Raw genomic sequence first — 55,222 nt, forward strand, 5'->3', positions numbered from 1 at the left:
GGGCCGTTCGCCGAGTTATATCACCCGCCAGCTGTACGAGTTTCAGCACGGAGTGCGAACCGGAGCATGGAGCCCGCTTATGTCCAATGTCGTCACTGACTTGACTGAGGATGATCTGATTTCGATCAGCGCCTATCTAGCGTCGCTAAAACCCTAGCGCGGCCTACGGGTCTAGCAATCTTCGTGCGGCATGGGCGATACTCTTCACAGGCGTGGATCGCGAAATTTCCCGCCATTCAGCGATTCAAACGTCACTCAATTTCGTCGGCGAAGTATTCGCGGTGTCGCGAGGATCCGATCCTGCAACGTTATGAAACAGCCGCGATGTCCGCTGATGGCCCGTTGCTGCCGATTCAGGATGTCCGGCGGGAGGTCGGATGTCTAAGCAAGACCGGACCACTTGTGCTCGACGTGAGCTTTTCGCATCTTGACCCTTTTCCGACATCGCCCGTGTTAGGATGCCAGAATGATCGATGAACCTGTCCGAGTTGCTCACGATAGTGGCTTTCCACCGTTTGCCGAGATCAAGGACGGCAAATCGGAAGGACTGGCGGTGGATATTTTTCGCGCTGTTGCAGCGCGGGCGGGCGTCGATGTGACATTCGTGCCTGTATCCTTCGAGCAGAGACAGCTCACCTTGGCGGACGGGCGCGCTGACGCATACTTCCCTCTCTCGATCACGCCAGAACGTCTGCAATTGTTTGATTTCAGCGACGTATTGGTTGTCTCGGGGGCCTCTCTGTTTGTGCGTGCCTCTGATGTCCCTCCCGAAAGCCTCGCCGCGCTGGCTGACAAGGTCGTGGTAACGCCGCGGACCGGCCCAGTCGCGCCCTTCATTCAGAAGACAGCGCCAGCAATAAAGTTGGTAGTCACCACAGATTACGAAGAAAGCCTGGGCCGTCTCGTTCGTGGCGAGGCTGCTGCTGCTGCGCTGAGCTATCATGTAGGCTCGCGCATTGCCGATGGGCTGTATCCGGGCCAAGTTCGCAGTTCACCTCACATGTTTCTAGAACTACCGTTCGCAGTTGCCGTGCCAAAAGGTAAGCGAGCTGGACTGCTCGCGCGTCTGAACGCTGCAATTGCTTCGATACGCGCAGACGGTACATGGCGTCAGATCAACGAGCACTGGCGAACGGAATAGCATCCATGTGAACGTCGGCTGATGGCCCTTCGCGACATATTGCGCCGCTGCGCGATCTCGGTCGCTAACGAAGCGGAAATCGAGGGGTAGGTAGGACTGGCCCGACTAGTCGCGAATGACCCGAACCGGACCAATATGACTAGCCGCGCTATCTCGCGCGGGATAGGATGCGTCCAATCCTCGGTGTGCGGGCTGCCAGACGCTGGTGTGTGCGGCACCCAACGCCTCCGCCCTTTGGTGCGTCCCCGCGTGATGCCTTGCGGCTGCAAAGGCCACGTAAAGGGAGGCTTTGATCATGTTAATTTGCCAATGCAACCCAATTCATCGACGCGATGTGGTGTGCGGCGGCGGTGCTGCCTTGTTCAGCGCCGTCGTGGCCGCGCTGATCGGCGGCGGGAAGCCGGTACGCGCAGAAACCGTCACTGGTAAGGTTCCGGAGATCGATCGTGTGGCCGTGCGCGTGGTCGTCGACAGCTACCAATTCGCCGTCGCGCCGAGCCGGAAGGTTTCCGATGTTGAGATTGAACACTTTGGCTGGGGCATCGGTGGTGACAAGCCGCCAAGTAAAACCTTGATCAGCGAGTTCGGACTGTCGATGCACGTCGAGTCGCAGCGCGGCGCCGAAACACGACATGTTCTGGTCGATTTCGGCTTCACACCGGACGCGCTCGTCAACAACGCCAATCTCGTAGGCATCGATCCGGCTGCGCTTGATGCCCTTGTCTTGAGCCACGGTCACTACGATCATTTTGGCGGTCTCGCCGGCTTTCTCAAACAAAACAACGGCAAGCTCAAAGCCAAGCTACCGATTTACATCGGCGGCGAGGACGCATTCTGCTCTCGCGAATGGACGGCTCCTCCGGTGCGCGGCGACTTCGGAGCCTTGGATCGCAAGGCACTGGAAGGTGCCGATGTTGCGGTGACCTATGCAGAAGGGCCGGCAGTGGTCGCCGATCACGGCTTCACCACGGGGCACATCGGCCAAACGAGCTTTGAGAAGCTGCTGTCCCCCAGCGCCATGAAGATCGGCGTGGACCATGGCATTGGATGCTACGCCGACAAGCTTCCGGAGGATGAACGGACCCAGGCTGTCGTCCCTGATCAGTTCCGACACGAGATCGCCACCGCATTCAATCTAAAAGGGCGCGGGTTGATCGTGTTGACGTCTTGCAGCCATCGCGGGGTGATCAACGCAATCAAACAAGCCCAAGTGGCTTCCGGTATCAGCAAGGTTCACGCGGTGATCGGCGGGTTCCACCTCGCGCCCTACAAGGAGGGCTATGTGCGCGACACGATCACTGCGCTGAAGGGTATCGACATCGACTACGTCATCCCACTCCACTGCACTGGTGAGCCGTTCTACGAAATGGCAAAGGCCGAGATGCCGAACAAGCTCCTGCGCTCCTACACGGGCACACGCTTTATCTTCACTGCCTGAACACATGCAATCCTAGCGCGCTCACGGCCACGAACGGGTGCAATGACTGGCCGCATCGGATGCCTGCGCAGGGTCTAAATCGCTTCGCCGTGCTGAATGAGTAGCGCGATGCCGATGACGCGAAGACGTCGTGCCAACGTCCGGACCTGGCCCGTGTCGGACCATCGACAATGTCCCGAGGGAGACGTCTGACTACGATCGCGTAGTCAGACGATTTCTACATTCTGGCGTGAAAACGTGCCTAACTTTTGAGTGCCGATAGCTGCTTCGTGTCATAGCGCGCTCGCAGCTCTGCAATCGTTGCAGGGTTAGCCGCACCGCCGCGCGCTATTGTCTCCGCTAACTCCTCAAAATAACGCTCGTGCCCAGGCGGCGATACCGTCATGAGCACGCGTGCGATCTTGTCCGAAGCATTGCCGATGTTGTGCGGCACGCCTGGCGGCAGGAACAAGTAAGTGCCAGGCGTGGCATGCACGTGGTCGTTGCCCACTTGCCAGTCGCATTCGCCCTCCAGCACGTAGAACGTCTCCTCCTGCACGCGATGGACATGTAGCCCGGTGGAGAGGCCCGCTGGAATCGTCCATTCGAACATCGAGGTGTGCCGCGTGTCGTTGGCGGTGACCAGAAATGCCATGGGATGGCCGGCAAGCTTAACGGATCTGCCTTCGCCTGGTCTGCGAATGATTGCCCTTCCATTCATGTTCAACTCCCTGGCCGGTGTGATCGGGAGCCACATTCTGCCGTTGGGTCATCCAAAGGTCGTGAAACGACTCCGAAATTGTTGCAAAATGCTACCGAAATGGCTCACCAGTTCCAACCAGCCACCTACAAGTTCGGCTCCTTTGCACTCGATGCCGAGACGGGCGCGCTGCTTTGCGGCAATGCCCCCACCTTGCTGGGCCGGCGAGGTGCCGCGCTGCTGCGCCTCCTCTTGGAGCGAGCCCCGTCTCCCGTCGGAAAAGACGCGCTGATCGAGGCGGCGTGGCCGGGGCTTAACGTCGAGGAAAGCAATCTCACCGTGCAGATCGCCGCCCTTCGCCGTGCGCTCGAGCAAGACGGCGGTGGGCCCTGGATCGAAACGCTGCCCCGTCGAGGCTACCGGTACATCGGCCCGCCGATGACGCGCATCGCCGGGAGCGGAGACGACGCCGGGCACGAGCCCGCCTTCCAGCTTCCGGAAAAGCCTTCAATCGCCGTGCTGCCATTCGAGCATTCCGCTGAATCCGCCTGGTTCGCCGATGGCGTGGTCGAAGACATCATCACGGGGCTGTCGCGCATCAGGTGGCTGTTCGTGATCGCACGCTATTCCAGCTTCGTCTGGCGCGGCCGCGTCGCTGACGTGAAGCAGGTCGGCCGCGATCTCGGCCTGCGTTATGTCTTGCAGGGTAGCGTGCGGCGCGCCGACGACCGCGTCCGTATCAATGCACTGCTCGCGGATACCGCAAGCGGCGCACATATCTGGGCCGAGCGCTTTGACCGCACCGTGGGCGATTTGTTCGCCTTGCAGGACGAGATCGCGCTGGCCGTGGTGGGCGCCATCGAGCCGAGCCTGCGTCGCGCGGAGGTCGAGCGTATCCGCCGCAAGCGCCCCGATAGTCTCGACGCCTACGAACTCGTGCTGCGTGCCCAGCCGGATGTAGACTCTGGCATGCCCGATCGAGCTGCGATCGCCATGCCGCAGCTCCAACGCGCCCTGGCACTTGAGCCCACTTACGCGCTCGCCCATGGCTTTGCCGCAATGAGCCACCACAATCGCTTTCTGCGTGCAGGGCTGAAGGAGGAGGATCGATTGGCGTCAGTGCGCCACGCGCGCCTTGCAATCGAGCACGGGCGAGACGACGCGCTGGCGCTTACCTTTGCCGGCTTTTCACTTGGAATGGATGCTCATGACCGCCAGGCGGCCTTCGCCGCGTTCGAAGCGGCGCTCGCGCTAAGTCCGTCGACCGCGCTCGCATGGATTCTCGGCAGCGTCGTCGCCGGCTGGGCCGGCGAAGCGGAGCGCGCGATCGACTGGAGCGAGCGAGGAATTCGCTTGAGCCCGTTCGATCCATGGGCGTTTGCTGCCTACGACGCGCAGGCGCTCGGCCATTTCTGTCGCGATCGCTATGCGGAGGCTGCAATTGCAGCCTACAAATCCAATCTCGCTAACCCCGCCCACAGCATCACGTGGGTGCAGCTCGCCGCATCCCTCGCAGCGCTCGGGCGGTTCGACGAGGCGAAGGCTGCTGCCGTGTGCGTGTTGGAGTTGCAACCTACTTTCCGCATCAGCCGCCAGTTCGCTGGAGTCGCCTGCGCGCCCGAACTGGCGGCGAAACTCGGTGAAGCGCTGCGCGCAGCTGGTCTGCCGGAATGAATTGAGCGTGATTGGCTGGTCAGTTATTGGGCCCGTTGGCGACGTCGCACTTGCACGAAACGTCTGCTTCGCACCAAGAGCGGCCTGACCTTCGATAATCGAACGTTATCGACCGCTGGCGAACGAGGCCGAACAACCAAACGCCCTTGCCCTGGCCCGCAAGTTCACTCCCCTCACGTTGCCTCGGGCTGAACGCGAAACGATGAAGAACGGAGATCGCTGCACCGATCGTACGGAACGGTGCAGCGTAGGCCGCCGGGGCCGGAGATCGCGGTGTCCCGCGGCCTTTCGGGGCGCTTCGGCGCGCGGGAACGTTTTGGCTCGCGGCGAGTCCTAAAGGCATATCGATCCTGTGTTGCTGAGGATCGACCGATGAAAACAGCAGTCGCCTATGCGATCTCGGCCGTCATCGTCGGCTTCGGCGCCTGGATACTCATTGCCGGCCTCTACTCCAGCACACCCACTTTTTGGGCCTTCGTGGCTCTCGGTCCCATCGCGATTGGGCTCCTGAGCGCTTTCGGCCCCCGCTAATGATTTCATCACCCGCTCTGCGGAAATCCGCTTGCGCAATAGTGCCCGTTCAGCGAAAGCTCCCGTCGCTTACTCGACGTCAAAGGCGACGTAGCGACAGGGGCTGGCAGGAGCACAAAATGCCGTCAACGCCGGTTCAGCGAGACCAATTTGAAGTTTCGCCTAAGGGTATTACCCACAAGCCGAGCGGGGCGACGTACACGCCCCATCCCGGCGCCCCGTTCTCCGGAACCATAAACCTTAGTCAGCTTGGAGACGTGCTGACGAATGGCGACGATTATCGCCCCCATGAGGTGCAGACGATGATGGAGCGGCTGTGGGCAGAGTACGTCAACGCGAATCCTCGCCTGTTCGAGGTTCATGATTAAAAGAATGATGGCCGGCCTGCTGCTGTGGTGCCGCCCAGGACATCGCTGAAGCGGCGCTTTCATTGCAAGTGCGGCAGTGCATTTTCCGCGCCGGCGCTATGACGTGATGACCTCCGGCGTGACGTCGATCGTGGGCGGCTACGGGTCACGCGTGATGATCTGGATGCAGATCCCGGGCGGACGGCGGACATAACCGACGCCCGGTATCGCAAGTCAGTTTGGAACGACATTACGCCCGAGGAGCGGTTTCTCAACAGGCGGCTTGGTTTTACAGGGCTGCCGGCCTTCGCAGATGACTTCTGGATGGCTGTGAGTTGGTGCTTCGATGCAAGGACCTCTAACCCCGCATAGCGTTTGCTTAAAACCTTGCGGGAAAACGCGCTGGCTCTGCATGTCTCCTTCGCGCGAAGGGCGCTGGGAAGCCATGGCTGGCGCAATGGAAAAAGCGGCGAGCGCGGCGGCTACGACCAACGAGATCGTCTTGAACATGTCTCTGATCCTTTCATGTGGTTAGCTTGCGTCTGTGCAAGCCGCCACACAATGTAGGGCCGGAGCGTCGTCGTCCGTGAACCGCGTCACGGTGACGCCGAGTTTGTCCGTCGCTATTCCTACGCCTGCCGTTCGCCGGAGCCATGGTGCGCGGCGACTCTCGCAAACGACGCTGGCGACGCAGTAACCGGCAAACCGTCGAAAGGGCGCGCCTGAGCCGCGACAGGTCAAGGCTCGGGATGTCCGTCCACCGCTATTGCAGCGCCTTAGCCCTTGCGCTCGCCTTCCGGTTGCGGAACATTGATCGATAGGGGGAACGGGATGCCGCCAATTCATCGACTTGCCAGAATGCTCCCAAGCGTCGCTGCACTAGCAGGCGTGTTGGTAATCAGCTTTTCTCCGGCGAGAGCGGAGAAGGATGCCGCATTCTTCATTGCAATGTATGCAAGGAGTCCAACCGATCGAGCGTGGATCGAAGATTATCTGGGCGCCAACTACAACGGCCTGTCCTGGGCTAATGCCGATTTGCAGTCAAAAAATCTTCCCCCACTCTTCTGTCAGCCGGTTCAGTTCGTGCCGACGAACAATCAACTTTACGACATCGTCAAACGTCAATCTGAAGCGGACCAAGAGATAAAAACGTTGCCGTTCGGTGCTGCCCTTCTTCGATCTCTTCAAAAGGTTTTTCCGTGCGTCTGAACGCAATCGGCCGCCACACGGCCATATGCATGCTGGTGCTATTGGTCGTGGCGATCGTTTGGAGTTTGTTGCACTGAGGCCTTTGCGCTCGTCCTCCCGGGGCTCATCCCCGGTAACGCACGGATGTTGTGGCGGGGCAACATTTGCTGAAAATCAGCATGTGCAGGTTTAGATTCGCACGAATAATAGGCTGACGCCTGTCCGTAACTCACCTAGTGCGAATGTTGAGCGTTGTGCCGGGAAGGCGCCCGGTGTCCCATCCGGCTCATCTAGCACCTCTGATTCTGAGTGGAGGTGCAGCGAGTGAAAATGTTCAACAACATACCTGTATCGAAAATCGCGACCATTTTCGCGGACTGGCCCCTGCCATGCGTGTCCCTGCCAAACCAGATGACATCATCGAAATTTACGCTGACGAAAGCAGCCAGAACAAACATCGCTATCTGGCTCTGGGTGCCATTGTTGTCAGCATGCTCGACACACCCGATTTGATCGAAGCTATCAAGAAAGCCCGTTTGCCTGAATTGCCTCAAGGCGAGGCAAAATGGGCAAAAGTCTCAAAGGCCAAGTTGGCAGCCTATAAGCGGATGGTGGATGTCGTTTTTGATAATCAGGACAAATGGCACTTCCATTCGCTTTTTGTCGATACGACTCGGCAAAACCACAAGAAGTACAACAACGGCGATAGCGAAATCGGCTTCAATAAGGAGCTATATCAACTCGCGAACAAAATCGGCCAGCTCTACTCGAAGGCTTATTTTCACATCTATCCAGATTATAGAGACACCAAGAGCTCGCCTGAGGAACTACGACAGATCCTTTGTCACGGCGCACGAAAACGTGGCGATACGAGAGATTGGCCGGTTCGGCGCTGTCAGTTCCGCGATTCGAAGAATACAATCCCCCTTCAGGTCGCGGACATTCTGATCGGCGCAATCGCTTACCAGCTGAACGGACACGATAAAGCCGCTGACGCAAACCCCGCAAAGGTCGATCTGGCGAAGTACATCATGAAGCGCGCCGGCATTGCCAATATCACAAATGGCACGAAGCGAGAGGCTAATTTCTCGGTCTGGCCGCGCAAGCTGCGAAAGTGAAAGGGTGGTCCCTAGCCTCTAGATCGAAGAATCGGTCCCCACCTTGGGGTGGGTGCCACCGCCTAGGCGGTGGCGTCAGGCTAGGGAGTTACCGACAACATAGTGATTCATGGCTGACCTGTGAATCCTCGGGATAACTATTTTTTCTTACAGCATTTAGAAGGCATTAACGATTACCCGATGCGCGACTCGCGCTGACGCATGTCGATACGTCGAATGGCCTAAGCCCTCATCTTGTCCTTCTTCTCGACTGGCGGGCTCGCGCAATAAGCCGCCCAGTCGGCCATCATGCGCCGACGCTTCTCGCGCATGTCGCCGCGGCGGTAGGCCGCCTCGACCTTGTCCGATACGGTGTGCGCAAGGGCCATCTCCGACATCTCGTTCGGGAAGCCGGCCCGCTCGGTGCACCAGTCCTTGATGGTCGGACCGGATGCCGTGGTCGCCATCCCCTTCAGATGGGCCGCTGGGACCGGCACACATGGTCACCACCCCGGTCGACCTCGGCCCGTTTGGCGCCGATCGCCCCTACCCCTCCGCCGTCGGTAACACCGCCGCCTCGATCGCAACGACGGCCTCGCGCTTCTCGCCGAACATGTGCCAGCGCGCATATGTCTCGGTTACGTCCCCGTCGCTGTGGTTGAGCAGCGCCTTGACGTAATCGCGCGGGATCCGCCGCGATTGTGCCAGTGTGGCCGCGGTGCGCCGCAGGTCGTGAGGGGTGAACTTCGTCAGTTTCTTGCCTTTCAGGATCCGGCGCACCGCATGGCTTAGTGAGTGGCGCGCCAGGTGGGTCATCTTCGTGAAGCGACTGGCGAACACCGGGCGGTCGTTCCTGCCCTCCCAACCTGCCTTACTGGCTTCCATGGCCGCCTGGATGACCAGCACCGCGGCCGGCGAGAGCGGCACTGTGTGCTCGGCCTTCTTATTCTTGGTCCGGTGTCGGGGGATGATCCAATGCGGGGTTTCGTGCTCGAGAACCAACTCTGACACCATCATCCCCGCGACCTCGCCAGGTCGCTGCGCGGTGAGCAGGATCCCCTTCAGCGCGAGCCGCACGATCGGTGAGGCCTTGCACGCATCGTCATCCAGCGCCGCCAGGAGCGACTGCAACTCTGCAGGGGTCAACACCCGGTCCTTGCTGCGCTCCTTTCCGCCGACCTTTTTGACGCCGGCCATGATGTTGCTCGGCACGTCATCGCGATCGGAGGCCCACCCCCACATGGTGCGAAGGGTCGACTGCATCCGGTTGGCGCTGACCTTCGACTTGGCGGCAGCGGCCGCCAGGGCCTCCGTCAGGTCGCGCTTCGTGATCGAAGCAGCGGAACGCTTGCCCAGCTGGAGCCGGCGGCCGGTGGCGGGATCAGATGAGACATGGGCTTTCAGGCGCTTCATGTATCGTTCGTCGGCCCGCCAGCTGATCTTCCCCTTGGCCTTCAGGTGCGCGAGGTAGTTGTCGGCCAGTTGCTCGACGGTCAGGACCACGCGGCTGCGCTCAAGACGCGCGGCCGCCTGTACTGCTCGGGGGTCCTTCCCGCCCCTCTTCAGGCTCCGCAACTCGTCGACTTCGATGCGCGCCTTGGCCAGCGACATGGCGGGGTATTCGCCAAGGGTAACGCGCCTCGCCTGACCGTCTTGTTTGTAGGCGTAGGACCACGTTTTCAGGCCGGAAGTCGTGCAGCGGATCCAAAGCCCTTTGCATGCGCCATCACCGAGCGCCGCTCGCCCGTCCGTCGCCTTTAGCGCGCGGACCGACGCATCGGTGAGATCCGGCCAGCGTTTACGCTTGCGACTCGGGGCAACCGGGGGCAACTCTTGAGTTCGGCTAGTACCGTCCGCATCCGGTCCTTGCCGTGCATTGTCGTGCATTAGAAAGTCCCATAATTTCAAGGCTTTTTGCGCTGTCGACGCAAATTTCGCCTAGGTTACGCGGACTTACGGAAAAGTACAGGGAGTGACTTTTAATCACGGGGTCCTGGGTTCGAGCCCCAGCGCGCTCACCAAGCAAGATCAAAGACTTAAGCCGAGACACCAAACTTCCGCAAAAGCTTCGTGTCTGTAAATCGATTGCCGCGCTCGCGGTCCTCGATCTCGGCACGATAGCTGTTCTCCAGCGACCGCAGCCCTGCTCGCTCCTCCGGCATGGTGCTGCCGTCGGCCAACTCCAGGCACGTGCGCTCTATGCGCGCGAGCTCATCGATGATGTGCTGATCCCGCCCCATGCGGCCGATCAGACGCCGGCGAAGAGTCCGCCGTCAAGGGGTAGTGCCCCAGGGGTTACTCCCAGAGAGCATCTCACTTTGCCACTTCTTCCCGGTACAGTGGCTTGCGCACGACGGTGTGCATACGGGGACGGCTCCGGCGTGTCGACCAGCCTCGCGCGCTGGGGCCGTTCTCTTTGCAGGAGCCCAACGAGGGTGAGGAATAGCCATGAAATCCCCGGTCGTGAAACGATCCATCGTCGTCGACGGCCACAAGACCAGCGTCAGCCTCGAGGAGGCTTTCTGGACCGGCCTGAGAGGGATTTCCAGCCTGCGCAACATGACGGTCTCGGAGCTGGTCAGTGAGATCGACCACAACCGCCAGCAGAGTAATCTATCCTCCGCGATACGCCTGTTCGTCCTCGGCTACTTTAAGAACCTCGCTGCGGCGACCCAGCTTGAGCAGAAAGCGCCGGCACCGCCCAGCCATCCCGCGATGGGACGTGAGCTCTGAGGCGGGGTCGAAGCCCGGCGCAGCGGTAGCTTTCCACACCCACGACCCTCCGTCATTGAAGCAAGGCCAATAATCGATACGATTGCGGGCGATTCTTTGAAACGGAGACTCATCAAGCGGCATGGCGAAGGCATCTAAGCTCGTTGCCGCCAAACGAGGCAAAGTACTTCTGGTGAGGCGCCGGCGTGATGGTTTGTGGATGTTCCCCGGCGGTCGGAAGCGGTCGAAGGAAACGGACAAGGACTGCCTGCGGCGAGAGATCAAGGAAGAGCTGCCAAGGCTGAAGCTCGGCCGGCTGAGCCTCTGGAAAGAGGTGAAGGCCAAGAACAAGCGCTCAGGCCGGAAGATGAGCGATGCCATCTTCATTGCGAGGAATGCAAAGGGCAAGCTGGCGATCGGTGACAGGAAAGAAATCGATCGCGCCATTTGGCAAAAGCCGCGCGGCATTCGGCTGACACCAACCTCGCGCTATATTCGCGATCAGCTTTTTCCCAGAAAGTCGAAGTAGACGGGGATGATGGCCGATCGGGGCTGGTGGCCCCGGCGTCGCAACGCGCGCCGAATGTTCAGTTTAACAGAATCTTCGGGAACAATCCCCAAGAAAAGCGCTGGCGAATAAATCTCGAATACCTTCAGTGCAACGGCCACGGCCTTGCCGAATATCGTCGCGGAAACCAGTGTCTTGACGTCGACTTCGTTGCCGTGGGCTCGTACTGGCAGCTTGCCAGAAAGACTTATGCCCACTGCGGCTTCTGAGGGTGAGAACCGCGGAACGAAAGCGCTTCTCGACACTTAGGTGACTCAGCTGGAGGAGCTGGGCTGTGACCGACGAGAAGGAAGCGGACCTCCAAAAACAACAGACGCAGGACCATGGCCCCCGGTGCCCAACCTGCGCGGCCTTCGCCGGGCTCGCTCATTCCCTTCTCGATACCCGTACCGGAAAGACAGTCCGCCTATATCAGTGCCAGTGCGGCGAACGCATTTGGGACGACCAGCTCGCCGGCTCGCCCTTGAGCTGGGGCCATGACCGAACTCGACGCAGAATGGTTCCGTAAGGAAGCCGAGGAGTGCCGCCAACAGGCGGGCAAGACGGTCGATCCTATCGACAGGGAGGCTTGGCTAAAGCTGGCCGCTGATTGGGCCAAGCTGGCCGAGGACGACGATCGCAGACGAAGTCGCCTCCGATAAAGGAAGAGACCCGCCTCCGAGTCAATGGGAAGAACGGTGGGGGCAAAGTAGCCATGCCCAACGTACTTTGAGATGTCGTCCGAAGGCGGGGCACTAAGGCTTAAGTAATTTCAATTTCAGAAATACCGAATGACAGTCCGTAAGCCCGCCATCCGATCCCATTAGGCTAGCATGCCAAGCCGGGAAAAAGTGGTAACTGGGTCTAGGGCGCGCTTTGGACGCACTGGGATTGTGACGTACACAGAATGACCAAGCGAGGTTGCCGGCGGCAAGCTGGTGACACTGCGCGATGCCGGGAGTACATTGCTGCACTGCCGAAAGCCGAGCACGACCGGCTGGAATGGCGCGCCGCGATGGAAGCTCTGTTGCTGGTAATCGCGGCTGGGAAGTGAGCGGGGCCCGCGCCCGAGAAATGCGAGATCTGGAGTTGATCGCGCTTTATTGGCTGATGACGATATCCCGGAAGCTCGCGAAGGCCTTGTTGAGTTGGCCCGAAAGACTCCATCAATGTGAAGAACCGCAGCCATCCGGCGATGGAGCGCGAGCTCTGACTGGCTCCGCAGCACACGCGCGCCTGGCTATTCCTTCGAAACGCCAGAAAGTAAGCGAGTCGGTTGCTCCGCAGTGATCGCACGTGAGGCGCTCTTCGCCGAGCATGTAGCGACCACGGTTCGCGGAAGCGGCAATTTTGCAAGACGGACAAACCAACAGAAAATTACGCATGCGAAAGCGCATCAGCAGATTATGCAACACTCGACGCCCCGTGGATCTCGGCCTCTATCGGAGGTGGAGGTTAGCCCAAATAGCCACGTCCGAATGTTCGTTTGTGAACATAGGAACAGGTCGCGCGATTGCCCCGTGTCGTTAAAGTGTCACATCCCCCACGACGTAGCCCGTGGTCAGGGTGCCGCCATTCGCGGCGGCACTGACGTTGAGCTTCCCACCATGAGGAAGCTCCAAACGGATATCTGGATTGTCATCGCTTGGTACTCATGGCTGGCCGTGCTCGTTGCGTCACTTGCTTACTTGGTTTTCCATTGAGAAAAGTCCGCCGGCGTGAACCGGCAAGCCGTCAGGACTTCGCTTGTCCGCTCGGTCACCAGGCGGTGACCACGGGGTGGCGACCGGTCGGACGCCGGTTCACGCTCGCGGGCTTCTCTCGGCGATTTGTTGCCTACCGAACAGACGGCACCGCACGACTCGCACACACTGACGTCATCCGGGATTTTGCATCACCTTCCCGGGGCTGGAGCACTGCTCGCATTCATTTCAGGCGGGCGGCATTGAGGGTGAGGAATCCATGAAATCCCCCGTCGTGAAACGATCCGTCGTCGTTGCCGGCCACAAGACCAGCGTCAGCCTGGAAGCGGCCTTCTGGAATGGCATGAAGGAGATTTCCGGCCTGCGTAACATGACGCTGTCGGAGTTGGTCGGCGAGATCGACACCAACCGCCCGCACGGCAATCTGTCGTCCGCGATACGCCTGTTCGTCCTCGACTACTTTCAGAATCGCGCCACGGCGATCCAGCCTCAGCAGAAAGTGCCGGCACTGCAGCCATACCTCGACGGGGCCTGAGGGCGCGGGACCGCCAGCGCGTCATTGCCTACCCTCGCGGGCGCGATCCGCGATGATCATCATGACGCGATGCATCCCTACCAGAGCTGTATCGGCATCGGGTTGCGCCAGCATCACGCAGCGACGGCCGGGAAGGATCAAAACGCGACGGGAGATCCTGCTCCAAACAACAACGCCGCCCGCTTGCAATAAGGGCAGGCGACGTTGCTCCAGCCCCGGGAAGGGTGATGCAAAATCCCGGATCAGGTCAGTGTGGCTGATGCGTTCGGAATTGTCTGTTCGCTAGCCGACGCTCGGGGGCAGGCGGGCGAAGGCCTACAAGCTCATGAGCTGGGGCATCTGCAGCAAGCAAAAACAGGACGGCCCCAGAGAAGGGGGGCTTGGGGGGCGGTCTCTCTGGGGCCGTGCCGGATTGCCAGAACCCACGCTGATACGAAGAGGCTGGCGGCATGATCCTAAGATTGCCGGCTTGGCCGCGCTATTGCTCAAGGGAGGTACTCAGGCCGACATGCACACCGTGCCGGTTCAAGATCGGCCCCAACTCCCGTACGTCCGGGGAGCTGAGGCCGAGGCGACTGGACCGCCGTGCTGCAGAGGTCCAGCTATCCTACCCTGCGCCCGGACATCGCCCCGCGCTACGGTGCAACTGAGCTACCTCAGATTTTCGGGCGATGCTTGAGTACGCCGGTTGAGACCCAACTAGCCGTGCCGTTGCGTTAGCCGCGTTGATGTTGTGACTGCACACCTTAGGAGATTTCGATGACCCCTGCCCGATGTAGTTGCGGTGCCGTGACGCTGTCGCTTCCTGGACCATCCACACTTGTCGTTGCCTGCCACTGCATCGATTGCCAGCGCCGAACCGGTGCGCCGTTCGGGGTCGGTGCGTTCTATCCCGCCGAGGCAGTCACCGTTTCAGGAGCGCCCAAAGAGTTCACGCGCGGCGCCGCAAGCGGTGGGAAGGTCCACAGCTATTTTTGCGCGGACTGCGGCTCAACGGTCTACTGGAAGTCCAGCAATCTTCCTGCGTTCATTGGCGTTGCCGTCGGAGCGATCGCGGATGCGAATTTCCCGGCTCCGGTCCGATCGGTGTTCGAGCAGTCGAAACATGTCTGGGTTGAAATCGGTGGTGCCGGCGTTGAGCACTTCCGGCAAAGCAGCCTACGCAGGAACCCGGGCACATCTGACTGATACGGGCCGCATCCATCGACGAGGCATCCGTTCAGCGCGAGACGGAAAACGAATGCTCGCTGAAGCTGAGATCGGCTCAGAAGCACGTTGCTGCGACGCACCCCCCGCTCACGTCCTGCGCCTACCACTTTTTCCCGATAGCTGAATCCGAGCCACCATGTTAGGTTGTGCGCACATCATTCCTCCTAGGTCTGATGTGGCGGGCGGCGGCCTTCGGACTGCCGCTCGCTCGATACTTTAGCCGTTTGCGGCCCCGCCTCCGGACCATTGTTTTCAAGTCCGTAGGGCGATGCCTTTTATGCGTCTCCCTCCGTTCTTCCCACAGAACTCGGAGGCGGGTCTTTTTGGCGTCGATCGCTTAGCTACGTCAGCCCACGCCACTGCCGGACCGGTCGCGGTCGGCGCTGGTTCAAGCTCCTGCAACGCGACCAAAAGTTGGTGGTGTTCGCCCCAAGTTTCGACGATACAGTGTCGGTGGGGGGAACGGCATCTTTTCCAGAAAACGGCCCGACCATCCCGCTCGAATGGCAATTCAAAACGCCATTCAATACTGAGCGCGTTTTTCAGCGACAGCTGAGCAGCAGTTTTTGAAAAGAATAGGAGTACCTCATGCGACGTGTTGGCTTATTAGCATTGGCCATCGGAATTCTCGTCCCCCTTCTCGCATCTGCTCCCGCCCACGCCCAGGCGACCAGGACCTGGGTTTCGGGAGTTGGCGACGACGCCAACCCGTGCAGCCGCACTGCTCCCTGCAAGACCTTCGCCGGCGCAATCTCGAAGACGGCTGCCGCTGGCGAGATCAACTGTCTTGATCCCGGCGGCTTCGGCGCGGTCACGATCACAAAGGCAATCACCATCGATTGCGAGACCGGAACCGCCGGCGTCCTCGTCTCAGGCACCAACGCCATCGTTATCAGTACAGCCAGCTCAACCGACGCCGTGGTCCTCAGAGGACTTCTCATTGATGGCCTGGGAACCGGTCTTGTCGGCGTCCTCTTCCTCAGCGGCGGCTCGCTGATTATCGAGAACTGCATCATCATGAACTTCAGAGGCAGCCCAGGCCTTGGGGTTCAGTTCAACCCAAATACCGTCGCGACGTTCTTGATCAAGAACTCGCTCGTGACCAACAACGGCAGTTCCGCTAGCGGCGGCGGCGGCGTTCAGGTCAACACGTCCGGAGGATCCGTGAGGGCTACGATCGACCACGTGACTATTGAAAGAAACCAGGTCGGCATGGCAGGCCTCGGGACTTCGAACACGCAGGTCAACGAGAGCATGATTTCCAACAACGCCAGCGTCGGCGTTGTTCAGGGCTCACCAGCCACAGTTAAGATTGGCCGGTCGGTCATCGTGAACAATGCCGGTGCGTCGACTCAAGGCAGCGTGCTGTCGTATCTCGACAACCAGGTCAGCAACAACAACCCCGACGTCGTCATGAGCAGTGCAGGCGGATATAAGTAGAGACGATCGACGGCGCCGCCGGGAACGGCTTTTTTTTAAGCCTGGCGGCGCAACTTTTTCAATGGTCGATTACGGCTCACTTGGCCATCTCGGTCGTACCACGGAATCGATTGCCAACGCCGCACCGGCGCGCCGTTTGTCCAGCAATCTTCCTGCGTTCATAGACGTTGCTGTCGGCGTCATCGCGGACACAAGTTGCCCGGCTCCCGTCAGATCAATGTTCGAGCGGTCGCAAACATGCCTCGGTTGAGATTATCGAGACCGACTTCCGTTTCGGCCTCCAACGCCTGTTCATGTGGGGTTCACGCCCTCGGAGGCACTCTTGCCGCGCATGGAGATTGCCCAATGATTGTTACTGTTCTCGCAGCCGCGCTAGCCATGGGTCAGGCCATTCCGGTCGCCGTCAATTCCCGACCTTCAATCCATCAGGTTCAGTATGGTGTCCCGAGACACCCACCCCCGTGTGGGAACGGCTGGGACCTGAGCGCCCGCGATGGCCTTTGCTACCCGAACGGCTATCTGGCGCCCCAGGAGCAGGACGCCTACTATCGCCGGGGATACGGCGACGGCGGTTATCCTCGCTATCGAAACGGCAGATACGCGGTGCCGTGTGGCAGCGATGGCGTAGACCTCGATATCCGTGACGGCCGTTGCTATCCGACAGGCACGGTACCCCGTCGATTTCAGGATAGGCCCGAAAATTACTATAGGTAGTAACGGGGCTCATCCGCGGGTTGAGACTCTTGCCTCACTCCTCGTCCGCCCGATCCGTCCTGATCCACGCCATCGCCAATTCCCACGCCACCGACAGCACGATCGGCCCGATGAAGAGGCCGACGATGCCGTGGGCGAGCGTGCCGCCGATCACGCCGACGAAGATCACGATGGTCGGCGTGTTGAGCCCGCGCCCCATCACCAGCGGCTTCAACATGGTGTCGATGAAGCCGACGAGGACGAGGAACACGGTGAGCAGCAGCGCCGTCGTGACGTCCTTTGCGGTCCAGATCCAGATGATCACGGGCAGGATGACGAGGAAGGCGCCGATCTGCACGATCGACAGCAGCAGCACGATGAACGCGAGCAGGCCGGCGCTCGGCACGCTCGCGAGCTTGAAGCCGACGCCGGCGAGCAACGCCTGAACGATCGCAACGCCGATCACCCCTTGCGACACGGCGCGGATGGTCGCGCCCGCGAGCTCCAGGAAATGCTCGCTCTGCTCCGGCACGATGCGGAACAGAAAGCCACGGCCGGCGGCGACCAGCCGCGGCCCGTGGGGAAACAGGAAGCCGGCGACGAAGACCGAGACGAGAAACTGCAGCGTCCCGACGCTGGCATCGCCGGCGAGCGACAGCAGCGGCCCCGCCAGCGGCTGAAGATACGGCGCCACCTCGCGCAGCACCGCGCGGATGTTGTTGTAGGCCTGCTCCCAGAGCTCATAGAGCTGCGGGCCGATGATCGGCCAGGACTTGATCTGCTCCGGGGCCGACTGAAGCGCGAGGTCGCCGGTGCCGAGCTGGCGCGCGAGCTCCCTCGCCCCCTCGACCGCACTCAGCCCCAACCAGGTCGCGGGCCCGATCACGATGCCGAGCGTCATCAAGGTGAGGATGATTGCCGCCGTCCTGGGACGGCCGCCAAGCAGCTTGGCGAGCCAGCTGAAGGCCGGATAGAACGCGACCGCCAGCACGGCGCTCCAGGTCAGGATCGGCACGAAGGGCCGGATGATGACGAACGTCCAGATGATCAGGAGCGCGAGCAGACCGAGCCGGATCAGAAGCTGGACAATGTCCTCTCCCGTCAGCAACTGGCGGAGGGTTTTCACGGGCGCAGCTTTCCTTGCGACATCAACGCGACTTCCGGCGCCATCGACCGCCGCGATTGGCACGCGGGGCAGGCCCTCGCCTTATTGCCAGCCACGGATCGGGCGTCAAGGCGACCTGGCTACGCGGCATCGCTTCGAAAAAGCCCCAACTCAGAGCCGGATTTGCCTAACCGCCGTTAACCGGATTTGCGCCGATCGATTTACGCGAGAGCAAGCGCTCAAAACCTACACTGGCGCCGTCACCTCAAACGCGTTGCATTGCCATGGCCAATACCGTCTGGACGATCGAAGAATTCTCCTGCCCGAGCTGCAGCATGAACTACACCGCGACCAGAGAAGAGCATGAGGCCAGGCACACCGGCAGTTTCAAGTGCAGCGTCTGCAACGCGGTGGTCCACACCTGGTCCGGCAATCATCATTTCTTCGGGTGGGAGCCGATCAAGGCGAAACCGCCCGTGTTCGGCCGGCGCTGGGCCGGCGTGCGCTGATAGGCGCGATCATCGCCATCCGCCGACACCCCACTGAGCCTCACATTGATGGCCCGACGCGCCAGCCCGTTTGGCGGCGCAGCTAACAGTATGTTGATACCGCTTCTGTGACCTCACGGTTACAGCCGCCGCGCAGCCTGCTGGATACGGTCGGTCACGAGAGGACCTTTCCCCACGCATTGGCGTGACTCCGCTCGCTCGCGCCGGACCGGCGCTGAGGTCAATTTGAAGGACGAAACTTCCATGAAGATCAAAACACTTTCCAGCGTCATTGCGCTTGCCATCTCGATGGCCACCTCGGCGATGGCGGCCGACGTGTCTTTGCCCTACAAGGCGGCGCCCGCGGTCCCGACCTTCTCCTGGACCGGATGCTATCTCGGCGGCAATGGCGGCGGCGGTCGCGGCATGAACGAGCAACAGCCCATTACCAGCTTCTCCTTCAATACCAATCACGACAGCGGATGGATGGCCGGCGTGCAGGGCGGCTGCGACTATCAGGTCGGCTCGCTGGTGGTCGGCGTCGAAGGCCAGTTCGACTGGGCCGACATGAAGGACACGACGGTGACGCTCCCGGCCGGCGGCGGCGGTGTCGGCTTCCTGCTGACGACCAAGCTCGATCGCATGGCCACCGCCACCGCCCGCGTCGGCTACGCATTCGATCGCGTGCTGTTCTACGCCAAGGGCGGTGCCGCGTTTGCCCATTTCAACCACACCATGACCCAGACCGATTTCGCGGGCACCTCGGTCGACTTCATCGGTTCGAGGAACGTGGCGGGATTCGTGGTCGGCGGCGGCATCGAATATGCGCTGCTCCAGAATGTCTCGCTGAAGGCCGAGTATAATTATTTCGACTTCGGCAGGAACGGCTACACGCTGAACTGCACCAACAATCCCGGTTGCGCGGCGCTCCCGATGTTTCCGGTCGAGCTGCGCCAGAACATGCAAACCTTCATGCTCGGCGTGAACTGGCGCTTCAACACCGGTCACTGATCAAGGTATTGATCAGCGATACGCGACGCCCCGGGTCCGGAACTGCCGGGCCCGGCATGCTCGCTGGTCTTCCCTGCAACGGATGATGGGGAACCTTGCGCGGTCGAGCGGCTTGTCAGGTTGCAATGAGCACCATGGCAAACCTACTCGCGCGCAAGCAGGAGCTGCTGGAGCGGCTCAAGGGCGATCCGGGCCCGCATGAGCGCGATCAAATCGAACTCCTCATCGAGCAGGTCGACACCGCGCTCAATCTGCTCGAGGACAGTGGCCAGGACCGTAGCGACGGGCCCTGAAGGCCCCCTTACGCGTTACGGACCTGTTCCCGCGGAACGAAATCCCCAGGCGGCCTGTTGAGATGGCGGGCCGATCACGGAAGCTTTGCAAGGGGCCAGTGGATGTCGAATGATCCCAACCGACGCAAGCGCCCCAGCGAATTCTCGATGGACGACTTCTTCCTGTTCGTCCTGTCGAGCAGCTTCTGCCTGCTGGTCGTCGCAATCAGCCTCTTGATCCGGATGCCGCCGGGCCACCAGTGACGGTGACGCCAATTCGCGCGGCGCCGTTTGCAGTCCATTCACCCCTGAGCGGTTAGATCGGGTGCCGTTTGCCCCTTCGCCGTAGGCCGCCATGCCGGATCTCAATGCCGTCCTCGCCAAGCTCAACGATCGCCTGCTCAGGCTCGAGGGCGAGCTGTTCGTGCTGCGCTCGCTGGCGCGGGCGACGCTCACGGCCGGCGACGATCACGCGGCACGCATGCGCAAGCTGGTTGAAGCGGCGAAGGTCGCGCTCGACGATGAGGCGCTGCGGCCTCTCGACAAGCCGACCAGGAAGTACGTCGAGGCTGCGAGCGCGATGGTCGATGAACTCCTGGTCGAGCCGACCAAGGCGCGGCCGCTGTTCACGGTGATCGACGGCGGCAAGGCCGATTGAGCTTGGCCTGCGCGACGGCCGCAGCCGGATTGGGGGTCTTCAGGCGACGATCGACGGGACGCCCATGTAACACGCTTCGATGATGCCATCATGCCGGTGATTTGCCCGACGCGTCAAGTTATTTCGTAAAATCCGCAATACCTCACGCCAGCGGCCACTGGCTCCTTTGCATGGGGTTGTTTTCGATATTTTGTGCGGACCCCATTGGCGCTCCCCGGCATGCCGAGCTTGTCCGGCCGCGAGATTGAACCGTCCCCGCGCGTCAGGCCTCGGCCGGATTGGGCGATTTCAGCCGGCTCAGTCCGGCCTCGATGATCGCGATCTCCTTGTCGACCTGCCCGATCGGCAGGCTGAAATCGTAGCCGGAGCGGCTCTTCAGATCGACCGCGAGCCGCTGGCGGTGCATCATCAGCGCGTCGAGGCCACGGCGATTCTTCAGCCTGACATAGGTATCGACGATCTGCTCAATCGCGCTCGGCATCCGGTAATTCCAGGAAGGAACGGGCCGCGCCGGGTTTGCACACCGGCGGGCCAACTCTTGTGTCGCGGTACGCAATACAAATCCGCGACAGATTCGTCGATACGCCAGGCCGGTTGAGAACCCGTTACTGCCCTGCTCGTCCGGCGCTCTTTTGCGCGATGACGCGGACATGAAAAGGCCGCTGGCAATATCACCAGCGGCCGGCCGGGTTCGAAAATGGATGCGAGATGAAACGTCTGCCAGCCCCGGGCAAGACGTATCCTAAATGCGGACCGGCGCATCGGTCTGTCTGAAACAGAACATATGAACTTCAAAATCCCGACTACTCAACCTCGACGCAGAAATAGGTCCGCGGCAGCTTGCGATAGGCGGAATACCGGTAGAACGGCCGGTACGCGTAGCCGCGCCGAAGCGCCGGCGGCTCCTCGCCGTAATAGGCCCCATGATAGAAATTATAGACCGGCCCCAGATTGCAGCGATATTCGCTCCACGCCGGTCCGATGCGTGGCGCCACGCCGATCTCCGGCGGGATCGCCGGCCACAGTTCGCCTGCGCGCGCAGGCGGCGCGAGCGCGGCGGCAGCAACGACGATGGAGGCGATGATGCATGCGCTTCGCATTCGGCAACTCCGAGAAGGCCGAGGGCCTGACGCATGGAAGCACGCGCGCCGCAGGCGGCGCAATGGCGGAGATGCCAGGATGTGACGACCTCGGACGCGAGCGCGACCGAAGCGCGCCGGCTGTCACTTGTCCTGAGCGTGCATCAGGAACGAACCGACCAGGCCGATCAGGCCGCAGGCCAGCAGGACATACTGCAGCACGGCCAGCGCCTGGCTCGGCGCCTCGGTCGCGCTGGTGATTTCATAGATGAGCAGCGCCGACGCAATTCCGCTCATCAGCATCAATCTCGGCCATTTCGACACGGCGATCCCCCGTTCGCGTTGCACGGGTCGTTGGACGCGACGAACGGACAGCCGGTTCGACAGGCTTGCGTCCCGCGCATTGTTGATAACCGGCGCAAAGGGCTCGCGGGGGGTGACAGGGCCTTATGGCGTGTTATCCGGAGGTGACCCAGCCCCGAGACGGAACCGAGACCCCATGCGCATCACCTTGATCGGCTCCCGCCATTTCGGCGTGACCACCCTGAACATGCTCCGGGAGCACAGCGTAGACATCGCGCGGGTCGTGGTCGCCGATAATGAGGACCGTCTCGCCGCAACCGCCCGCGCGGCCGGCATCGAGGTGGTGGTCCAGGCCAATCCAAAGCTGGTGGCCGCCTCCGAGATCGCGCCGAACACCGACCTGATCATCACCGCGCACAGCCATGCCCGCGTCTCCCGGGAGGCGCTCGCCGTCTCGAGGCTTGGTGGCGTCGGCTACCACCCGTCGCTGCTGCCGCGTCACCGCGGCAAGGCCGCCGTGGAGTGGACCATCAAGGAGGGCGACCCGATCGCCGGCGGCACGATCTACCACCTCGCCGACCGCATGGACGCAGGCGCGATCGCCGCCCAGGACTGGTGCTTCGTCAAGAAGGGCGAGACGGCACGTGATCTTTGGGAGCGGGCGCTGGCCCCGCTCGGCCTGAAGCTGCTTGCGGAAGTCATCGACTACATCAAGGTCCACAAAACGCTGCCGGCGAAGGTGCAGGATGAGCAGTTCGCGACCGCCGCGCCGAGCCTGTCGTAGGTGGCCGCCGACGATTCATCCTTAACGTCGCGAATCGGGCCGATTTCGCGCGAAAAAAGGGTTGGGAGCAGGCAAATAAACCATTGTTTCCACAGGAACAATTTTCGCTTTGGCGATGCAGCAAATTTCTGTCACATTTCCCCCGAATAAGCGTCAGCATCTCAGACATAGGCAGGACAGAAATTCATGCGTTTTGATCGCATTGCGTTGATTTTTACCGCCGCGATTGCCACCGGCTCGCTCGCGGCACCCGCGTTCGCCCAAAACCCCTATGACGGCAACTGGCAGGTCACCATCGTGACCAAGAGCGGCTCCTGCGAGCCGACCGCAAGCTCCATGCTGACGGTTTCCGACGGTCACATCACGGCGCCCGGCGCTAACGTTTCCGGCACCATCGGCCGCGAGGGTCTTGTGAAAGTTTCGATCAATGGTGCATATGCCAACGGTCAACTTAACGGCAACGCCGGATCGGGAAAGTGGAATGGAGCATCTGGAGGCATACCGTGCAGCGGGCGGTGGGAAGCATCGCGCCAATAAGCCAACCGAGGCTCGGGTCATGAACCGGCGGCTGCTCGTTGCGGCCGCCGTTTTGTTTGCGGCCTCGGTCGCAAATACGGAAAGCAAGGCGCAGTCCGGCCCGTTCGCCGCCCTCGCCGGCAACTGGAGCGGCGGCGGCACCGTCACCCTCGACGACGGATCGACTGAGCGCATTCGTTGCCGTGCCAAGTATGCGCCCACAGGTCCCGCCATGGAGATGGTGCTGACCTGCGCCAGCGACGCCTACAAGTTCAACCTTTCCGCCAGTGTCCGCGCAGAAGGCAATGCCATCACCGGCAGCTGGACCGAGGCCAGCCGCAACATCAGCGGCGTCATTCAGGGCCACGGCGGCGGCGCAAGCTTCGAGGTGGTCGCCGCGACCGCCGGCTTCAATGCCAATATCGCGCTGCGCACCAGCGGCAGCAAGCAAACGGTCACGATGCGGGCCGACAGCCAGTTCCGCGGCGCCAACATCGCGCTGTCGCGCTAACTTCGATCTGTTTTCGACAAGCGATCCGGCCACCCCGCCGGATCGTTTTTTTATGCCTTGCCGCATCGCCTAGCTGGGCATGGCATCCTTCCCGCGCAGCCGTGCAACGCTGCATCCACAGATTTGGCCGTTGCAAACGCGCGCCCGGTCGCCGATACCGGCCTGCCCTCTCACATCCCCTCTCCTGCTTCCGCGCCGATGAGCATCACCCCGTCCAAACCGATGGCCGCGCTGTGGATGGCCGGTTGGCTGTCACTGACGCTGGTCATGGCGGTCGCCGGACGCGAGGCCGCGCGGCAGATGAACGTCTTCCAGCTCATGGAAGTGCGCTCGCTGATCGGTCTCGTCCTGCTCTATCCGATCATCTATCGCGCCGGCGGCTTTGCGACGCTCAAGACCGTTCGCCTGCCCCAGCACATCGTGCGCAACCTGATCCACTACGTCTCGCAACTCGGCTGGTTCTTCGCGCTGACGCTGATCCCGATCGGCCAGGTGGTGGCGATCGAGTTCACCATGCCGATCTGGACCGCGATCCTGGCTGCAAGCTTCCTGTCCGAACGCATGACGCCGTGGAAGATTGCCGCCATCGTGCTTGGCCTCGTCGGCGTGATCATCATCGTCCGTCCCGCCACTGGCGAGATCGATCCCGGCCAGTTGATCGCGCTCGGCGCCGCCATGGGTTTTGGCGTGTCGATGGTGCTGGTGAAGTCGCTGGCGCACACCGAGAGCGCGCTATCGATCCTCTTCTGGATGATTGTCGTGCAGGCGGTCACGGGCTTCTTTCCGGCGCTCTATGTCTGGGCCTGGCCGCCGACCTATCTCTGGGGCTGGGTGATGGTGGTCGCCATCTGCGGCACATTTGCACATTACTGCCTCGCCAGCGCGATGCGCTACGCCGACGCCACCGTCGTCGTGCCGATGGATTTCCTGCGGGTTCCCCTGACGGCGACCGCCGGCTGGCTCTTGTATTCGGAACGGCTCGACGCTTGGACGGTCTTCGGCGCTGTGCTGATCCTCTTGGGCAATCTTCTGAATTTGAAGCCGACACAGGTTCCGGCCCGGGCGCGGTGAACCAATTCGAGACTGCCCGCGACCAATCCGGGTAGCAAAGCGTGATCTGGATCACGCTGAAGGGGCGGCCTCGCGGGCCATCCTCGGCTATCGGCAAGGGTTGGGCACTGTGGGTGCTGACGCGCGGCGTTTTCGTGTAAGTTCAGGCCCATCTCGTGCTGCTTCGAATTCGATTCTGTTGGGGGGATTTCAGATGCGCTACCTCACCATCCTTCTTTCCCTGATCTGCATGGCGTTGTCGGTCAGCGCCGCGAAGGCCGACCGTCGAGTCGCCTTCGTGGTCGGCAACGGCGCCTACAAGAACGTCGCGCAATTGCCGAATCCGCCGATCGACGCCAAGGCGATGGCGGCGACGCTGCGCAACGTCGGCTTCGAGGTGATCGAAGGGTCCAACCTCAGTCGCGACCAGATGACGGAAAAGCTGCTGGACTTCGGCCGCAAGGCGCAGGGCTCCGACATCGCGGTGTTCTATTACGCCGGCCACGGCATTGCGGTCGGCGGCACCAACTACCTGCTGCCGGTCGATGCCGACATCAAGTCTGAGATGGACGTCAAGCTCGGCGCCGCCATCAACATCGACCTGACGCTCGACCAGACCATGGGCGATGCCAAGGTCAAGCTGGTGTTCCTCGACGCCTGCCGCGACAATCCCTTTGCCGCCAAGATCAAGTCGAACTCTGCCACCCGCAGCGTCAACGTGCAGAGCGGCCTTGCCGAGATGAAGTCCGGTGAAGGAACGCTGATCGCGTTCGCCACCGGGCCCGGCCAGACCGCGCTGGACGGCCAGGAGGGCAACAACAGCCCGTTCACCCGCGCGCTGATCGACAACATCACCAAGCCCGGCATGGAGATCCAGCAGGCGATGACGTCGGTGCGCGCCCAGGTCAACGAGGAGACCCACAAGGGTCAGCTTCCCTGGGGCCACACCAACCTGATCGGCGCTGTCTACCTCAATCCGTCGCAGCAGGGCCAGCAGGTGGCCAACGCGGCGCCGACAGCGACGGGCCCGGCCCCGGCCGCAGCAAGCGGCAATACCGATGCGGCCAATGTCGAGCTCGAGTACTGGCGCTCGGTGAAGGAATCCAACAAACCGGAAGAGCTCAACGCTTATCTGTCCGCCTATCCGAACGGCCAGTTCAAGGCCCTGGCGCTGGCGCGGCTGGCGGCCATCAAGAGCGGACCGTCGACGACAACCCGCAACCTCAATGCCGGCGTCGATCCCGCGACCTTCACGGACGAGGCGACCCAGCTCACCGAGGACCAGGTCGGGCTCGACAAGGGCACGCGCCGCGATGTGCAGCGTCGACTGACCGCGCTTGGTTTCGACACCAAGGTGACCGGGGTGTTCGATGATGGGACCCGCAGCGTGATCAAGCGCTGGCAGGCCGCGCGCGGCTATCCGGACTCCGGCTACTTCAATAAGCTCCAGCACAAGGCGCTGCTCTCCGAGATCGTGGCGACGACCGCCCCGACGGCCAGTAGCGGCAACTCCAGCCAGCAGCCTCCTCGTCGCGCGCCCAGCAACACTGCCAGCGCGCCTGCTCCCGCACCCGTCCAGCGCAGCGGCGGCGGAGACGCCGCCGGCGCAGCCTTCATCGGCGGTGTCATGGGCGGCGTGGTCGGCGGCATGTTGCGCCGGTAAGACGCAGCGCACGACCAAATAAAAAAGCCCGGCTCGCGCCGGGCTTTTTCTTTCTCGCGTCCCCTCTTCGCAGAGCCGCTCTGCTGCGGAGCGGCTTGTTGCGGAGTTTGGGTCCAGGCCGCGATGGCGCCGGAGCGAGGAGCGCTGCCAAGCAAATTCTGAAAAACAACCCCATGCAAAGGCGAAGAACCGCGCGCGGCACGTTTACTGATTTTACGAATTCGTTTGACGCGTCGGGCAAATCAGGGGTAAAAGATCATCATCGGATACTGCGCGGAGGCGTCGGGTTGCGCCGGTGATGGGTCGCGCTTCGCTCTGTCCAAGCCGCAACCGTTGGCGAGCCCATCTCCACATCGTTACTGCGAACGCAGTGAAGCAATCCGGTCTGTCTCCGCGTAAAGATTCTGGATTGCTTCGCTGCGCTCGCAATGACGAAGTGAGGGCGGCTTCCAAATCTCAGGCCGAATTGGGAGAATTACGGTGACAGTGCATTGAATTGACAGCCTGCTCTCTCGCATGCATGCTGCGGCATGGCCCGTCTCGCCCGTGTCGTCATCCCCGGTTATCCGCACCACGTCACCCAGCGCGGCAACGGCCGGGCTCGCACGTTCTTTGGCGATGACGACTATGCGCTCTATCGCGACCTGCTTGCGGCGAATTGCAAAGCCGCCGGCGTCGAGGTGTGGGCGTGGTGCCTGATGCCGAACCACGTGCATCTCGTCCTGGTTCCCTCTGATCCCGACGGACTGCGCCGCGCCCTCGCGCGCGTGCATCGGTCCTATGCCGGCACGATCCAGGCGCGGCGCAAACGCACCGGGCATTTCTGGCAAGGGCGGTTCGGCGCGGTTGCCATGGACGAAGAACATCTGGCGGCGGCGCTGCGCTACGTGTCGCTCAACCCGGTGCGGGCCCGGCTGGTGCAGCGCGCGCAGGATTGGCGTTGGTCGAGCACGCGCGCGCATCTGCGCGGCAAGGACGACGGGGTGACCGAGCTGGCGCCGGTCAGGGACCGCTTCCCACGCTTCGCCGATCTGCTCGACGAGGAGCCAGAGGCCGACCTGTTCGCCCAGCTACGCGCAGCCGAGAGCATCGGCCGGCCGCTCGGAAGCGACCGCTTCATCGCCCGCCTCGAGCGATTGACCGGGCGCCCCCTCAAGCCCGCCAAGCGTGGACCGAAGCCTCAGAGCGACCACGACGGCAATGGCGAGTAATTTTGTGCACTGTCACCGTAATTCTTATACTTACGAGAATACGACGAGCCGGCTCAAGTCGGTGCTCGACGCGCTGGGCCAGACCAAGCAGTACGGCTATGCACAGGACAACCTGCTGACGAGCATCGTCTATTTGAATGCGGTGAACACGACGCCCAACGTCTCCTTCACCTACGATCCCTACTTCACGCGCCGAACGTCGATGATCGACGGAACCGGCACTACGACATACGCATACGTTCCCGTCGGAAGCCCCGGCGCTCTCCAATTGCAGCAGGAGAGTGGGGCTCTTGCCAACAGCGCGATCGCTTACAGCTATGATGCGCTCGGGCGGCGCGCGGCGCGCAACGTCGCGGGCGCTGGCGCGGAGACCTTTGGTTACGATTCGATCGGACGGCTGACAAGCCACACCAGCGATCTCGGCGCGTTCACGCTAAGCTACCTTGGGCAGACCAGCCAGATCACACTGCGGCAACTGGCAAGCAGCACCCTCTCAACAACTTTGAGCTATCTTCCGAACAGTGAAGACCGACGCCTTTCCAGCATCGCCAATACAGGGCTGACTTCGGGGCAATTCTCGACTTACGGCTACTCAACAACGCCGGAGAACTTCACCAGCGCCATCAGTGAGACCAGTGACAGCGGGGCGGTCTATCCGAGTGCGCTGACACAGACCGCGAGCTACAACAATCTCAATCAGCTCACTGACCTCTCTGGACAGGCCCTCACCTTCGATGCCGATGGCAATCTGCTGTCGGACGGGCAGCGCAACTACAGTTGGGACGCCGAGAACCGGTTGATCGGCATTGCCTATCTCGGGCAATCGGGCAAGCAGACGGCTTTCACTTACGATGGCTTGAGCCGGCGTACCGCGATCACGAGTACGCCTGCCGGGGGAAGCGCGACAACAACCTCCTATCTGTGGTGCGGAAGCGCTATTTGTCAGGCCCGCAATGCGAGCAACACTTCTACGCGTGGATACTACGCCGAAGGCGAATTCGTTCCAGGGACGCCTGTGCAGTTCTTTTACTACGGACTGGACCAGATTGGCACGGCAAGGCGGGTGTTCGCTAGCACCAGCAGCGCACCTGCTTATGGCTACGATCCTTATGGCCGCGCCCTGCAAAGCACAACACCGCTCACCGACTTCAACTACGCAGGCATGTTCTACAATGCCGAAAGCGGGCTTTATCTCACACAATATCGCGCCTATGATCCAGCCGCTGGCCGATGGTTGACCCGCGATCCTGCAGGAGAAAGCACAGACTCAACAGCCAATCTTTACGGCTACGTCGAGGGAGATCCCATCGGACATAGGGATCCCCAAGGTCTGACTGGCGGAACGATTGCGATCGGGGTCGAGATCGGCAGTGGAGCCGGACCGGTAGGGGCAATCGTTGGTGGCATCGTCGGGGCTGCGTTGGGCGCGGCCGCGATCTACGCTGCGAGACCAGCACCTGAAAATGCCAACGATCCCAATGGACCGAAGGCTCCTGGCAAGCCTGGCGAGGCTGAAGGATTTTCTGATCCCAAAGACGGTGAGACGTGGGTACCAAATCCAAATCCCGGCCAGGGAGGTAGCAAGTATGGATGGCAGGACAACAAGGGGCGGGTGTGGTGTCCAACTGGACCAGCCCGCCGAGCTCACGGCGGGCCACACTGGGATGTTCAGCTACCGGGAGGCGGCTACGTGAATGTCCGCCCAGGACAGAATATCAATGACTAGTAGGGCCAATGATGAAAATCGTGATAAAGGAACCGGTGCCATTCTTTTCGGACGGTGATGAGGACTGCTTCTTCCACTGGCTGAAATCCATCGACGCGGTGAAGGACTTTGTCGGAGGTCCCAGGGGCCTCGAGGTCACGCTGACAGACCCCGTCGATGACCCGAGTCTTCGGGAACTGATTGGGCTGTTGACCAGATACGGTCTCGACATGAAATGGCTGCGGAATCTTCGCACTGAGCAGAACGAAGGATGGTTCGCGAGCGAGAAGATGTATTGGCACGAATCGGTGTTCAAGGATTGAACTGCATCACAATCGCAGTCTGCGCCGCCGACAATGACGTCGTATCCATGGTGCAGCATCTACCAAGCCCGCCACGCAAGCAACGCTCCGACACGCGGTTACTGCATTGAAGGCGAGTTTCCGCTAGGTGGTATCGCGCAACCCTATTACGACAGGCCAGACCATTGGCTCGCGTTGCGCGGTCAACATTTTGGGGATTGGAGGCGAGTCTCAGAAAGAGGTTTTGCAGATACTGAACAACTTTAGAATTGGAGGGAAATAAAGATGAATCGCCGAGAGCTGATTGCGCGTCTCGGGCCTGGAGATCTGTTTCATGCGGCGTTTCCGAACGGGGCGGTGCGGATTTGCATTGTGACATCGATTGAGGATGCCGGTCTCTTTGCGAAGTCGATAACAACCCAGGAGGCATATTCCTTCGATCGCATGACTGGCGCTGGCGCCCCTGCCAAGGATGGTGCCGTTTGTACGATCGATTCCATCCATCCACTTCCGACTGAAATCCGTTGCTGTCTTCGAGAAATCGACCAACGCAATGCGACGCGGCGCGGTCTCGACGCGTTGCGCCTGAGTGACGCGGAACAGCGAGCACTTCTGGATGCGGGGTCGCTGTTCGAGAAGCATCCACTGCCCGCCGCTTGAGACGTTTAGTTGCGATCTGATCGGCCGGTTGACGAACCACGTAATTACGGTGACAAAGCTGGACTGCACCCCTAACTAAAGTGAGACACGCTAATTGCGGTGACAGGCATTTCGAGGATAACCTGTGGCATGGCTCGTCTCGCCCGTGTCGTCATCCCCGCCACGTCACCCAGCGCGGCAACGGCCGCGCGCGCACGTTCTTCGAGGACAGCGATTAAAGCGCGCTCCTCAAGGGTGAGGAGCGAAGCCTCAAAGCGTTACTTCCCCGCGGCCTTGCGCAGCGCCTCGTTGATGCGGTCCTGCCAGCCGGGGCCACCTTGCTGAAAAAATTCCAGCACGTCCTGATCGATCCGTAAGCTGACCTGCTCCTTGATGCCGGGCGCCACGTTCTTCTTCGGCGGGGCCTCGGCGACCTTGGCAGTCACTTTCTTGAACGCGGCTTCGGCCTCCGTCCTCGCATCGCCCAGGGTCCGCGGCCGCCTCGGTTGATCCGCCATGTGCTAAATTCCCTCAAACAGAGCAGTCGAAAGATAGCGCTCGGAGAACGACGGCACCACCGCCAGGATGGTTTTTCCCGCAGCTTCCGGCCGCTTGCCGATCTGGAGCGCGGCTGCAATCGCCGCTCCCGAGGAGATGCCGCCCGGGATGCCCTCATGCCGCGCCAGTGCACGCGAGGTTTCGATCGCGGTCGTCGAGTTGACCTTCACGATCTCGTCGATCACCGAGCGATCGAGAATGTCGGGAATGAAGCCCGCGCCGATACCCTGGATCTTGTGCGGGGTGTGCTGACCGCCAGACAGAACCGGGCTCTCCTCCGGCTCGACGGCCACGACCCGCAGGGACGGCTTGCGGGGCTTGAGGACCTGGCCGACGCCTGTGATGGTGCCGCCGGTGCCGACGCCGGCGACGAAGAAATCGATATTGCCGCCGGTATCGTTCCAGATCTCCTCCGCGGTCGTGCGGCGGTGCACCTCGGGATTGGCGAGGTTCTTGAATTGCTGCGGCATCACCGAGTTCGGCGTCGTCTTCAACAGTTCTTCTGCGGCCGCGATCGCACCTTTCATGCCCTGGGCTGCCGGCGTCAGCACCAGCTCGGCGCCCAGAAAGGCGAGCATCTTGCGCCGCTCGATCGACATCGATTCCGGCATCACGAGCTTGAGCCGGTAGCCGCGCGAGGCGGCAACGAAGGCGAGCGCGATGCCGGTATTGCCCGAGGTCGGCTCGATCAGCACAGTGTCCGGCTTGATGTGACCCGCCTTCTCCATGGCGATGATCATCGCCGCCCCGATGCGATCCTTCACGCTGGCGGCCGGGTTGAAATATTCGAGCTTGGCGAGGATGGTCGCGTTCACCCCTTGCAGGCCCGGCAGCCTGCGCAGCCGCACGATCGGCGTGTCGCCGAAAGCATCGACGATCGAGTCATAAACCCGGCCGCGGCCGGCAGAGTGCACTGCACTCGTGGTGGACGAAGCGTCCATGATCAACTCCCTGTGGCGACAATGTGCGGGTGAATCGCGGTCTAGTTCGGTTGGTGGCAGCGTGTGACGACACTCTAGCAACAATGCGACGCACGCCATATTCGCTGCGTCGCAAAATGCCTCTAACGTTAAATATCAGAAAATCCATGCATTGCGAGGATCTCTTTGTTTTCAACGGCTTCGCAAAAGCCCTTCAAACCACTTGATCGCCCTGGGCGCGGATCGCCGGCCGGACAAGCTGCGGCTGTCGGATCTGGGACCAGGCTTCCCTGCACGCCTGCGGCAGGCGCGGTGCGGACGTCCGGCCGGACTTCGACCAGGATGGGGTATCGGTAGCCTAGGAGCGATCAAGCGAAGCCGGACTTGAAAATCTGACAGGAGCGCTTGCGTGCGGCGGAGGCTCCGCTCCAGTCGTCGAGCGCGGCGGGCCGACTATCGTCTCCGACGCGCCGGCGGCAGGACCGCAGGAAGGTCGCGCTGCCAGATCGTGCCATTATCGAACTGGATGAGCATGCCATCCGGCGAATAGACCGCACTCTGGTTGAATGCATCGATCCAGATCCGGCTTGCCGGCCAGTACCAGTCAGGCCAGGCGCGAGACGGCTGTCCCGCCTCGGTCAAAACATTAAGTTCGGTCCCGTTCTGGGTAATTTGAGCCGGGAGATTTCCTCGGCACATCTGAACGCATTTATAGACGCCGGTGAGATTGAGCGCTTGGGCCGATAAAGTCGTCGGCGCAAGTGCGGTCGTCACCACGGCAATAACGAGCGCCACGCATTTCATACAAATCACTCCGTTCGTTCAAATCATTGGGCGGGCCCAAATACATGGGTTGCCAGGCAGAGCGAGCCGCGCTCTCGCGACGTGAGCCGGCTCACTTCGAATTTCGATCCTTGCCTGCTCCCCTCAGCCGCGTCGCCGTTGACGGCGATTTCACCCACTCAGCCATCTGGATGCAGGTGAGAAGATCGACATAGCTCTGGCTTCCGCCGCTCGTGGCTTCCACTTCGCAGCTGTTGCGAAGCGAACTGGGGGCAGCGCCCCAGACCGTATTGAGTTGCTGCTGTGCAGTCGTCTCGTCGCGCATGCAGTCGGCAAAGCTCTGTGGCAGCGCGATCCCATTTGCCTTGTCGTCAGCTGTGGTCGCCTTGCACATCGCTTCCACCTTCAATTCGGGGACGCGATCGGAGACGGGCACCACAAGCAACTGGCTTCCGAGGAGCGCTGCAGATACCGCCGCTATCATCATGTTGACCTCCTTCAGGCCCCGTCAAATGAACCATCTTGGAAATACCACCAGCGCCGCGTCAGAACCGACCTGTTGAGCCGGAGGCCCAGGCCAATCGGATCGCAGGTTGTACCTGTTGTTGGGATCAAATAAGTCTTGCCTGTGGGCAAACCCGCTCGCGCTGCGATCCGCGAGGGGAAGCTCGAACGAGTGGCTCACATCGCCCATCGCCGGGAATTCCCCGATCATGAGCCTTGCGAAATAGGCCCTCAGCAAACGGTCGAAAGTCGACTCTGCTTCGCTGACGTCGCGACCCTCAGCGCTGAGGTCTGCGGCAATCCCACCCAGTGCATGTTGTGCCATGGCCTGCCTCCTTGAAGCAGTACACCGCCCGGATGCCTCTCTTCCTCGCTGCCAGTAAGCGATAAGCCGCGATCGATCGTTTGATCCATCTCAAATGACCCGCGCTTTTCTGAATGGGACGCACAAACCGACCGCCCATAGGCGTCAGCCTTGATGAAGCGCGCAACAGGTGTTGCCGCTGGCCTCAAGAGAGACCGCTAGCTCGATGTAGGTACTACTTTGTGATCATCCGCTTCGGTGGCGCGGTCGGCATCGGCGGCACCAGCGAGATGGCGAACGTCACCCAGGCATTCCAGCCGTCCGGCCGGTTTTCTGCGGTCGCGCAGCTATTGGCCACCTTCGTCGCCGGCCACCATCCGAGACGTGTTGGCGCCGGCACTTTCTACTTCGTGAACCTCGGCCTTGAGGTCGTAGGCGGCGTTGGGGCCGCGGGCGAAAGATTGAACGTCAGCCAGAGGTTCCAGCCCGCCGGCCGATTTGCATTGGCGAATTCACCGTAAGCCTTCAAGTTGAGATATCCCTGCATGTCTCCGACCGGGAAAATGTAACCAACCTGCGGTCCAATGCCCTGCACCCGCGACCGGAAGCAGCCGACACGATCGCCAGAGCCACTGTCACAGCCGATCTCCTGATAAAGGTAACCCACGAGGCCGACCTGCCATTGCTTGGTCAGGAATTGCGACACGCCCCAGTCGAGGTGCATGTCGACGCCGCTCTGATATTGCGTGGAAGGGTTGACGAAGTTGTAGGTGAATCCCAGAACCGCCGAAGCTTCATGGCCGGTTTTTGGATCGAAATAGGTGTAGCCGGCGCCGGCATCGAGTGCCCAGTGCCCAAGTCCAATATTTGCGAGACGGGTCGACTGGTAGGCACCCACCGGGATGTCGCCGGTGACGTAGGTCGTGAAGTTGTTGGTGCCCGCGTTCCATTTCAGCTGGAACATGGGAAGCAAATCACCGAATGCCGTGAGCGAGCTGTTGATGCTGTCGAAGCGCGAGAATGAACCAGTGCCAAGCGGTGTCGCCAATTGTCCTGAGAGCGTTCCCGCGAGCGTGCTCGAGTTGGAGCCGTAGACTCCCAAGAGGCTGGCAGAGGCTTGAGCACCCAAAACCGGTGTCGCGAAGGTGTAGGTGCCTGCCACAAGGCCAAGATTCAAATTTGCATTGACGTTACCGGTGAAGCTGGCCGTCAGGTTCGCGGGAACTCGACCGATCTGGATCTCGCGTGCGCGCGCCACGTCGCCAGCGGCGGAAACCGAGTCATGCCAATAAATCGAGGTCACCGACCAGCCCGGGGCCTGCGCGGGCACAGCGGCCAGGCTGCCAAAGAACCCAGGTATCCAGAAGCTGACGCCGCCCTCATCGGCTTCGACAATCGTCGGTATTGATAGAGTGACCGCAAATGCAAGAGCGGTAAATGCCTTCGTCATTCGCATTGTGACCCCTCCCTGACCACGAGCTTCGCTCAGTGGGAGCGCCTAATATGATGCTGACAATATGACGACGTATGCGGGGCAGACCATAGCTTGACGTTACTCCAGGAAAACTTGGCATTCTGATGTAACAAAAAGGACACGCATATCGTTGTCTTACCGCTACCCGATACCGCAATTCCGGGAGTTTGCGGCAGCAGCTCTGCCTGATCACGCTGCGTAGATAAGGATATTTCCGCTGCCGATCCGTCATTCGATCGGTTGATCCATATCAAATCCTTTTTCTTGCCGGCGGCGAATGATCTCCCTTTATTTGAAGGGAGGAATCGCAATGAGCACCGCCCGATCCTTCATCTCTGCGTTTGCACTAACACTTTCCATTTCGGCTTCGGCAATAGCACAGCAGCCTCAACAGGCTGCACCACCACCCGGCTCACCCGCTGCGACCATCACGATTCCCGGCGACCAGCTTCCGCCTCCGCCGCAAAAATTTGGCGGCAAGATCGAACGTGATGCCAGGGATTCGAAACCGTATTGGCCCTCACGCGTGGTGCCACCGAAAGGCGCACCGAACGTCCTCCTGATCATCACCGACGATGCCGGCTATAGCGTTCCCTCCACGTTCGGCGGCGTCATCCCGACGCCCGCGCTCGATCGCATCGCGCAGAACGGCTTGCGCTACACGAATTTCCACTCGACCGCATTGTGCTCGCCGACACGCGCAGCCCTCATTACCGGGCGCAACCATCACTCGGTCGGCTATGGCGTCATCGCCGAACAGGCCACCGGCTTTCCCGGCTACGACAGCGTGATCACCAAGGACAAGGCAACGATCGGCCGGATTCTTTCCGACAACGGCTATCACACCGCCTGGTTCGGCAAGAACCACAACACACCGGAATACCAGGCGAGCCAGGCCGGCCCCTTCGATCAATGGCCGACCGGCATGGGCTTCGAATATTTCTATGGCTTCATGGGCGGCGACACCAACCAGTGGGAGCCCGGCAATCTCGTCCGCAACACAACCCCGATTTATCCCTACGTCGGAAAGCCCGGCTGGAATCTGGTGACGGCGATGGCCGACGAGGCCATCGACTATGTCAATCGCATGAACGCGCTGTCGCCGGACACGCCGTTCTTCGTCAAATTCGCGCCCGGCGCAACCCATGCGCCGCATCATCCGACGCCGGAATGGGTCAAGAAGATCGGCGACATGCACCTGTTCGATCAGGGCTGGAACAAGCTGCGCGAGACGATCTTCGAAAACCAGAAGCGGCTGGGCGTCATTCCGCAGAATGCGAAGCTGACGCCTTGGCCGAAAGACCTGATCAAGGAATGGGATCAGCTCTCGGCCGATGAGAAGAAGCTGTTCACCCGTCAGGCCGATGTATTCGCGGCCTACGTCGCGTACGCCGACGATGAAATCGGCCGCGTGATCCAGTCGATCCAGGATATGGGCAAGCTCGACAACACCCTGATCATCTATATCGAGGGTGACAACGGAACGAGCGCGGAAGGTCAGCCGAACGGCACGCCGAACGAAGTGGCGATGTTCAACCAGATCAACCCGTCGGTCGAGGAGCAGCTCAAATATTTCTACGACGTCTGGGGCACCGACAAGACCTACAACCATATGTCCATAGGCTGGGCCTGGGCATTCGACACGCCGTTCTCCTGGACCAAGCAGATCGTCTCCCACTTCGGCGGCACGCGCCAGGGCATGGCGATCTCCTGGCCGGCAGTGATCAAGGACAAGGGCGGTGTTCGTACGCAGTTCCACCATGTCATCGACGTCGTGCCGACCATTCTCGAGGCCGCTCAGATCAAGCAGCCGGAATTCGTCGACGGCATCAAACAGAGCCCGATTGAGGGCGTCAGCATGATGTACACGTTCGATGCGAAGAACGCGAACGCGGCCTCGACGCACACGACGCAGTACTTCGAGATGATGGCGGATCGCGCCATCTACAACGACGGCTGGATCGCCAGCACGAAGGTGTTGCGCCCGCCGTGGGTGACGGTCGCGAAGCTGCCGGCCCCGGGCGACTACCCCTGGGAACTCTATGACCTGCGCAACGACTGGACGCAGGCCGAGGACGTCGCCGCCAAGAACCCGGACAAGCTGAAGGAGCTGCAGGCGCTGTTCTGGAAGGAGGCCGAGAAGTATCAGGTGATGCCGCTCGATTCGACGGTGGTTTCGCGCATGATCACTCCGCGTCCGAGTCTCAGTGCCGGTCGCACCAACTTCGTCTGGACGCGACCGATGACCGGCACGCCGAACGGCGACGCGCCGAGCCTGCTCAACGCCTCCTACAACTTCAAGGTCGACGTTGACATTCCCGATGGCGGCGCCGAGGGCATGCTGGTGACGCAAGGGGGCCGTTTCGGCGGCTACGGCTTCTATATCCTGAAGAGCAAACCCGTCTTCACATGGAACCTCGTCGACCTGAAGCGCGTGCGTTGGGAGGGGCAGGAACTCACATCCGGCAGACACCTGATCGAGTTTGATTTCAAGTACGATGGCCTGGGTGCGGGCACCATGGTGTTCGGCAATTATACCGGCATCGGACAAGGCGGCACCGGGACGCTGAAGGTCGACGGCAAGGTGGTGGCCACTGAGAAGATGGAGCACACGCTTCCGTTCATCCTGCAATGGGACGAAGCGTTCGACATCGCCTCCGACACCGGCACGCCGGTCGACGACAACGACTATCAGGCGCCGTTTGCCTTCACCGGCAAGATCAACAAGCTCACGCTGGACATCGACCGGCCCAAGCTGAGCCCGGACGACGTCAAGCGCTTGCAGGAGGCTGCGCGTGCGGCGGGCGATGGCCCGTCCGCCGACGACGGAAAGACGGCTTCCGCCGAACCGCCACAAGTCGGCACCGTCGGCTTGAGCCTGGTCGACAAGGGGAAGTTGCGGATCGACAAGCGCGAGAGCTGCCGCAAGCAGGCGGAGGCGCAGGGTCTCGGCATGGTGGACCGACTAAAGTTCGTTCAGACTTGCGTTCAGCAATAGTGCCGGGTGCTGCGGGGCCGCCTCGCGCGGTCCCGCGACACAATAACCTTTGCACGATCAGGGAGGACTTCGTCGTTTAGGAGGATTTTGCAATGAATACGCGCAAGATCTTTGCGCTGCTCATGTGCGCATCATCGCTCGCATCAGTAACGGCATTTGCACAGCAGACATCACAGACTGCAGCACCGATTGGTGCACCTGGCGCGACGATTACAATTCCCGGCAACCAGCTTCCGCCACCCGATCTGAAATTCGGCGGGGTCATCAAGGAGAAGGCCTCTGAATCGACGCCATGGTGGCCGCCGCGCGTCGTGCCGCCCAAGGGGGCGCCGAACGTGCTGCTGATCATGACGGATGACCAGGGTTTTGGCGCGCCCGGCACCTTTGGCGGTCTCATCCCTACGCCCAGCATGGACCGGATCGCTAATGCCGGCTTGCGCTACACGAATTTCCATTCGACGTCGCTGTGCTCGCCGACGCGCGCCGCGCTGATCACCGGGCGCAACCATCACTCGGTCGGCTATGGGGTGGTCGGTGAAATCGCAACGGGTTTCCCGGGTTACGACTCGATCATCCCGATCGAGAAAGGCACGATCGGCACCATTCTGAAGGCGAACGGCTACGCGACTTCGTGGTTCGGCAAGGACCACAACACGCCGTCCTATCAGTCGAGCCAAGCCGGGCCGTTCGATCAATGGCCGAACGGAATGGGCTTCGATTATTTCTACGGCTTCGTCGGTGGCGATGCGAGTCAGTGGCAGCCGAATCTCTTCCGCAACACGACGGCGATCTATCCCTTCCAGGGCAATCCCGGCTGGAATCTGGAAACTGCGATGGCCGACGAGGCCATTCAGCACATGAAGCAGCTCAAGGAGGTCGCCCCGGACAAGCCATTCTTCATCTATTACGTGCCGGGCGCAACCCATGCGCCGCATCACCCCACGCCCGAGTGGGTCAAGAAGATCAGCGACATGCACTTGTTCGACGAGGGCTGGAACAAGGCGCGCGAGAGGATCTTCGCCAACCAGAAGCGACTCGGCATCATGCCCGAGAACGCCAAGCTCACCCCTTGGCCGAAGGATCTGCCGGAATGGGATTCGCTGGGCTTGGACGAGAAGAAGCTTTTCATCAAGCAGGCGGATGTTTATGGCGCCTATCTCGCCTACGCCGACCATGAGATCGGGCGGGTCGTCCAGGCGGTCGAAGACCTCGGCGAGCTGAACAACACCCTGATCATCTACATCGGCGGCGACAACGGTGCGAGCGCCGAAGGCATGCTCAACGGCACGCCGAACGAGTTCACCACCTTCAACGGCGTTCCCGTGCCGGTGAAGGACCAGTTGCTCTGGTATCCGTTCTGGGGGTCGGAGCGAACGTTCCCGCATTTCGCGGCGGGCTGGGCGTGGACGATGGATACACCCTTCAAGTGGGTGAAGCAGGTACCATCACACTTCGGCGGGACGGCCCAGGGCGTGGTCATGTCCTGGCCGGGTCACATCACGGATGTGGGCGGCATCCGCCGCCAGTTCCACCACGTCATCGACATCGTGCCGACCATTCTCGAAGCGACCGGCATTTCGCAGCCCGACACGATCAACGGGATCAAGCAGATTCCCATCGAAGGCGTCGGCATGACGTACACGTGGGACAAGGCGAACGCCCCCACGGCGTCGCGCCACACCACGCAATATTTCGAGATGCTCGGCAACCGCGCCATCTATCAGGACGGATGGGTGGCAGCCACGACGCCTGCGACGCTCCCCTGGGAGCTCAGCACCAAGACACCACCGGACGTAATCACCGGGTACAATTGGGAGCTCTTTGACGTCAAGGAGGATCCGACACAGTCCAATGACCTCGCTGCAACCATGCCTGACAAGCTCAAGCAGATGCAGGACCTCTTCTACGCCGAAGCCAGGAAGTACAACGTGCTGCCGCTCGACAACTCGACCCTCGCGCGCTGGAATACGCCGCGCCCGAGTCTCACGGCGGGTCGAACGGTCTTCACCTATTCGGGCGAACTGATCGGCACGCCCGCCAGCGCGGCGCCCGACGTCATGAACAAGAGCTACCGCATCACCGCTGACGTCGACCTTCCCGACGGCGGGGCCGAGGGGATGATCGTCACCCATGGCGGCCGCTTCGGAGGCTACGGCCTGTTCCTGAGCAAGGGCGAGTTTGGCGTCGGCCGGGGCAAGGTGGTGTTCCTCTACAACCTGCTCGACCTCAAGCGCACCACGTGGGAGGGGCCCGAACTCGGCGCCGGCAAGCATAGCATCGTCTTCGATTTCAGGTCCGACAGTCCGGGTCTCGGCAAGGGCGGCACCGGCGTGCTCTCCGTCGACGGCAAGGAAGTGGCCAAGAATTCGATGGAGCACACCATACCGGTGACATTCCCGGAAGACGAAACCTTCGACGTCGGCCAGGACACGCGTACCGGAGTGGCACTGGTCGAGTATCGCTACGACGTTCCGTTCAAGTTCACTGGAAAGATCAACAAGCTGACATTCAAACTCGAACCCGAGCCGCAAACGCAAGGCAAGAACTAGCACTGTTTGAACGCGCGATTGAACTCAGGGCGAAGGAGGAAGCCGTGAACATCGCCAATCAGTGGATGAATTCGATCCTTAAGGACCTGAAAGACGACGATCTATAGAGTTCCTCCAATCAAGCGAGTGGCATGAGTACGTTGTCGACCGAGATCGACATGTGGAAAGACATGGAGGTCGCAAAATGGACCGTTCTCGCCGCAGCCGTCGAGGTCGCGGCGACGGGTCTTGTCCTGTTCGTCCGGCCGTCGTGGTTTGCCTGGCTGGTATTCGGCGCCGACTTTTCCGACGCCGGCGCAGCGCTCGGCCGGCTGACGGCCATCGCTTTGCTCGGACTGACACTCGCCACCTGGCCGCTATCTGGCGCGGTGAGCCCGCCGTCATCATCCGCCCGTGCGCTACTTATCTACAACGTCCTGGCGGCACTTTATCTCCTCTACGTGGCGACCGGCGGCCAGTTGATAGGCATCCTCTTGTGGCCGGCGATCGTTCTGCACGCCATCTTCTCGATCGTCCTCGGTCGCGCATGGCTCGTCGAAAGAAACCTCCAGAGAGAAGACGACTTCTCGATCTAGCGGCGGAGTTTGACCTGGTCTCACGATCGAACGGGATTGGTACCACACTGAAACAGCGAGGGTAGTCCGGTGACAGACATTGCCAGCACGACCGGAGCCCCTGCTCGGCGGAGCAATCTGCTGGGCGGCCTGCTCATCTTTCGCCAATCGATCAGGCGCAAGATCGTCGGAATCTCCGTGGCGTTGATCATCCTGATGGTGATCACATCGGCTCTTTCCATGGTGATGTCCAAGCGCGTGGAGCATCTGCTCGACGAGCTGACAGTCCGGTATATCCCCGCCTATGGTCATCTGGCGCGAGCCAACATCCGCTCGCTTGAACGCGCGCTGGCGCTGCGTCGAATGGTGATCGCCAAGATGCAGGTGCCTGCGGATGAGGAAAGGTATGCGGGCCGCCTGCGTTTCTTTCAGGAAAAAGGTGACGAAGTCGAGCAGGAGGCGAACGCCGCGCGCAAGCTCATCAACGCGATCATAGACGACGTCAGCACGCCTTCGGACAACGCCGCTCTGGCGCGCATCGACAACCGTATCGACAGCGCCCTGACGGAAGGGAGCCGCCAACTGGGCGAGGAACAAGCGAAGTTGCTCAAGCAGCTGGATTCAAAAGATCTCACGGAGACTCGTGCCACGCTGGCACGCGTGGACACTCTGCGCGATCAGCTCACCCAGAAGATCGATGCAATCCGGGCCGACATGCTGTCGCAGGTGTTCGCGAGTACATCGACCGTGATCCGCGATCAGCAGCAAGCGATAGACGTATCAGCCGTCGTTACAGGCCTTGCGGCCGTGCTTGGCCTGGGGTTTGCTTTCCTTGTCAGCAGCGGCATCACCCGTCCGGTACGACGGTTGCTGGAAGGCACCCAAGAGATCGAAGCCGGCCGCTTCGATCAATTGATCAGCGTCTCCACAAAAGACGAGATTGGTCAACTTTCAGCCGCGTTCAACCGTATGGTCGAGCAGCTGCGCCGGAATGAACGTATCCGCGAAACGTTCGGTCGATATATCGATCCAAGGGTCGTGGAAGGACTGCTCGACCGCCCCGACGCGGCGACCGAGGGCCAACGCCGTCTCATGACCGTGATGTTCTGCGACATGAAGGGCTTCACCTCGATGAGTGAAGGCATGACGCCCCAGGGTCTCGTCAAGGTCATGAACTGCTATTTGACGATGATGTCGGAGCCGATCCGGGAACGCCACGGGGTGATCGACAAATACATCGGCGATGCCATCATGGCCTATTGGGGCCCGCCGTTCATTGAGGAAGCGGATCAGACCCGCCTCGCCTGCCTTGCCGCGATCGACATGGTCGACCGGGTGCCCAAGCTTCGTAAGCAACTACCGGAGCTTCTGGGGGTTCGCGTGATACCGGCCGAATGCGACGTCCGCATCGGTATTGCCACGGGCGAGGTGTTGACCGGCAGCATCGGCTCGGACCTGATGATGAGTTTCACCGTCATGGGCGACGCCGTCAATCTTGCGTCCCGACTCGAGGCAGTTAACAAGGTCTATGGATGCCGCATTCTGATATCCGAAGCGACCGCCGCCACGGTCGGGACCGAACTCGAACTGCGTGAGATCGATCGTCTTGCGGTCGTCGGACAGAGCAAGCCGCAAGCCGTGTTCGAAGTGATGGGAAGTCATGGAGAGCTTACGAAGCAGCAGGAGCTGTTGCGATCCCGGTATAAAGAGGGTCTTGCGGCCTATCGCATTGGGCGCTGGGAAGATGCACGCAACGCCTTCAATGCTGCTCTCGAGGTGTCCCCAGGGGATGGCCCGTCGCTTACTCTCCTGAACCGCCTCGACCATCTTCAATCCAATCCGCCACCGGCCGACTGGAATGGCTCGTGGCACATGGAGCACAAGTAACAGACGAGGAAAGCGAAACATGTACAAGCTTCTGGGCTTACTGGTGCTGGCAAGCACGATGAGCGGACTGACGGCCGGCATCGCCCAAACCGCTCAGGAAACAGTGCCGACGATGCTCGCGGCGCAGATACGTATCCAGGGGTTTGCGTGCGAGAAGGCGCTCAGCGCCATCAAGGACAGGAAACGATCAAAGCCGGATCATGAGGTATGGGTGCTGAAGTGCAGCAACGCGACTTATCGGGTGAGCCGTGCTCCCGACATGGCTGCGAGGGTCGAGCTGCTGCGCTGAAGTCCTCGTCGACTGGACTCGCGTGACATGGATTGCGCTTCACGATGGCCAAAGGCGCCGGAAAGCACCGCAAGCGCGACAAGGTCCGCACGCAAGTGCGACCGCCCAGGCCGGCCGATGTCCTCCCACAACCGTCTCCCGCCGTCAGGCCAAAATCCGCTACATGGATCGCGATTGGCTTCGGCGCGCTATTGCTTGTCCTGATGGCTGGTGCGTTGACGTGGTTCAACGGACCGAACAACGTCTCGATTGAACAACGTCAGACCGCCGAGCCGACCTTTGTCGGCAGTCAAACCTGCAGCGGCTGCCATCAGCGCGAAGCCGATCTCTGGCAAAATTCGCAGCACCGGCACGCCATGGACCACGCTAGCGATGCGTCCGTCCGTGGCGACTTCAATGATACGGCCTTTGAATATGCGGGCACGCGCTCGCGCTTCTTCCGGAAAGACCAAAAGTTTCTCGTCGAGACGGACGGACCGGATGGCAAGCTCGCGACATTCGAGGTGAAGTACACGTTCGGGCTTGATCCGCTACAGCAATACTTGATCGAGTTTCCCGACGGTCGTGTCCAGGCGCTGTCGATCGCATGGGATACCCGGCCCAAGGACCAGGGCGGCCAGCGCTGGTTTCACCTTTACCCTGACGGCGCGATTACCCATGACGATCCCCTGCACTTGACGAAGCTGAACCAGAACTGGAATTTCATGTGCGCGGAGTGCCATTCGACCGCCGTGCACAAGAACTACGATGCAACCAAGGACCGGTTCGCCACGACCTTCTCCGAGATCAGCGTCGGGTGCGAAGCGTGTCACGGTGCGGGCTCGCGCCACGTGAGCTGGGCTCGTCAGAACGCGAAATCCCGCGATCCAGATAATGGCCTGCTGGTGAAGTTCGACGAACGCGCGGGCATCACCTGGTCTGCCGATGCCGGGACATTGACGCCGATACGCAGCGCGCCGGCGCCGATGCTGCGCAAGGAGGTCGAGACCTGCGGGCGCTGCCACGCGCGTCGCGGTCAGCTTTCCGAAGATTGGGTTCCGGGCAGGTCGCTCTCGGAAACCCATCGGGTGTCCCTGCTCGATCGGCAACGCTTTCATGCCGACGGTCAGATGCGGGACGACGAAGAGACGTACAACTATGCTCCGTTCAAGCAGAGCAAGATGTTTGCCAAGGGCGTGACCTGCAGCGATTGCCACGACCCGCATAGTGCAGCGCTGAAGGCGCCCGGCGACGGGGTGTGTGGTCAATGCCACCCAGCGGAGAAATATCAAACAGCCGCTCATCGGCAACACGCCAATGTCACGCCGTCGCCGACCTGCGCCTCCTGTCACATACCGGAGCGGCGATACATGGTCGTCGACCGCCGCCACGACCACAGCTTCCGGATACCCCGCCCCGATCTGTCCGTGCTGTCGGGCACGCCGAATGCGTGCAACGATTGCCACCGCGACAGGTCCGCTGGCTGGGCGGCACAACAGGTCGAAGCCTGGTTCGGCCCGCAGCGGCACGGTTATCAGGCCTACGCACCGGCATTTCATGCAGCCTGGAGCGAAGCGATTGACGCGCAGGCCCAACTCGGGGCCGTTGCCCAGGCCGGCGACGTGCCGGCATTGGTACGCGCGAGTGCGCTGGCCGAGCTTCCCCGGCCTGAGGTCGACCTTATCCGCCGCGGACTTGCCGATCCCGATCCGCTCGTACGGCTGGGAGCACTTGATGCCATGGAAGCTATTCCTGCAGACCAGCTCTGGGGGCTCGCCTCACCGCAATTGACCGATCCCGTTCGCGGCGTGCGTATCCGGGCTGCCGAGCTGCTGGCGTCCGTTTCCCCGTCGCGCCAGCCCGCCGCCGATCGCGATAGGTTCGCGCAGGCCGCAGCCGAGTTCGTGACGGCGCAAAGGTTGAATTCGGACCGTCCCGAGGCGCGTACCACGCTCGGCAGTTTCTTTGCGCGTCAGGCGAACGCTGCCGCGGCGGAGGCCGAGTATCGCGCGGCGCTCACGCTTGATCCTTCGTTTTCGCCCGCCGTGATTAATCTCTCCGACCTCTATCGGCAGCTCGGGCGCGAGAGTGATGGCGAGCGGGTTCTTCGCGACGCCTTATCCAGATCGCAGCCGAGCGCTCCGCTCCACCATGCGCTTGGTCTGTCGCTCGTCCGTCAGAAGCGGAACGATGCGGCGCTCGATGAACTGCGTCAAGCGGCCATGCTGGACCCCAGCCGGTCGCGCTATGCCTACGTCTACGCCATCGGGCTGCACGCTGCAGGTCGCCGCGACGATGCACTTGCCGTCCTCAAGACAAACCTGAGCGGACATCCCAATGACCACGACAGTCTCTCGGCGGCAATCGCGTTCAGTCGAGAAAAAGGGGATTCCGCTGCAGCGCTGGAATTTGCCGAGCGGCTTGCGCGCCTGACGCCCGGCGATCACGCGATCGCTGAACTCATCAAGCAACTCAAACGATAGGCATCGCCGCAAGTTGACGCCATCTGCGCGCCACGATCAAGAGGCGCGGCTAATTGCGCACCGCATAGAGCGGCGTTCTGAGCGTCAGTTGGTAGGCCGGCTTCGGCACCCACATGATCTCCGCGGTGACGCCGAACAGGCAGTTGTCGTTATCGTCCATGCGATCGAGATCCAGCCGCACGATCGGCTGCGTGAAGGGCTGGATCGGCACAAGGTTCAGAAGCTGTGCGCCCTCAAAGGACTGAACGCCAAAGCATCCGGTAAACTTCCAGTTGCTCGGCTATTGGTAGTAGCCGCCAACATAGCCGATCGTATTTGGTCTGACCCTGACCAGCGCATTGCCGACATCGACGCGCGTGTGCTGGATGCCCGCAATCAATCCCCTCGTCTCATCCTTGTCCAGCGCGTAGTCGAACTCGAGGATGTTGTTGAACGAAGTCGCGGTCAGCGGTCCGTTGGGGACCGACTGGGTGATTGTCGACTGCAGGGTCACGGTCGGGAAAAGTCAATCAATGATGCGCTCCGAACTCGTCACACGAGCCTGCCATTGCGGCAAGGCCAACCCCAGATGGTGAAACATGTCTTGGCATGAATTATGTCACTTTGTCCGCGATATCTGATCGCGATTTCCTCGTCGAGTTCGATGTCGCTCATCCAATCGATCCGGCTGCAGCTCATCAAGATCGGGCTGGCCAAACGCGGCACCAAGACCGTCAGCATGCACGGCTTGTGGAAGTCCGCCGCGATCCTCGCCGCCGATACTTCGGCACGGCAGGCGTTGAGACAATCAACCTGCACAAGTCAGATGCCATGGCCGATCACCAAGCCAAGATGCGGAAGTGCGCACGCCTTCGCGCCAAGACGCGCCCCAAACGCGCGATGATCCGGCACGTGAAGTGATGTTGCAGCGCAGGATTCTTGTTTGCGCTGCGAGATCGGGACTCCTGAATATGTGCAAACTTTAACGAACCTACGCATTTGTGTTGCGACCTCGTCAACGAACTCTGCTTATGTTAGACTTACGTCCAACAGCAGCAGGGAGGTCCCACGATGTCAGCATTTGCTGAAGTCATGTCGACCGTTGTGCGTAACCGCGATCCACGTTGCAGTGAGTTGCCCACTTGTCCGGTCTGCGCCGACTCCATGGTCGCCGCCGAAGCTTCCGCCTATGTCTCGGACCACGTGATCAGCTATCTCTGGACCTGCGACACCTGTGGTTACGGTTTCGTGACAAAGCATTCCGTTAAACGGTTCACTTGCAATTGACGCCTAGCGTGGGGCGATGTCGCCCCTCGCCCATTCTTCGCGCGTACGCTGATAGAATTCTTCGAATTTGCCGTGTGCGATCGCGTCCCTGATGCCCTGCATCAGGTGCTGGTAGTAGGCGATATTGATATCTGACAGCAGCATGGCGCCGAGCGTCTCGCCCGACTTGACGAGATGGTGAAGATAGGCGCGCGCATAATTGCGCGCCGACGGCCATGTGCTCTCCTCATCGAGCGGCCGCGGATCGTCGGCGTGGCGCGCGTTGCGCAGGTTCACCTGGCCAAAGCGCGTGAAGGCGACGCCGTGGCGGCCATTGCGCGTCGGCATCACGCAATCGAACATATCGATGCCGCGCTTCACGGCTTCGAGCAGATCGTCGGGCGTGCCGACGCCCATCAAATAGCGCGGCCGGTCGGACGGCAACGCCGGCGCCGTCTCGTCGATCATAGCCAGCATTACATCCTGCGGCTCGCCGACCGCGAGCCCACCGATCGCGTAGCCGTGAAAGCCGATCTCGACCAGACCTTCCGCGCTCGCGTGTCGCAGCGACGGAACGTCGCCGCCCTGCACGATGCCGAACAGCATGTAGCCGTCGGGCGCGCTCTCGAAGGCGCGCTTGCTCCGCTCCGCCCAGCGCAGTGACAATCGCATCGCACGCTCGATGTCGTCGCGCTCGGCCGGCAGCCGCACGCATTCGTCCATCTGCATTGCGATGTCGGAGCCGAGATAGCGCTGCACCTCGATCGAACGCTCCGGCGACAATTCGACCTTGGCGCCGTCGATATGGGAACGGAAAGTGACGGCGTTCTCGCTGACCTTGCGCAAATCCGACAGCGACATCACCTGGAAGCCGCCGGAATCCGTCAGCATCGGGCCGTTCCAGCCGGTGAACTTCTGCAAGCCGCCGAGCGCCGCGATGCGTTCCGCGCCCGGCCGCAGCATCAAATGGTAGGTGTTGCCGAGCACGATGTCGGCGCCGGCCTCGCGTACCTCGCGCCAATGCATACCCTTCATGGCGCCGGCGGTGCCGACCGGCATGAAGGCGGGCGTGCGCACCACGCCGTGCGGCGTGGTCAGGCGGCCGGTGCGCGCGCTGCCATCGGTTGCGAGCAGCTCGAAATGATTGGGAAGACCCGTATGACCAGGAAGATTCATGGCGCTGCTTATTGCGTGCCGGGAGCGGCCAATCAACCCGCTCGGGATGCGCTGGAGCGGCTTATGCCCCAAGCTGGGACACAATTTTCGCAGACTTGCGGAACACGGCGGCTTGTTAAATAAAACGATACAGTATAGTTTTATCCTGGGGGCTGGACGAGACGCCGCGGCGATGCTGACGGCGGTAGCACATGCGTGATCTCCAGCCGCCAATCCATGCTTTTTCCTTCCTGCTCGACTGACGGCTCCATCCCCTCCGGTGGTTGGATCAAACGGACTGCCGCTCGCCTGTTCGCATCGGCAGCGCTGGCGTGTTGCCTTGCGCTGCCCGCGTGCACCTCCCTACCGCGAACGCCCTACACCGCAGCCGAGGCCAGCGCCTCGCGCGTGCTCGATATCGACGGCTTGCGGCGCTATGCCGACGAGCCCATTACGAAGTTCAGCTTCGAAAAAGAGTATAAAGCCGCGAGCCGAACCTATCTCGCGCTCTCCGGCGGCGGTGCCGACGGCGCCTATGGCGTCGGCGTTCTGAACGGCTGGAGCGCGGCCGGCACCCGTCCGACCTTCTCGGTCGTTTCGGGCGTCAGCACCGGCGGGCTCATTGCACCCTTTGCGTTCCTCGGCCCGCAGTACGACGAAACGCTGCGAGAGGTTTACACCAGCGGCATCGCGGAAAGCCTGCTCAACGATCCAAGCATCATGCGCGTGCTGTTCGGATCCGGCCTGTTCGGCAATAAGCGGCTCCGGGAGTTGGTGGCGCGCTACGTCGGGCCGGAGATCCTCGCTCAGGTCGCACGTGAAAATGCCAAGGGCCGAAAGCTGCTGGTCGTGACGACCGATCTGGACACCCAACGCACCGCCATCTGGGACATGGGCAAGATCGCTGCAGTCGGCACACCCGAGGCGCTGCACCTGTTTCGCGACGTGATGGCAGCCTCCGCCAGCATTCCCCTGGTCTTTCCACCTATCATGATCGAGGCCGAGGGCCAGGGCCACAGGTTTCAGGAGATGCATGTCGACGGTGGCGTGACGGCCCCGGTGCTAACGCTGCCGGAGGCCCTGTTCTTCCAGGGACGCCTGCCCGGCAACGCAAAGATGGACATCTACATCCTCGTCAATAAAAAGATCGAGCGCACCTTCGAGCTCGTGTCCAACAGCACGATCGATGTCGCCTCGCGCAGCCTGTCATCAATCACCCAGTCGCAGACGCGCTCGATCATCTTCTCGACCTACGATTTCGCCAACCGCAACCGGCTGGGCTTCCACCTCTCCTACATCGAGCGCGATTATCCCGCATCGCCCTCGGAAGGGTTCGACACCGCCTATATGCGCGCGCTCTACCAGCATGGGTACGAGAAGGCGGCTGCCGGCCGCGCCTGGAGCTCGACGCTTCCCTAGGATCGCGCGAGCCCCGGCGGAACGGCGCCTTGCCGAGATGGTTGATGATGCGGCCGATTCGGCCAGATTCGCGATGACGCCCCCCTTGCCGCGCGTTATAGAGCGATGACGGCGATCACGACCACGCAGGAATCATGGGGCATGGGATTGACTGCGACCAAGACGAGAACGGCGAAACGGGAGGTCCCGAAATCGCGCGGCGGCCGGCCGACCAAGAGCGCCGCCATCGAGCGCGACCAGCGACTGATCGAGGTCGCCACGCGCCTGTTCCTCGATCGCGGCTATGACGCAACCTCGCTCGACGCCGTGGCGGAGGCAGCCCGAGTCAGCAAGCCGACCGTCTATGCGCGCTACGGCGACAAGCGCGGATTGTTTGCCGAGGTCTTGAGGCGCGAGATCGCGCGCTGGCTCGCGCCGCTTGCCGAGGCCGCCGAGGTGCAGCTCACGCGTCCCTCGGACATTTCGGTCGAGCAGCGCCTGGGCGAGGTCGGCCGCGAGATGCTGATGTTCACCTGCGGTCCCGACGCCGTCGCCTTCAGCCGCATGATGACGTCACAGGCCATCAACTTCCCCGACATCGCCAAGCTCGGCAAGGAGGAAGGCTGGATGAAGGCCGTCTCCACGACGGCGCGGTTCTTCGATCATCTGGTCGCGCAGGGCGCCATGGACCTCGAGGATACCGGTATCGCGGCCGAGGTCTTTCTCGACGTCGTCGTCGGCCATACCCACCGGATGGCGACATTCGGCACACCGCTGGAGATGAAATCGGCCGAAAGGCGCATGCGCTCGGCGATCCGGCTGTTTTTGGCAGGCGCGCTCGGGCCTCCGGGCCGCGTCCAGACCGCGCGCAAGGGCGCGGTTCCGCGGCGCCCGCCCCGCTGACAAGTTCGTGACATCGGCACGTTTTCCCGCCGCGCGGCCAATTGCGCCTTGCTCATAATAAAACGATACGGTATGGTTTAGTTTATAAGCAAGGTACGGGCTGATGCCTTCCTAGCCCCTGGCAGGACCGCACCGTTCTTAAGACTTTGATCGCTGTAACATCCTACGCTGTTGCAACGCTCCGCGGCCGGCCAGTTGCCCCCGGTCGGCCGCGCAATTCTTGTTCAAGACAGTCCGGACCATCCGCCGGCAGAGTCAGGCTTCGGGATGGAGAACTTGAAAATGCGTACGCCGAAATACTGGAGACAGCTGCTCGCGATCGCCCTGTGGGCGGTCCTGCTCCCTGCCCCGGTCTATGCGATCGCGGCGTCGACCGACGCGCCAGCCTCGCTCCGGAGCGAGGCCGACGACAGCGCGGCCCTGGACCAGCGGGCGGTCGACCGCGAACTCGCCCTGTTCCGCGGCTCCGCGATTTCGCTGAGGCAGGCGATGGCGATCGCCGAAGCACAGCATGCGGGCTCGACGACCGCCGACGTCAGTTTCGACGGCGCCGCTGCCTCGCCGGTCTACCGGGTGAAGACCCTGCACAATGACCGCGTCTGGCAACACGCGATCGACGCCACGACCGGCAAGATCGTTGGCGGCGCCGCCGCCTCACCGCTCGACGAGTTCGATGCCGATGACCGCAGCAACCTCGCCACCCTCAAGGCGATCCAGCACCGGCTGGCCGACGCCGTGCGCGTGGCGGAGCACGCTGCCTCGGGCAAGGCGATCAGCGGCGGCCTGATCCGCGAACGCGGCCGGCTGAACTTCGCAATCGTCGTCATGAGCGGTAACGACCTCAAGGAGGTCATCCTCGAGCCGCCCGGCGCCGCGAGCCGGCGGTAAAACGAGGCGCCTGCTCCGTTACAGCCCGAACCGGGCCGAAAAGCCGTTGACGGCGGCCAAACTCTCCCGCATAAGTCGCCGCCATGATGACCGCGACGAAACGCACGACGAAAACCACCACGGCCTTCGGGGCCCGGGGAGGCGTGCGCGCGTAGTCGTCGACTTTACGCATCAGCTCAACCGAAGCCCCGCCCTCGTGGTCCGGGGCTTTTTTGTTGTCTATAGCTCAATGGAGGAGAATGTGAGTAACGATCCCGTCGTCGCGATTGTCGGCGTCACCGGTGCGGTGGGCGCCGAATTCATCGCCACCATGGACAAGCGTGGCTTCCGCGTCGGCAAGCTGAAGGCGCTGGCCAGCGCCCGCTCCGCCGGCAAGACGGTGTCGTTCCGCGGCCAGCCGGTCGTCATCGAGGAGCTGGGCGAGCACTCCTTCGATGGCGTCGACATCGCGCTGTTCTCCGCCGGCGGCGGCATCTCGAAGAAGTACGCGCCGATCGCGGTGAAGGCCGGCGCCGTCGTCGTCGACAACTCCTCCGCCTTCCGCATGGATCCGAACGTTCCGCTGGTGATCCCCGAGATCAACGCAAACCGCATCAGGGATCACAAGGGCATCATCGCCAACCCGAACTGCGCGGCGATCACCGCGTTGGTGCCGTTGTGGCCGATCCACCAGAAGAACCGCATCAAGCGCGTGATCATCTCGACCTATCAGGCCGCCAGCGGCGCCGGTGCTGCCGCGATGGAGGAGCTCGTCGAATCCACTCGCGCCAATCTCAACGGGCAGGTCTTTACGCCGAAGGTGATGCCGCACCCCTACGCCTTCAACCTGTTCAACCACAACACCACTGTCGATCCCGAGACCGGCTACAACGACGAGGAGACCAAGGTCATCAAGGAGACCCGCAAGATCTTCGAGGACGAGAAGATCGCCGTCGGCGTCACCTGCGTGCGCGTGCCGGTGCTGCGCGCCCATTGCGAGGCCATCACCTTCGAATGCGAGAAGCCGATCACCGAGGACCAGGTCCGCGCAATCATGGCCCAGGCGCCCGGCGTGAAGGTCGTCGACGACCGCGCCAAGAACTACTTCCCGATGCCGATCGACGCCTCGGGCCAGGACGACGTCCTCGTCGGCCGAATCCGCAAGGACCTCAGCGATCCCTCAGGGCATTCGATCTCGATGTTCGTGGCGGCGGATCAGCTCCTGAAGGGCGCCGCGCTCAACGCCGTGCAGATCGCGGAGCTCTTGCCGCAGCGTGTGATGGCTTAAGTTGTCGATTACCCTCGTGCACCGGACGCAGCGCAGCACAAAGTGATGCGCTGCTGAGCCGGGACCCAGCTAGGCCCCGGCTCAGCGGTGCATCGCTTACGCGCTGCACCGCGTCCGGGACACGAGAGCTTCACCGGCTCGCCCGAAACAGCAGGCACGCATCGCCATACGAATAGAACCGATAACCCTGCGCGATCGCGTGCGCGTAGGCGGCCTTCATCGTCTCCAGCCCCGAGAACGCCGACACCAGCATGAACAGCGTCGAGCGGGGCAGATGGAAATTGGTCAGCAAGATATCGACCGCGCGGAAGCGATAGCCGGGCGTGATGAAGATCGCGGTGTCGGCTGCGAACGGCTGGATGGTGCCGTCCTCGTCAGCGGCGCTTTCCAGGAGCCGCAGCGAGGTGGTACCAACAGCGATGATGCGGCCGCCGTTGCGGCGCGCCGCGTTCAGTGTTGCCGCCGTCTCGGTCGAGATCGTCCCCCATTCGGCGTGCATCTTGTGGCCTTCGGTGTCGTCCACCTTCACCGGCAGAAACGTTCCGGCACCGACGTGCAGCGTGACGCTGACGATGCCGACGCCGCGCGCGCGTAGCGCCTGCTCCAGCGCCGGCGTGAAATGCAGGCCGGCTGTCGGCGCGGCGACGGCGCCCTCGTTGGCTGCGAACATGGTCTGGTAGTCGGCCAGGTCCTGCTCGTCCGGCGTACGTTTTGAGGCGATGTAGGGCGGCAGCGGCGGGCTGCCGAGATCAGCGATCGCCTGGTCCAGCGTCGGCCCGTGGAATGAGAAGGCCAGCGTCACCTCGCCTTCCGCGCCCTTGGCCTCGACCTCGGCATCGAGATGGCCGAGCAGGCAGACCTTGCCTTCATTGCCGAAGCGGATGCGATCCCCCGCGACCAGCTTCTTCGCCGGCTTCACCAGCGCCCGCCAGCGCGAGGCATCGAGCCGCTTGATCAGCGTCGCCTCGATCTTCGGCTCGGTCTCCCGGCCGATGCGGCGCCCCCTCAGCTGCGCCGCGATCACCTTGGTGTCGTTGACGACGAGCTGGTCGCCCGGCTTCAGCCATTGCGGCAGGTCGGAGACGATTTGGTCGCGCAGCGAGCCGCCCTCGACGACCAGCATCTTCGCGGAGTCGCGCGGATGCGCCGGGCGCAACGCGATGCGCTCGGGCGGAAGATCGAAGTTGAAGAGATCGGTGCGCATTAAGCTCAGCGACGTACAGCCAGCCCCTCATCCTGAGGAGCGCGGAACGCGCGTCTCGAAGGATGAAGGCCCCCGCTGCTACAGCTCGGCCTTCATGGTTCGAGACGGCGCTACGCGCCTCCTCACCATGAGGAGAGGCACTTACTCCTTGTCCGCCGCCATGCGCGCCTTGACGATCTTGTCGGGATTCATCACGGGCTCGCCGCGCTTGATCTTGTCGACATTCTCCATGCCCGCGGTGACCTTGCCCCACACGGTATACTGGTTGTCGAGGAAGCGGGCGTCGTCGAAGCAGATGAAGAACTGGCTGTCGCCGGAATCGGGGCTGGCGGCGCGGGCCATCGAGGCGGTGCCGCGCACATGCGGCTCCTTGTTGAACTCGGCCTTCAGCTTCTTGCCGGAGCCGCCGGTGCCGGTGCCGTGCGGGCAGCCGGTCTGCGCCATGAAGCCGTCGATCACGCGATGGAACACGATGCCGTCGTAAAAGCCCTCGCGGACCAGCTCCTTGATGCGGGCGACGTGGCCCGGCGCGAGGTCGGGCCGCATCTCGATGGTGACGGGGCCCTGCGTGGTTTCGAGGATCAAGGTATTTTCGGTGACGCTCATGCTTTTCTCTCTTGGGTTGGGGGTGAAGTCTTCCGGCCGTGGAACTGGACCGCGAATGGACGCCCCGCAGCGGCGCCGGCCATCGCATCGGTAAATGGCATCGGCGTACAGCGTTGCAATGCCTCCATCACCGCGACCCGGTACTGCAGCCGGTCATTGTCGGTCGCGTCCTTGGACTCGTAGGTAATCCGCGGATGGCCCAAAATCTCTCCGGCGCGGTTAAAGCTCACGACGACGGTGATGTCGATGGGGCGAGCTTTGCCGGGTGGTGGCGGCTTCCAGCACGTCCGCAGCCGCGCGAAGAGGTCTTGAATGGTGTTGACCTCCTCGACCTGTGCCGGCGCACCGGTGATGCCGAGCGGCACACCGGTGATGCCGAGCAGGAGCACCGCGGCAGCTACGAGGAGCTTTTCGCCGCGGCGCGTCATCGCCTCTCCTATTTGATGTCGGAGGCGACCTGCACCTTCACCATCTTGTCGGGATCGGTGACGGTGCCGCTGCCCGAGCCGGGGGGCGCCTTCTTCAGCTTGTCGACGACGTCCATGCCCTGCACGACCTCGCCGATCACGGTGTAGTTGTTGTCGAGGCTGCCGCCGTCCGCGAACATGATGAAGAACTGCGAATTGGCGCTGTCGACGCTGTCGCCGCGGCGGGCCATGCCGACGATGCCGCGGGCGAAATGCACCTTGGAGAATTCCTGCTTCAGGTTCGGATATTTCGAGCCGCCGGTGCCGTTGCCGTTCTGGCCGTCGCCGGTCTGCGCCATGAAGCCGTCCATCACGCGGTGAAACGGCACGTTGTTATAGAAGCCCTCGCGCGCAAGCTGCTTCAGCCGCTCGGCATGCTGGGGCGCCAGATCGGTACGCAGCTTGATGACGATGCGGCCCTTGGTGGTGTCGATGACGAGCGCGTTGGCCTTGTCGAGGCCCGCCGGCAGGGTCTGAGCGACCGCAGGGGCGATGCCGATCAGCGCGGCAAAAATCGTGGCAAGGATTGCGAGACGACGGATCATGAAAACTCCGGATCAGATGAGATGAGACGCG

The 55,222-nt window shown here is 61.8% G+C and carries 61 protein-coding genes and 1 pseudogene; 38 read left to right on the forward strand and 24 right to left on the reverse strand.

Annotated elements, in window-relative coordinates; genetic code table 11:
• The first annotated feature begins 466 nt into the window (after positions 1-466).
• Positions 467-1,141, forward strand: a complete 675-nt coding sequence (locus QQL28_RS23635) for a substrate-binding periplasmic protein (protein ID WP_284269140.1) — start codon at positions 467-469, stop codon at positions 1,139-1,141.
• 295 nt (positions 1,142-1,436) lie between these two features.
• Positions 1,437-2,579, forward strand: coding sequence for an MBL fold metallo-hydrolase (locus tag QQL28_RS23640; RefSeq protein WP_284269142.1), 1,143 nt, complete (start codon positions 1,437-1,439; stop codon positions 2,577-2,579).
• Between the two features lie 241 nt (positions 2,580-2,820).
• Here the strand turns inward: QQL28_RS23640 and QQL28_RS23645 are convergent, their stop codons facing one another.
• A complete protein-coding gene (locus QQL28_RS23645; RefSeq protein ID WP_284269144.1) occupies positions 2,821-3,279 on the reverse strand; it encodes a cupin domain-containing protein in 459 nt (152 codons plus the stop codon).
• 99 nt (positions 3,280-3,378) lie between these two features.
• On the opposite strand from QQL28_RS23645, the gene QQL28_RS23650 reads away from it, so the two are divergent.
• The 3 genes from QQL28_RS23650 (at position 3,379) to QQL28_RS23660 (ending at position 5,831) form a co-directional block, all read left to right on the forward strand.
• On the forward strand, positions 3,379-4,932 hold the full coding sequence (locus QQL28_RS23650) for a winged helix-turn-helix domain-containing protein (RefSeq protein ID WP_284269419.1): 1,554 nt from the start codon (positions 3,379-3,381) through the stop codon (positions 4,930-4,932).
• A gap of 372 nt (positions 4,933-5,304) precedes the next feature.
• A complete protein-coding gene (locus tag QQL28_RS23655) occupies positions 5,305-5,463 on the forward strand; it encodes a hypothetical protein (RefSeq protein WP_284269146.1) in 159 nt (52 codons plus the stop codon).
• A 119-nt stretch (positions 5,464-5,582) separates the two neighbouring features.
• Entirely contained in the window at positions 5,583-5,831 is a 249-nt protein-coding gene (locus QQL28_RS23660) for a hypothetical protein (protein WP_284269148.1), read from the forward strand.
• A 213-nt stretch (positions 5,832-6,044) separates the two neighbouring features.
• Here the strand turns inward: QQL28_RS23660 and QQL28_RS23665 are convergent, their stop codons facing one another.
• Positions 6,045-6,320, reverse strand: coding sequence for a hypothetical protein (locus QQL28_RS23665; RefSeq protein ID WP_284269150.1), 276 nt, complete (start codon positions 6,318-6,320; stop codon positions 6,045-6,047).
• Between the two features lie 321 nt (positions 6,321-6,641).
• Here QQL28_RS23665 and QQL28_RS23670 point away from each other — a divergent pair, with 321 nt between their 5' ends.
• Both QQL28_RS23670 and QQL28_RS23675 read left to right on the forward strand, forming a co-directional pair.
• On the forward strand, positions 6,642-7,019 hold the full coding sequence (locus tag QQL28_RS23670; RefSeq protein ID WP_284269152.1) for a hypothetical protein: 378 nt from the start codon (positions 6,642-6,644) through the stop codon (positions 7,017-7,019).
• Positions 7,020-7,270: 251 nt separating this feature from the next.
• A complete protein-coding gene (locus QQL28_RS23675; protein ID WP_284269154.1) occupies positions 7,271-8,116 on the forward strand; it encodes a DUF3800 domain-containing protein in 846 nt (281 codons plus the stop codon).
• Positions 8,117-8,337: 221 nt separating this feature from the next.
• Here the strand turns inward: QQL28_RS23675 and QQL28_RS23680 are convergent, their stop codons facing one another.
• The 3 genes from QQL28_RS23680 to QQL28_RS23690 all read right to left on the reverse strand — a co-directional run bounded on the left by QQL28_RS23680 (position 8,338) and on the right by QQL28_RS23690 (position 10,335).
• A complete protein-coding gene (locus QQL28_RS23680) occupies positions 8,338-8,592 on the reverse strand; it encodes a hypothetical protein (RefSeq protein ID WP_284269156.1) in 255 nt (84 codons plus the stop codon).
• Positions 8,593-8,641: 49 nt separating this feature from the next.
• A complete protein-coding gene (locus tag QQL28_RS23685; RefSeq protein WP_284269158.1) occupies positions 8,642-9,982 on the reverse strand; it encodes a tyrosine-type recombinase/integrase in 1,341 nt (446 codons plus the stop codon).
• Positions 9,983-10,131: 149 nt separating this feature from the next.
• On the reverse strand, positions 10,132-10,335 hold the full coding sequence (locus QQL28_RS23690) for a hypothetical protein (RefSeq protein ID WP_284269160.1): 204 nt from the start codon (positions 10,333-10,335) through the stop codon (positions 10,132-10,134).
• A 208-nt stretch (positions 10,336-10,543) separates the two neighbouring features.
• Here QQL28_RS23690 and QQL28_RS23695 point away from each other — a divergent pair, with 208 nt between their 5' ends.
• Both QQL28_RS23695 and QQL28_RS23700 read left to right on the forward strand, forming a co-directional pair.
• Positions 10,544-10,828: a ribbon-helix-helix domain-containing protein gene (locus tag QQL28_RS23695; protein ID WP_284269162.1), complete on the forward strand. Its 285-nt coding sequence runs from the start codon at positions 10,544-10,546 to the stop codon at positions 10,826-10,828.
• A gap of 121 nt (positions 10,829-10,949) precedes the next feature.
• Positions 10,950-11,336, forward strand: a complete 387-nt coding sequence (locus tag QQL28_RS23700) for an NUDIX hydrolase (RefSeq protein WP_284269164.1) — start codon at positions 10,950-10,952, stop codon at positions 11,334-11,336.
• On the opposite strand, the gene QQL28_RS23705 is transcribed toward QQL28_RS23700, so the two are convergent.
• Positions 11,309-11,572: a hypothetical protein gene (locus QQL28_RS23705; protein WP_284269166.1), complete on the reverse strand. Its 264-nt coding sequence runs from the start codon at positions 11,570-11,572 to the stop codon at positions 11,309-11,311. The two genes, QQL28_RS23700 and QQL28_RS23705, sit on opposite strands and share 28 nt — an antisense overlap.
• Before the next feature lie 279 nt (positions 11,573-11,851).
• On the opposite strand from QQL28_RS23705, the gene QQL28_RS23710 reads away from it, so the two are divergent.
• The 4 genes from QQL28_RS23710 (at position 11,852) to QQL28_RS23725 (ending at position 16,241) form a co-directional block, all read left to right on the forward strand.
• Positions 11,852-12,016 (forward strand): hypothetical protein, encoded by a 165-nt coding sequence (locus tag QQL28_RS23710; RefSeq protein WP_284269168.1) that lies wholly within the window; start codon positions 11,852-11,854, stop codon positions 12,014-12,016.
• A 1,300-nt stretch (positions 12,017-13,316) separates the two neighbouring features.
• Complete coding sequence (locus QQL28_RS23715; RefSeq protein ID WP_284269170.1) at positions 13,317-13,592, forward strand: ribbon-helix-helix domain-containing protein; 276 nt, start codon at positions 13,317-13,319, stop codon at positions 13,590-13,592.
• A gap of 759 nt (positions 13,593-14,351) precedes the next feature.
• The gene (locus QQL28_RS23720) at positions 14,352-14,780 is read left to right on the forward strand and encodes a GFA family protein (RefSeq protein ID WP_284269171.1); all 429 of its coding nucleotides are present in this window, start codon (positions 14,352-14,354) and stop codon (positions 14,778-14,780) included.
• Between the two features lie 609 nt (positions 14,781-15,389).
• On the forward strand, positions 15,390-16,241 hold the full coding sequence (locus QQL28_RS23725; protein ID WP_284269172.1) for a right-handed parallel beta-helix repeat-containing protein: 852 nt from the start codon (positions 15,390-15,392) through the stop codon (positions 16,239-16,241).
• 748 nt (positions 16,242-16,989) lie between these two features.
• On the opposite strand, the gene QQL28_RS23730 is transcribed toward QQL28_RS23725, so the two are convergent.
• On the reverse strand, positions 16,990-18,060 hold the full coding sequence (locus QQL28_RS23730) for an AI-2E family transporter (RefSeq protein WP_284269173.1): 1,071 nt from the start codon (positions 18,058-18,060) through the stop codon (positions 16,990-16,992).
• Between the two features lie 263 nt (positions 18,061-18,323).
• Between QQL28_RS23730 and QQL28_RS23735 the strand changes: the two genes are divergently transcribed.
• From QQL28_RS23735 to QQL28_RS23755, 5 genes are all read left to right on the forward strand, one after another.
• Positions 18,324-18,548, forward strand: a complete 225-nt coding sequence (locus QQL28_RS23735; RefSeq protein WP_284269174.1) for a hypothetical protein — start codon at positions 18,324-18,326, stop codon at positions 18,546-18,548.
• Between the two features lie 243 nt (positions 18,549-18,791).
• On the forward strand, positions 18,792-19,538 hold the full coding sequence (locus tag QQL28_RS23740; RefSeq protein WP_284269176.1) for an outer membrane protein: 747 nt from the start codon (positions 18,792-18,794) through the stop codon (positions 19,536-19,538).
• 134 nt (positions 19,539-19,672) lie between these two features.
• On the forward strand, positions 19,673-19,831 hold the full coding sequence (locus QQL28_RS23745; protein ID WP_284269433.1) for a hypothetical protein: 159 nt from the start codon (positions 19,673-19,675) through the stop codon (positions 19,829-19,831).
• A 102-nt stretch (positions 19,832-19,933) separates the two neighbouring features.
• On the forward strand, positions 19,934-20,074 hold the full coding sequence (locus QQL28_RS23750; protein ID WP_284269178.1) for a hypothetical protein: 141 nt from the start codon (positions 19,934-19,936) through the stop codon (positions 20,072-20,074).
• A 91-nt stretch (positions 20,075-20,165) separates the two neighbouring features.
• Positions 20,166-20,468, forward strand: coding sequence for a hypothetical protein (locus QQL28_RS23755; protein ID WP_283035490.1), 303 nt, complete (start codon positions 20,166-20,168; stop codon positions 20,466-20,468).
• Between the two features lie 262 nt (positions 20,469-20,730).
• Here QQL28_RS23755 and QQL28_RS23760 read toward each other — a convergent pair whose 3' ends face one another.
• From QQL28_RS23760 to QQL28_RS23770, 3 genes are all read right to left on the reverse strand, one after another.
• A complete protein-coding gene (locus tag QQL28_RS23760; protein ID WP_284269181.1) occupies positions 20,731-20,949 on the reverse strand; it encodes a hypothetical protein in 219 nt (72 codons plus the stop codon).
• A gap of 322 nt (positions 20,950-21,271) precedes the next feature.
• Complete coding sequence (locus QQL28_RS23765; protein ID WP_284269183.1) at positions 21,272-21,568, reverse strand: hypothetical protein; 297 nt, start codon at positions 21,566-21,568, stop codon at positions 21,272-21,274.
• Between the two features lie 123 nt (positions 21,569-21,691).
• Positions 21,692-21,844, reverse strand: coding sequence for a hypothetical protein (locus QQL28_RS23770; RefSeq protein ID WP_284269185.1), 153 nt, complete (start codon positions 21,842-21,844; stop codon positions 21,692-21,694).
• Between the two features lie 202 nt (positions 21,845-22,046).
• Here QQL28_RS23770 and QQL28_RS23775 point away from each other — a divergent pair, with 202 nt between their 5' ends.
• From QQL28_RS23775 to QQL28_RS23815, 9 genes are all read left to right on the forward strand, one after another.
• Complete coding sequence (locus tag QQL28_RS23775; protein ID WP_284269187.1) at positions 22,047-22,634, forward strand: formyltransferase family protein; 588 nt, start codon at positions 22,047-22,049, stop codon at positions 22,632-22,634.
• Positions 22,635-22,820: 186 nt separating this feature from the next.
• Positions 22,821-23,171, forward strand: a complete 351-nt coding sequence (locus QQL28_RS23780) for a hypothetical protein (RefSeq protein ID WP_284269188.1) — start codon at positions 22,821-22,823, stop codon at positions 23,169-23,171.
• A complete protein-coding gene (locus tag QQL28_RS23785; RefSeq protein ID WP_284269189.1) occupies positions 23,116-23,661 on the forward strand; it encodes a hypothetical protein in 546 nt (181 codons plus the stop codon). The genes QQL28_RS23780 and QQL28_RS23785 overlap by 56 nt, the downstream gene beginning before the upstream one ends.
• Positions 23,662-23,859: 198 nt before the next feature.
• Positions 23,860-24,732 carry a DMT family transporter gene (locus QQL28_RS23790; protein ID WP_284269421.1) on the forward strand — a complete coding sequence of 291 codons (873 nt, stop codon included), beginning with the start codon at positions 23,860-23,862 and terminating at the stop codon, positions 24,730-24,732.
• A 193-nt stretch (positions 24,733-24,925) separates the two neighbouring features.
• A complete protein-coding gene (locus QQL28_RS23795) occupies positions 24,926-26,374 on the forward strand; it encodes a caspase family protein (protein ID WP_284269191.1) in 1,449 nt (482 codons plus the stop codon).
• Positions 26,375-26,904: 530 nt separating this feature from the next.
• Positions 26,905-27,585: a transposase gene (locus tag QQL28_RS23800; protein ID WP_284269192.1), complete on the forward strand. Its 681-nt coding sequence runs from the start codon at positions 26,905-26,907 to the stop codon at positions 27,583-27,585.
• Between the two features lie 61 nt (positions 27,586-27,646).
• Positions 27,647-29,311, forward strand: coding sequence for a polymorphic toxin type 37 domain-containing protein (locus QQL28_RS23805; RefSeq protein ID WP_284269194.1), 1,665 nt, complete (start codon positions 27,647-27,649; stop codon positions 29,309-29,311).
• A 20-nt stretch (positions 29,312-29,331) separates the two neighbouring features.
• Positions 29,332-29,613, forward strand: coding sequence for a hypothetical protein (locus QQL28_RS23810; protein ID WP_284269196.1), 282 nt, complete (start codon positions 29,332-29,334; stop codon positions 29,611-29,613).
• A gap of 264 nt (positions 29,614-29,877) precedes the next feature.
• On the forward strand, positions 29,878-30,252 hold the full coding sequence (locus QQL28_RS23815) for a hypothetical protein (protein WP_284269198.1): 375 nt from the start codon (positions 29,878-29,880) through the stop codon (positions 30,250-30,252).
• 257 nt (positions 30,253-30,509) lie between these two features.
• On the opposite strand, the gene QQL28_RS23820 is transcribed toward QQL28_RS23815, so the two are convergent.
• From QQL28_RS23820 to QQL28_RS23850, 7 genes are all read right to left on the reverse strand, one after another.
• On the reverse strand, positions 30,510-30,749 hold the full coding sequence (locus QQL28_RS23820; protein WP_284269200.1) for a BrnA antitoxin family protein: 240 nt from the start codon (positions 30,747-30,749) through the stop codon (positions 30,510-30,512).
• 3 nt (positions 30,750-30,752) lie between these two features.
• Positions 30,753-31,730 (reverse strand): cysteine synthase A, encoded by a 978-nt coding sequence (gene cysK, locus QQL28_RS23825; protein ID WP_284269201.1) that lies wholly within the window; start codon positions 31,728-31,730, stop codon positions 30,753-30,755.
• Positions 31,731-32,162: 432 nt separating this feature from the next.
• The gene (locus QQL28_RS23830; protein ID WP_284269203.1) at positions 32,163-32,513 is read right to left on the reverse strand and encodes a hypothetical protein; all 351 of its coding nucleotides are present in this window, start codon (positions 32,511-32,513) and stop codon (positions 32,163-32,165) included.
• 91 nt (positions 32,514-32,604) lie between these two features.
• Positions 32,605-32,979 carry a hypothetical protein gene (locus QQL28_RS23835; RefSeq protein WP_284269205.1) on the reverse strand — a complete coding sequence of 125 codons (375 nt, stop codon included), beginning with the start codon at positions 32,977-32,979 and terminating at the stop codon, positions 32,605-32,607.
• A 21-nt stretch (positions 32,980-33,000) separates the two neighbouring features.
• Positions 33,001-33,321: a hypothetical protein gene (locus QQL28_RS23840; protein WP_284269207.1), complete on the reverse strand. Its 321-nt coding sequence runs from the start codon at positions 33,319-33,321 to the stop codon at positions 33,001-33,003.
• 214 nt (positions 33,322-33,535) lie between these two features.
• Complete coding sequence (locus tag QQL28_RS23845; protein WP_284269209.1) at positions 33,536-33,658, reverse strand: hypothetical protein; 123 nt, start codon at positions 33,656-33,658, stop codon at positions 33,536-33,538.
• 45 nt (positions 33,659-33,703) lie between these two features.
• On the reverse strand, positions 33,704-34,750 hold the full coding sequence (locus QQL28_RS23850) for a SphA family protein (RefSeq protein WP_284269423.1): 1,047 nt from the start codon (positions 34,748-34,750) through the stop codon (positions 33,704-33,706).
• 334 nt (positions 34,751-35,084) lie between these two features.
• Here QQL28_RS23850 and QQL28_RS23855 point away from each other — a divergent pair, with 334 nt between their 5' ends.
• From QQL28_RS23855 to QQL28_RS23875, 5 genes are all read left to right on the forward strand, one after another.
• Complete coding sequence (locus tag QQL28_RS23855; RefSeq protein WP_284269211.1) at positions 35,085-37,772, forward strand: arylsulfatase; 2,688 nt, start codon at positions 35,085-35,087, stop codon at positions 37,770-37,772.
• 92 nt (positions 37,773-37,864) lie between these two features.
• Positions 37,865-40,321, forward strand: coding sequence for an arylsulfatase (locus QQL28_RS23860; protein ID WP_284269213.1), 2,457 nt, complete (start codon positions 37,865-37,867; stop codon positions 40,319-40,321).
• Positions 40,322-40,452: 131 nt separating this feature from the next.
• Positions 40,453-40,896: a hypothetical protein gene (locus tag QQL28_RS23865; RefSeq protein WP_284269215.1), complete on the forward strand. Its 444-nt coding sequence runs from the start codon at positions 40,453-40,455 to the stop codon at positions 40,894-40,896.
• A 129-nt stretch (positions 40,897-41,025) separates the two neighbouring features.
• Entirely contained in the window at positions 41,026-42,762 is a 1,737-nt protein-coding gene (locus QQL28_RS23870) for an adenylate/guanylate cyclase domain-containing protein (RefSeq protein WP_284269425.1), read from the forward strand.
• Between the two features lie 19 nt (positions 42,763-42,781).
• The gene (locus tag QQL28_RS23875; RefSeq protein ID WP_284269218.1) at positions 42,782-43,051 is read left to right on the forward strand and encodes a hypothetical protein; all 270 of its coding nucleotides are present in this window, start codon (positions 42,782-42,784) and stop codon (positions 43,049-43,051) included.
• Positions 43,052-43,239: 188 nt separating this feature from the next.
• Here the strand turns inward: QQL28_RS23875 and QQL28_RS23880 are convergent, their stop codons facing one another.
• Complete coding sequence (locus QQL28_RS23880) at positions 43,240-43,503, reverse strand: hypothetical protein (protein ID WP_284269434.1); 264 nt, start codon at positions 43,501-43,503, stop codon at positions 43,240-43,242.
• Between QQL28_RS23880 and QQL28_RS23885 the strand changes: the two genes are divergently transcribed.
• Entirely contained in the window at positions 43,408-45,513 is a 2,106-nt protein-coding gene (locus QQL28_RS23885; protein WP_284269427.1) for a cytochrome c3 family protein, read from the forward strand. The genes QQL28_RS23880 and QQL28_RS23885 overlap by 96 nt on opposite strands.
• A gap of 49 nt (positions 45,514-45,562) precedes the next feature.
• Here QQL28_RS23885 and QQL28_RS23890 read toward each other — a convergent pair.
• Positions 45,563-46,012: pseudogene (locus QQL28_RS23890) on the reverse strand (hypothetical protein); the annotation flags it as partial.
• Positions 46,013-46,563: 551 nt separating this feature from the next.
• On the opposite strand from QQL28_RS23890, the gene QQL28_RS23895 reads away from it, so the two are divergent.
• Positions 46,564-46,779 (forward strand): hypothetical protein, encoded by a 216-nt coding sequence (locus QQL28_RS23895; protein ID WP_284269219.1) that lies wholly within the window; start codon positions 46,564-46,566, stop codon positions 46,777-46,779.
• A gap of 3 nt (positions 46,780-46,782) precedes the next feature.
• On the opposite strand, the gene tgt is transcribed toward QQL28_RS23895, so the two are convergent.
• Entirely contained in the window at positions 46,783-47,934 is a 1,152-nt protein-coding gene (tgt, locus tag QQL28_RS23900) for a tRNA guanosine(34) transglycosylase Tgt (protein WP_284269220.1), read from the reverse strand.
• A gap of 216 nt (positions 47,935-48,150) precedes the next feature.
• Between tgt and QQL28_RS23905 the strand changes: the two genes are divergently transcribed.
• The 4 genes from QQL28_RS23905 (at position 48,151) to QQL28_RS23920 (ending at position 52,369) form a co-directional block, all read left to right on the forward strand.
• Positions 48,151-49,332 carry a patatin-like phospholipase family protein gene (locus QQL28_RS23905; RefSeq protein ID WP_284269221.1) on the forward strand — a complete coding sequence of 394 codons (1,182 nt, stop codon included), beginning with the start codon at positions 48,151-48,153 and terminating at the stop codon, positions 49,330-49,332.
• Positions 49,333-49,473: 141 nt separating this feature from the next.
• Positions 49,474-50,214, forward strand: coding sequence for a TetR/AcrR family transcriptional regulator (locus tag QQL28_RS23910; protein WP_284269428.1), 741 nt, complete (start codon positions 49,474-49,476; stop codon positions 50,212-50,214).
• A 282-nt stretch (positions 50,215-50,496) separates the two neighbouring features.
• Complete coding sequence (locus tag QQL28_RS23915) at positions 50,497-51,102, forward strand: PepSY domain-containing protein (RefSeq protein ID WP_284269222.1); 606 nt, start codon at positions 50,497-50,499, stop codon at positions 51,100-51,102.
• A gap of 229 nt (positions 51,103-51,331) precedes the next feature.
• Positions 51,332-52,369, forward strand: coding sequence for an aspartate-semialdehyde dehydrogenase (locus tag QQL28_RS23920; RefSeq protein ID WP_284269225.1), 1,038 nt, complete (start codon positions 51,332-51,334; stop codon positions 52,367-52,369).
• Between the two features lie 130 nt (positions 52,370-52,499).
• Here the strand turns inward: QQL28_RS23920 and queA are convergent, their stop codons facing one another.
• The 4 genes from queA to QQL28_RS23940 all read right to left on the reverse strand — a co-directional run bounded on the left by queA (position 52,500) and on the right by QQL28_RS23940 (position 55,191).
• Positions 52,500-53,573, reverse strand: coding sequence for a tRNA preQ1(34) S-adenosylmethionine ribosyltransferase-isomerase QueA (queA, locus tag QQL28_RS23925; protein WP_284269227.1), 1,074 nt, complete (start codon positions 53,571-53,573; stop codon positions 52,500-52,502).
• 141 nt (positions 53,574-53,714) lie between these two features.
• Positions 53,715-54,179: a peptidylprolyl isomerase gene (locus tag QQL28_RS23930; RefSeq protein ID WP_284269229.1), complete on the reverse strand. Its 465-nt coding sequence runs from the start codon at positions 54,177-54,179 to the stop codon at positions 53,715-53,717.
• Positions 54,176-54,607, reverse strand: a complete 432-nt coding sequence (locus tag QQL28_RS23935; RefSeq protein ID WP_284269231.1) for a hypothetical protein — start codon at positions 54,605-54,607, stop codon at positions 54,176-54,178. The genes QQL28_RS23930 and QQL28_RS23935 overlap by 4 nt, the downstream gene beginning before the upstream one ends.
• Positions 54,608-54,615: 8 nt before the next feature.
• Positions 54,616-55,191 (reverse strand): peptidylprolyl isomerase, encoded by a 576-nt coding sequence (locus tag QQL28_RS23940; RefSeq protein ID WP_284269233.1) that lies wholly within the window; start codon positions 55,189-55,191, stop codon positions 54,616-54,618.
• Between the last annotated feature and the right edge of the window lie 31 nt (positions 55,192-55,222).

It is taken from the genome of Bradyrhizobium iriomotense (assembly GCF_030160715.1).
GTDB lineage: Bacteria > Pseudomonadota > Alphaproteobacteria > Rhizobiales > Xanthobacteraceae > Bradyrhizobium > Bradyrhizobium iriomotense.

Coding starts and splice junctions, on each gene's coding strand:
- QQL28_RS23795 (WP_284269191.1), top strand. CDS start 24,926: ATGCGCTACCTCACCATCCTTCTTTCCCTGATCTGCATGGCGTTGTCG.
- QQL28_RS23855 (WP_284269211.1), top strand. CDS start 35,085: ATGAGCACCGCCCGATCCTTCATCTCTGCGTTTGCACTAACACTTTCC.
- QQL28_RS23660 (WP_284269148.1), top strand. CDS start 5,583: ATGCCGTCAACGCCGGTTCAGCGAGACCAATTTGAAGTTTCGCCTAAG.
- QQL28_RS23685 (WP_284269158.1), bottom strand. CDS start 9,982: ATGCACGACAATGCACGGCAAGGACCGGATGCGGACGGTACTAGCCGA.
- QQL28_RS23710 (WP_284269168.1), top strand. CDS start 11,852: ATGACCGAACTCGACGCAGAATGGTTCCGTAAGGAAGCCGAGGAGTGC.
- QQL28_RS23755 (WP_283035490.1), top strand. CDS start 20,166: ATGCCGGATCTCAATGCCGTCCTCGCCAAGCTCAACGATCGCCTGCTC.
- QQL28_RS23645 (WP_284269144.1), bottom strand. CDS start 3,279: ATGAATGGAAGGGCAATCATTCGCAGACCAGGCGAAGGCAGATCCGTT.
- QQL28_RS23765 (WP_284269183.1), bottom strand. CDS start 21,568: ATGCGAAGCGCATGCATCATCGCCTCCATCGTCGTTGCTGCCGCCGCG.
- QQL28_RS23930 (WP_284269229.1), bottom strand. CDS start 54,179: ATGAGCGTCACCGAAAATACCTTGATCCTCGAAACCACGCAGGGCCCC.
- QQL28_RS23720 (WP_284269171.1), top strand. CDS start 14,352: ATGACCCCTGCCCGATGTAGTTGCGGTGCCGTGACGCTGTCGCTTCCT.
- QQL28_RS23895 (WP_284269219.1), top strand. CDS start 46,564: ATGTCAGCATTTGCTGAAGTCATGTCGACCGTTGTGCGTAACCGCGAT.
- QQL28_RS23790 (WP_284269421.1), top strand. CDS start 23,860: ATGAGCATCACCCCGTCCAAACCGATGGCCGCGCTGTGGATGGCCGGT.
- QQL28_RS23875 (WP_284269218.1), top strand. CDS start 42,782: ATGTACAAGCTTCTGGGCTTACTGGTGCTGGCAAGCACGATGAGCGGA.
- QQL28_RS23715 (WP_284269170.1), top strand. CDS start 13,317: ATGAAATCCCCCGTCGTGAAACGATCCGTCGTCGTTGCCGGCCACAAG.
- QQL28_RS23800 (WP_284269192.1), top strand. CDS start 26,905: ATGGCCCGTCTCGCCCGTGTCGTCATCCCCGGTTATCCGCACCACGTC.
- QQL28_RS23940 (WP_284269233.1), bottom strand. CDS start 55,191: ATGATCCGTCGTCTCGCAATCCTTGCCACGATTTTTGCCGCGCTGATC.
- QQL28_RS23935 (WP_284269231.1), bottom strand. CDS start 54,607: ATGACGCGCCGCGGCGAAAAGCTCCTCGTAGCTGCCGCGGTGCTCCTG.
- QQL28_RS23910 (WP_284269428.1), top strand. CDS start 49,474: ATGGGATTGACTGCGACCAAGACGAGAACGGCGAAACGGGAGGTCCCG.
- QQL28_RS23665 (WP_284269150.1), bottom strand. CDS start 6,320: ATGTTCAAGACGATCTCGTTGGTCGTAGCCGCCGCGCTCGCCGCTTTT.
- QQL28_RS23815 (WP_284269198.1), top strand. CDS start 29,878: ATGAATCGCCGAGAGCTGATTGCGCGTCTCGGGCCTGGAGATCTGTTT.
- QQL28_RS23735 (WP_284269174.1), top strand. CDS start 18,324: ATGGCCAATACCGTCTGGACGATCGAAGAATTCTCCTGCCCGAGCTGC.
- QQL28_RS23885 (WP_284269427.1), top strand. CDS start 43,408: ATGGACCACGCTAGCGATGCGTCCGTCCGTGGCGACTTCAATGATACG.
- QQL28_RS23760 (WP_284269181.1), bottom strand. CDS start 20,949: ATGCCGAGCGCGATTGAGCAGATCGTCGATACCTATGTCAGGCTGAAG.
- QQL28_RS23650 (WP_284269419.1), top strand. CDS start 3,379: ATGGCTCACCAGTTCCAACCAGCCACCTACAAGTTCGGCTCCTTTGCA.
- QQL28_RS23915 (WP_284269222.1), top strand. CDS start 50,497: ATGCGTACGCCGAAATACTGGAGACAGCTGCTCGCGATCGCCCTGTGG.
- QQL28_RS23835 (WP_284269205.1), bottom strand. CDS start 32,979: ATGATGATAGCGGCGGTATCTGCAGCGCTCCTCGGAAGCCAGTTGCTT.
- QQL28_RS23905 (WP_284269221.1), top strand. CDS start 48,151: ATGCTTTTTCCTTCCTGCTCGACTGACGGCTCCATCCCCTCCGGTGGT.
- QQL28_RS23750 (WP_284269178.1), top strand. CDS start 19,934: ATGTCGAATGATCCCAACCGACGCAAGCGCCCCAGCGAATTCTCGATG.
- QQL28_RS23865 (WP_284269215.1), top strand. CDS start 40,453: ATGAGTACGTTGTCGACCGAGATCGACATGTGGAAAGACATGGAGGTC.
- QQL28_RS23655 (WP_284269146.1), top strand. CDS start 5,305: ATGAAAACAGCAGTCGCCTATGCGATCTCGGCCGTCATCGTCGGCTTC.
- QQL28_RS23850 (WP_284269423.1), bottom strand. CDS start 34,750: ATGACGAAGGCATTTACCGCTCTTGCATTTGCGGTCACTCTATCAATA.
- QQL28_RS23920 (WP_284269225.1), top strand. CDS start 51,332: ATGGAGGAGAATGTGAGTAACGATCCCGTCGTCGCGATTGTCGGCGTC.
- QQL28_RS23740 (WP_284269176.1), top strand. CDS start 18,792: ATGAAGATCAAAACACTTTCCAGCGTCATTGCGCTTGCCATCTCGATG.
- QQL28_RS23725 (WP_284269172.1), top strand. CDS start 15,390: ATGCGACGTGTTGGCTTATTAGCATTGGCCATCGGAATTCTCGTCCCC.
- QQL28_RS23775 (WP_284269187.1), top strand. CDS start 22,047: ATGCGCATCACCTTGATCGGCTCCCGCCATTTCGGCGTGACCACCCTG.
- queA (WP_284269227.1), bottom strand. CDS start 53,573: ATGCGCACCGATCTCTTCAACTTCGATCTTCCGCCCGAGCGCATCGCG.
- QQL28_RS23820 (WP_284269200.1), bottom strand. CDS start 30,749: ATGGCGGATCAACCGAGGCGGCCGCGGACCCTGGGCGATGCGAGGACG.
- QQL28_RS23780 (WP_284269188.1), top strand. CDS start 22,821: ATGCGTTTTGATCGCATTGCGTTGATTTTTACCGCCGCGATTGCCACC.
- QQL28_RS23640 (WP_284269142.1), top strand. CDS start 1,437: ATGTTAATTTGCCAATGCAACCCAATTCATCGACGCGATGTGGTGTGC.
- QQL28_RS23695 (WP_284269162.1), top strand. CDS start 10,544: ATGAAATCCCCGGTCGTGAAACGATCCATCGTCGTCGACGGCCACAAG.
- QQL28_RS23690 (WP_284269160.1), bottom strand. CDS start 10,335: ATGGGGCGGGATCAGCACATCATCGATGAGCTCGCGCGCATAGAGCGC.
- QQL28_RS23700 (WP_284269164.1), top strand. CDS start 10,950: ATGGCGAAGGCATCTAAGCTCGTTGCCGCCAAACGAGGCAAAGTACTT.
- QQL28_RS23635 (WP_284269140.1), top strand. CDS start 467: ATGATCGATGAACCTGTCCGAGTTGCTCACGATAGTGGCTTTCCACCG.
- QQL28_RS23840 (WP_284269207.1), bottom strand. CDS start 33,321: ATGGCACAACATGCACTGGGTGGGATTGCCGCAGACCTCAGCGCTGAG.
- QQL28_RS23785 (WP_284269189.1), top strand. CDS start 23,116: ATGGAGCATCTGGAGGCATACCGTGCAGCGGGCGGTGGGAAGCATCGC.
- tgt (WP_284269220.1), bottom strand. CDS start 47,934: ATGAATCTTCCTGGTCATACGGGTCTTCCCAATCATTTCGAGCTGCTC.
- QQL28_RS23860 (WP_284269213.1), top strand. CDS start 37,865: ATGAATACGCGCAAGATCTTTGCGCTGCTCATGTGCGCATCATCGCTC.
- QQL28_RS23830 (WP_284269203.1), bottom strand. CDS start 32,513: ATGAAATGCGTGGCGCTCGTTATTGCCGTGGTGACGACCGCACTTGCG.
- cysK (WP_284269201.1), bottom strand. CDS start 31,730: ATGGACGCTTCGTCCACCACGAGTGCAGTGCACTCTGCCGGCCGCGGC.
- QQL28_RS23745 (WP_284269433.1), top strand. CDS start 19,673: ATGGCAAACCTACTCGCGCGCAAGCAGGAGCTGCTGGAGCGGCTCAAG.
- QQL28_RS23770 (WP_284269185.1), bottom strand. CDS start 21,844: ATGAGCGGAATTGCGTCGGCGCTGCTCATCTATGAAATCACCAGCGCG.
- QQL28_RS23670 (WP_284269152.1), top strand. CDS start 6,642: ATGCCGCCAATTCATCGACTTGCCAGAATGCTCCCAAGCGTCGCTGCA.